The following is a 55,279-nucleotide window of genomic DNA, read 5'->3' as shown; positions in this document are numbered from 1 at the left end:
GGCCCGGGGTCCACGGGGCAGGCGACGTCGGGTCGGGGCGCGGCCGGTGCCGTGGACGGGCCGGTCGGGGCGGGGGAGCGCGTCGCCACCGCGGTCGCGGACGGCGTGGGGGTCGGGTCCGCGACCGCGGACGTCGAGGTCGGCGCCGACGGTGCGTCGGTCGAGGCCGAGTCGGCCCAGACCCTGCTGGAGGACCCCTTCGCCCTGGGGGCGCTGCTGCTCGGACTCACCCTGCTCCTGTGGGTCCTCCTCGTCCTGCTCCGCCGTCGCCGTCGGGAGGAGCCGGCATGACCCGGACCCGGACCCGGACCCGGACCGGCGTCACGGTGGGGCTGCTGGTGGCCGCCGGGCTCGTCGGCGGGCTGCTCCTCACCCCGGTCGACCAGCCGGACGCCACCTTCGCTCTGCTCAGCGACCGGACGAGCGTCACCGCGACGGCCGGTGCCGGCTCGCTGTCCCTGACCGTGACCCCGCCGGCGTCGCCGGACGGTGTGACGCTGACCCGCCGGTCGACGGCGCTGCTCACGGTGAGCACCGCCGGGGCGCTGCCGTGGGTGCTCGACGCCGAGGTGCTGGACGCCGACGGCGCGCAGGTGGAGTGCGGGGAGGACGGCCAGGAGCTCTCGCTGGAGGCCGGCACCACCGGCCAGCAGTTCCTCGAGGTGTGCGGCGGCGACCAGGAGGTCGCCACCGGGACCACCCCGGTGACGGGCCTGGGGATCGACCTCCGCTGGCGGCACGGCGAGGTGACCACACCGTGGGCGGGCACGCTGCGCCTCACGCTGCAGCAGGTCGACGGCGGTTTCAGCGACCAGGTGGACGTCCCGCTGCGGCTGGAGGGCCCCGCGGCGGACGCCGCCCCCGTCGAGGCGGTGTCCGAGGCGCCCGCCGAGGGCGCGCCGGCGGCGGAGCGAGCGACCCCGGGCGTCGCAGCGACAGTCCCGTCCGCGGCGGCTCCGTCGACGTCGGCGGGCAGCGGGCCCGCCGCGACGCCGTCGGGCAGCACGACGTCCCCGGCGGTGACGCCCGCACCGCCGGCGCCCGGGTCGGGGAGCGTCCCCACCCCCGTGCTGGAGCCGCCGACCGCGGAGTCCGAGCCCGCTGCGCCCGAGCCCGCCGCGCCCCTGCCGGACGCCGACCCGGCGCCCGGGCCCAGCCAGCCCGACGCCGGGGCCTGAACCCCCCGACGGGCCGGTCAGTCCACCAGGTCCAGCCAGCCGGCCCGGCGGGCCAGCGCCACGGCCTGCAGCTGCGACTGCACCCCCAGCTTGCTCAGCACGGCCCGGATCTGGGTGCGCACCGTCGCCTCGCTGACGTGCGCCGCCGTCGCGATCCCGGCGGCCGCCAGCCCCGAGGCGAGCAGTCGCAGCACCTGGGACTCCCGCGGGCTGAGCTGCTCGAAGGCCGCCAGCCGTGCCGTCCGCTCCCCGCGGGCCCGCCGGGCTGCGGCCAGGAGCTCGTGCCGGCGCCCGACGTCCAGGACGTCCTCGCCGGCCTGGACCCGGCGGACGGTCTCGGCGAGCACGGTCAGGTCGACGTCCTTGGGCAGGACGGCGGTGGCGCCGCGTTCGACCGCGGTGCCCCACACGTCGTCCCCCTGCTCGCCGGTGAGGACGACGACGCGGCACCCGGTGGCCACGACGTCGGCGACGAGGTCCAGCCCGTGCAGGGCGGTCCCGTCGACGGCCGGCCCCAGCCGCAGGTCGAGCAGGACGGTGGCGGGCGCGGCGTCCCGGCAGGCGTCCAGGACCGCACCGGCCGAGTCCGGGGCCACCAGGACGACGCGGGAGCCGAGCGCCTCGAGCGCGAGGGCGATGGACTGGGCGAAGAGCACGTGGTCGTCGACCACGAGGACCGGCCGGCTCACCCGGCGAGCCGCAGTCCGGGCAGCCCGTCGAGGACGCCTGTGCCCGGGAGCTGGTCGACGGGGGCGGCGGTCGGGTGCAGCGGGAGGGTCAGCCGGAAGACGGCACCCGTGGTGGCCGGCCGGGCCACCAGGTCACCGCCGTGCCGGCGGGCCAGGTCGCGGGACAGGGCCAGCCCGATGCCCTCCCCGGGGCTGCCGTCGCGGCGGGCGCCGGCCTCGAAGACACCCAGCCGCTGCAGGTCGGTGAGCCCGGGACCGTCGTCGCGGACGGTGATCACCAGGTCCGTCCCGACCACCGCCTGCACCTCGACGAGCGCCCCGGGCGCGTGCACGAGGGCGTTGCCCAGCAGGTTGCCCACGATGACCGCGACGGCGTCCCCGTCGGCCCGGACGGGCGGACCGCCGGTGCCGGCCCAGCGGACGCGGAGGCCCCGCTCGTGGTGCACGGCGACCAGGCTGTCCAGCAGGACGTCGAGGTCGACCTCGGTGACCGTGGGGGTGCGCTCGGGCATCCGCAGCAGGCGCTGCAGCCGGCTCATCTCGGTGGCCGTGGCCCGCTCCAGCTGCTGACGACGGCGGGGATCCGAGCGGACCGCGGGGTGGTGCGAGGCGGAGGTGCCGGCCTGGATGCCGGCGAGCGCCGCGCGGGCGTCGTGCAGGCAGCCGCGGGTCTGCTGCAGCAGCAGCTCGTGGTGGGCCAGCTGCTCGATCAGCGCGGCCACGTAGCGCTCCTGGCCGTCCAGGGAGTCGGTGATCCGGCGGACCGCGCCGGTCGCGGCCACCAGTGCGGCGCTCAGCAGGAGCAGGTCCACCAGCCCGGCGACGACGGGCCCGGTGGCCACCAGGGCCGACACCCCGGTGCCGGCGGTGCCCACGGCCACCGCGGCGGCCACGACGGCGATGGCCTGGGAGTAGGCGCGGCCGCTGTCGCCGAGGGGGTCCACCCGACCGGCGGCGACCGCGACGGCGGTCCACAGCAGCGCCGCACCGAGCGAGCCGGCGGCCAGCGACCGGGTGACCGTCGCGGGGTCGGCCGAGGCGAGCAGCCCGGTCAGCACGACGGCCACGGCCGTGACACCGCCGACCAGGGCGTGCCGGACCGGGCGGGGGACCCTGGGGACCAGGGCCCGCAGCGCCCAGACCGCGGCCGCGGCGATGACGGCGGTCTCCGCCGCCTGGGCCAGGACCGCGCCGTCCTCGTCCAGCAGCACCCGGACGGCGAACCCGGCCGGTAGGTGCAGCCCCAGGGCAGCCAGGGCCAGGCCGATCTGGCTGCTGCCGGAGCTGCCGGTCAGCCGCCCGCGGAGCAGGTGGGCCGCGCCGGCGGCCAGGAAGGCGATCGCGGTGGCGACCACCAGCAGCTGGTGCCGGTCGCCCGGCGGGGCCACCACCAGGACCACCGCGGCGAGTGCCAGCAACGCGCCGCCCGGCCCGGACAGCAGCCGCCCGCCGTGCTCGGACAGCCACCTGCGCCGCGCTGACGACCGTCCCGGACCCGCTCCGGTGCGCGTCCCCCGACTTCCCCGCATCGATCGACCCCCCGTGGTCGAGGACGACGACATCACACGATCGGGGGACAGTCCATGACCCCAGAGTCACGGAACCGGACCGTTCCGTGACGGCTTGCGACGGGGTGGTCGGACGTTCAACAGAACTGACGATGTGCGGTGCCTGTGCGGACGGCGAACCTCGTGTCGTTCGCCGAGCAGGGGCCCGGCGAGAGAGCGTCGCGGAGCGACGAACACGTCAGGAGACACACCGTGAAGAAGATCGTCCTCGCCTCGGCCGCCATGGGTGGCGCCGCGCTGCTCGCCTTCGGTGCCAGTGGCACGTTCGCCGCGTTCACGGACGGTGACACCGTCACGTCAGACGCTGCATCGGCTGGCACTCTCGTCCTGGTGGCGGACGAGCCGGCTGCCACGACGGAGGCGCTGGACGTCATGGCGCTCGCCCCGGGGGAGAGCGTCACGTTCGCAACCCCCGTCACGAACGGCGGCTCGGTCGACGGGTCGCTCTACGGCTACCTGACGGCCGTGAGCCAGGACGACAACCTCTGCATGGGCCCGGAAGCCCTCGTGGACACGACCTGCGGCCCGGGGCAGGGAGAGCTCGTGTCCCAGCTGCTGGTCACTTCGTCCTACGGGGTCTTGGAGGAAGGGGATGTGTGCGACGAAGACGCCGACCTCCCGGCTCCGTACGCCTCTGACCGGCCCTTCTCCGAAGTCCTGCAGCCGAACCTCGCGGGCGGCAAGATCCCGCTGCAGGCTGGCAGGACCGCTTGCTCGGTCTTGACATTGGCCCTCCAGGACCTGCCGAACAACAACATCGTGCAGAGCGACTCCGTCAAGATCCAGTTCGAGTGGACCTTGACGTCGGTGACGCAGTCGGCCTGACAGAAGACCGCGTGGCCATGGCGATCAGCTCAACGCGTACCGGCTGAACAGCACCCCGTCCTCCTCCAGCAGCTGCACCAGCCGGGCGGAGGCGGGGTCGTCCAGCCCGGCGTCCCCGAGCACGCCCGGCGCGCCGCCGGCCAGCACGGGGGCGATGGTCAGGCACAGCTCGTCCACCACGCCGGCGGCGACGGCGGCGCGGAACAGCGAGGGCCCGCCCTCACAGAGGACGTGCTCCAGGCCGTCCTGGGCCAGCCGGTCCAGGGCGGCCGGCAGGTCGACGTCGTCGTCCCCGCACACCAGCACCCGCACCCCGGCCGCCGCGAGCTCCTCGCGGCGGCCGGCGTCGGCTGACCCGCAGGTCACCAGGTACGTGGGGGAGACGGGGTCGGTGACCAGCGGGTCGTCCAGCGCGAGGGAGGCCCGCTTGCTGACCACGACCACCGGTGCGGTCGGCGGGCGGTCCAGCTCGGCCCGGATGCGACCGACGGGGGAGTCGGCGGTCAGCGGCTTGTAGCCCTCCGCCGAGGACGTCCCGTGGCCGACGAGCACGGCGTCGGCCCAGGCGCGCAGCACCCGGAACACCTGCTTGTCACCGTCCGAGCCCAGCCCCGCGGACTTCCCGTCGACGCTGGTGGCACCGTCCAGCGCCGCGACGAAGTTGGCCCGCACGTGCCGCCCGGCCGGGGGGCGGTAGGCCTCGGCGAGGCCCTGGTCGTCCAGCCAGGACTCCGTCGGGGGCAGCAGCCCGCGCATCAGCGGGTGGCCAGCACGGCCGCGGACTCCGGCGGCAGGGTGACGGTCTCGCCGTCCAGGGTGGGCAGCTCGCCGGTCGCGAAGAGCACCTGGGTGGCCTCGACGTCCAGGTCGATCTCCCGCGGGGAGTCGGCCAGGTTCACCACGACCCGCAGCGAGCCGCGGTGCACGACCATCCAGCGGTCGGCGTCGTCCCAGCTGACCGCGACCCGGGTGAGGTCGGGGTCGACCAGGTCCGGGTGCGCGGAGCGCAGCGCCAGCAGCGCGGTGTGCACCGCCAGCAGGTCGGCGTGCGGACCCTGCTCCAGCTGCGACCAGTCCAGCTTGGAGCGCAGGAACGTGTCGTGCTCCTGCGGGTCGGGCACGACGTCGGCGTCCCAGCCGTGCTCGGCGAACTCCCCGATCCGGCCCTCGGCCGTGGCCCTGCCCAGCTCGGGCTCGGGGTGGCTGGTGAAGAACTGCCACGGCGTGGTCGCACCCCACTCCTCGCCCATGAAGAGCATCGGGGTGAACGGGCTGGTCAGCGTGATGGTGGCGCCCACGGCGAGCAGGCCGGGGGACAGCGACGCCGAGATGCGGTCACCGACGGCGCGGTTGCCGATCTGGTCGTGGTCCTGCAGGTAGGCCAGGAACTTCCAGCCCGGCAGCGCCTGGGTGTCGACCGGGCGGCCGTGGTGCCGGCGGCGGAAGGAGGACCAGGTGCCGTCGTGGAAGAACGCGCCGGTGAGCACCTTGGCCAGCCCGGACAGGCCGCCCTCGGCGAAGTCCCGGTAGTAGCCCTGGCCCTCACCGGTGAGCACCGCGTGCAGCGAGTGGTGGAAGTCGTCGGACCACTGGGCGGTGAGCCCGGTGCCGCCGGCGACCCGGGGGGTGACCATCCGCGGGTCGTTGAGGTCGCTCTCCGCGATGAGGGTCAGCGGGCGGCCCTCGGCGACGCTGAGCGCGTCGACCTCGGCGGCCATCTCCTCCAGCAGGTGGGTGGCCCGCTCGTCGACCAGCGCGTGGACGGCGTCCAGGCGGAGCCCGTCGACGTGCATGTCGCGCAGCCACATCAGCACGTTGTCCAGGACGTAGCGGCGGACGCCGTCGGAGTCCGGGCCGGACAGGTTGACCGACTCGCCCCAGGTGTTCGCCCCGCCCTCGATGAAGACCGGGAAGAACTCGGGCAGGTAGTTCCCCGAGGGCCCCAGGTGGTTGTAGACGACGTCCTGGATGACGGCCAGGCCCCGCTGGTGGCAGGCGTCGACGAAGCGCTGGTAGCCGGCCGGGCCGCCGTAGGTCTCCTGGACCGCGTACCAGGCGACGCCGTCGTAACCCCAGTTGTGCGTGCCGTTGAAGCCGTTGACCGGGAGCAGCTCGACGAAGCTGACGCCCAGCTCCACGAGGTGGTCCAGCCGGGTGATCGCCGCGTCGAAGGTGCCTTCCGCGGTGAAGGTGCCCACGTGCAGCTCGTAGACGACGCCACCGGCCAGGGGGCGCCCGGTCCAGTTCCGGTCGACCCAGCGGTACGCGGTGGGGTCGAAGCGGCGGGACAGCCCGTGCACGCCGTCGGGCTGGCGGCGGGCGCGGGGGTCCGGGCGGGCCGGGGTGGTGTCGTCGAGCAGGAAGCCGTAGTCAGCCTCGGCCGGCGCGGGCACGGTGGCCCGCCACCAGCCCTCGTCGTCGCGGGTCATGTCGTGCACCTGCGCGGCGTCACCGGCACCCAGCTGGAGGCGCACCCGCTCGGGGACGGGCGCCCAGACGGCGAACTCGGTGGGCTGGTCCGACATGCGGGGTGCCTCCTGGGGCGGGGTGTCGAGCGGGTGGCGACGGTTCTGTCGGTGGGCGGGTCGATCATGCCCGTGTGCACCCTGCTGAACCCCCCTCCGACGGTGAGGTGACCGGAGGCACCGTCGAGCTGCGGGTGCACGGGGTCAGCGGCAGCCCGCCGGAGTCGGTGCTCGGCGTCCCGGCGGTCGTCCAGGTCGCGGGGGACTCCCTGGGCAGGTTCTTCCGGCCCGCCGACGCGGTCGACGGCGGGCTCGAGGGCTACCACTGGGGGCTGTTCACCTCCGGCAGCTGGCGGCAGGGCCTGTGGTTCCTGCTGCTGCCCTTCGGCCTGGTCAACCTGGCGGCCCAGGCGCTGCCCGCCGGCCGGTCCGGGCCGGCCCGGACGCTCGCGCTGGCCGCCCTGCGGCTGCTGGGCGCCGTGCTGACGGCCACCTTCGCCCTCGGGCTCACCACCGTGCTGGTGGACCTGGCCGCGGTGCAGCGCGGGGGCGGGCCCTGGGCCGTGCTGACCGGGCTGGTCGCGGTGCTGACCGGTCTGACGGTCGTGGCCCTGCTGGGCCGGGGCCGGGTGCCGGCGGCCCCACCGGGTGAGCGCGCGCCCCCGCCGGTGGACCCACCGCGGACGGTCCTGGCCGACCCGGCGTTCTACACCGGTGACCCGGACGTCCCCGTCCTCCGCCGGCTGCACGTGGCCACCGGGCTGCTGGTCCCGGCTGCCCCGGCGGCGGTCGCGATCGGGGTGGGGTGGGTCCCGCTGGCCGGTGCGGCAGCGCTGGCCGGCCTGCTGCTGGCCCTCGGGGACCCCCGCGCGCCAGCCCGCTGGTGGCGCCGCGGTCGGGCACCCGAGCAGGGCCGGCGGGCCGCGGGCGCCCTGGCCTGGGTCGTCCTCGGGGGTGCGTCGGCGCTGCTGGCCGGCAGCTGGACGGCGTTGCTGGTGCGTGGCGTGCCGGGCGCGCTGCCCGCGCTGACCGGGGTCCTGGAGCTGCTGGTCTGGACGGGGACCGCGACGCTGGGCGTGCTGCTGGTCGCCGTGGCGGTGGGCCGCTCGGGCACCGACGTCGTCCCCCGGGCCTTCCGGCCGCTGGCCGGCGGGCTGGTCGCCTGGGTGGTGGCCTCGGTGGGCGCCGCGCTCGGGCTGGGCTTCACCGCCGGGCTGGTCTGGGCGACCCGCCGGGTGCTGGGCGGCGACGTCTCCGGGGTCTACCGCGCCGTCGCGGCCGGCTGGGGTGTCGCCACGGCGCTGCTCGCCGCCGCGGTCGTCGTGGCGCTCCTGGGCCGGGTGCGCCTCCTGCCGCGGCTGCGCGCCCGGGCGGCCGCCGGGTACCCCGCCGGCACCGACGCCGGGGTGGTGCGCTCGGCCGCCGCCGGGCTCTGGACGGCCGGGCTGCGCCGGCGGGTGCCGGGCCTGCTGGTGGGGGCCGCCGTCCTGGGCCAGCTGGCCGCGCTGGTGCTGCTGGCCGGGTCGCTCGGCCTGCGCCTCCCGGTCCCCGAGGCTCCGGGCGCAGCGCTGGTCGCCGTCGGCACCGTGGCGCTGGTCGGCTTCGCCGTCGGCCTGCTGCTGGCCGGCCGGGGCGCGGTGCTGCACCCCGGCGTGCGCCGCGGGGTCAACGTGCTGTGGGACGTCGTCGCCTTCTGGCCCCGTGAGGTGCACCCGGTCGTCCCCCCGCCGTACTCCCAGCGGGCCGTCACCGACGTCGCCGGCCGGGTGGTCTGGCTGCTGACCCACGGCGGGGCCGCGCGGGTGACGCTGGTCGGCTACAGCCAGGGCAGCCTGATCTGCCTGGCCGCCGTCCTGCACCTGCCGCCCGAGCTGCGCCCCCGGGTCGCGCTGCTCACGCACGCCTCCCAGCTGCAGCTGGCCTACGCCCGCACCTTCCCCCGGGCCGTTCCGGTGGAGCTGCTGCGGTGGGCGCTGCGGGAACTGCCCGGCCGGTGGCGGTCCCTGTTCCGGGACACCGACCCCTTCGGCGGCGCAGTGCTCAGCTGGGACCGCAGCCCGGACGACGGCCCGCTCACCTCGACCCGGCTCACGTCCACCCGGCTGACCGCCACGGGCGAGGAGACCGGCCCGGACGTCGTCGGACCCCAAAGGGAGCGGCGCTGCGGCCCGGAGTGGCGGTTGCCCGACCCCGCCCTGTTGGACCCGCAGCGTCGACCCTGGCCCGGCCGGCGCGGTCACACCGACCACACCGAGGACCCGGTGTACCCGTCGGCCCTGGTCAGCGTCTGGGGGCGCCCATCCGGGGGATGACGTCGACACGGCTCCGTATCGACCCTCGGGAGGGCCACATGCCGGGTCGGGCGCGCTAGCTTGCTCCGCAGCACCCCCCGCCGACGAGACGAGCTGCCATGAGGGTCCTCCGTTCCGTGGTCTTCCCCGGACTCCGTCTCCTGGTCTGGGTGGTGATCGCCGTGGCCCTGGTCGTGCTGGCGTTCCGCGGCTCCGGCGGCGGCGACACCGCGTCCAGCGCCGCCGGGTCGCCACCCCCGGTGGAGCTGGAGAGCCCCGTGGTCCCGGCCGCGCTCGGCACGGTGCAGAACACCGTCACGGTCACCGGGACGGTCGTCGCCGACGCCGCCGTGCCGGTCAAGGCCACCGCCGTCGGCACGGTGAAGAAGCTGCTGGTCGCCCCCGGGGCGGTCGTCGCCGCCGGTGACGGCCTGCTGCAGATCACCGTCACCACCGAGCGCGACCCGGTCACGACCACCGACGCCGAGGGCAACCCGGTGGTCACCGAGCGGCCGCCGCTCATCACCACCACGACGGTGCCGGCCCCGGCCGCGGGCACCGTCACCACACTGGACGTGCTCGTCGACCAGCTCGTGGCCGTCGGGGACGTCGTCGGGTCCATCAGCCCGGGCACCCTGTCGGTGACCGCCCCGCTGACCCAGGACGACCAGTTCCGGCTGCTCACCGCGCCGGCCAGCGCCGACGTCACCGTCCAGGGCGGGCCGGCGCCGTTCGTCTGCTCCGGGCTCACGCTGGGTGCCCCGCCGTCCGCGGGCAGCGGCAGCGGCTCCACGGGCACCGACCCGGCGGGCGGGCAGCCCGGTGGTGCCGCCACCATCGGCACCGAGGCGCGCTGCGCGGTTCCCGCGGGCACCCCGGTGTTCCCGGGCATGCTCGCCTCCGTCGCCGTGCAGGCGGGCACCGCCACGGACGTGCTGACCCTGCCCGTCACCGCCGTCCAGGGCTCGGTCCAGGCCGGCAACGTCTGGGTCGTCGGGGACGACGGCGCCGAGCCGGTGCAGACACCGGTGACCCTGGGCCTGACCGACGGCCTGCTCGTGGAGGTCACCGGCGGGCTCACCGAGGGCCAGCAGGTGCTCGAGTTCGTGCCGGTCGCCGACGACACCCCGGTCGACGGCGGCATGGGCGGCGGGTTCGGCGGGTGAGCGACGTCCAGCTCCGGCTCACCGGGGTCGGCCGCGAGGTGCGGCTGCCCGACGGCGGGCTGCTGCCGATCCTCACCGACGTCGACCTCACCGTCGCCGCCGGCGAGCACGTGTCCATCGTCGGGCGGTCCGGGTCGGGGAAGTCGACGCTGCTCAACGTGCTGGGCCTGCTGGACAGCCCCACCTCGGGGGAGTACCTGCTGGACGGGCAGGACACCGGCCGGTTGCGCGGCCGCCGCCGGGCCAGGCTGCGCGGGGAGTGCTTCGGCTTCGTCTTCCAGCAGTTCAACCTGCTGCCCCGGCGGACCGCGGCCGAGAACGTCGCGGCACCGCTGCTCTACGCGCGTGGACGGGAGTTCCTCACCCGGGGCCGCACCGCCCGCGACGTGCTCGACCGGGTCGGGCTGGGAGACCGGGCCGACCAGGTGCCCGAGCGGCTGTCGGGCGGTGAGCAGCAGCGGGTGGCGATCGCCCGGGCACTGGTCCGCCGTCCCCGGGTGGTGCTGGCCGACGAGCCGACCGGCGCCCTGGACGTCGACACCGGCCGGGCCGTGATGGCGCTGCTGGCCGAGGCCACCGCCGAGCGGGGCGCCGCGCTGGTCACCATCACCCACGACCTGTCGGTGGCCGCGCTCGCCGACCGGCAGCTGCGCCTGGACGCCGGACGGCTCACCCCGATGACCCCCGCCGAGACCGTGGCGGCGACCTCGTGACCGGCGTGCTCGGTGTCCTCGCCGAGGCCTGGGGTGAGGTCCGGGTGCACCGGGTGCGCGTCGTGCTGTCCCTGGTCGGGGTCTTCTTGGCGGTCTTCGCCATGACCGCGGTGACCGGGCTCGGGCTGATCGTCGCCCAGGTGCAGCAGGAGCAGGCCGAGCGCTACCAGGGGCGGGCGGCCACGATCAGCGTGTCCGGGTTCGACCCGGCCACCGGCCTGCCGCCGTCCCCGGACGCCTGGGACGCCGCCAGCCAGGAGCTGCTCGACCGCTACGGCGTCACCGAGTACGCCACCGTGGGGTACGGCTCGGCACTCCTCCGGCTCCCCGCGGGCACCCAGGAGGTGCAGACCACCGACGTGTCCCCCTCCTACGGGGACCTGCACCGGATCGAGCCCATCGCCGGCCGGTGGTTCACCGACCGCGACCGCGAGTCGCTGTCTCCGGCGTTGGTCGTCAACGAGTTCGTGCTGGACCAGATGGGTGGCGGTCCCTTCACCGGCCCGCGCAGCATCGTCCTGGGGGGTCCCCGGCCGGTGACGGCGACCGTCGTCGGGGTGCTGGAGAACGACGGGGGCGAGTACCCGCAGGTCTACCGGATCGACCGCTCCGTGCTGGAGGCCGCGACCGCCCCGCGGGACCCCTACCTGTTCGGGCCCGACCAGCTCGAGCTCTGGGTGCCGGCCGCCCAGGCCGACGACGTGGTCGCGGCCGTCAGCAGCGACCTCCCGCTGCTGCTGCCCCGCGGCATCCAGGTCCAGGCCTACCGGATGGACTCACCGGGCCTGGCCGGCAGCCTGGACACCCTGCGGCTGGCCGTGCGGGGCGCCGGCGGGGTGGTGCTGCTGCTGGGTGGCCTGGGCGTGTTCAACGTCGGCATGATGGCCGTCCGCCAGCGGGTCCGGGAGATCGGCATCCGGCGCAGCTTCGGTGCCACGTCGGGCCGGGTGTTCTCGGCGATCATGCTGGAGTCCGTCGTGGCCACCCTGCTCGCCGGGGTCGCCGCCGTGGCCCTCGCGGTCCTCGTGGTGGCCAACCTGCCCATCGAGGAGTGGTTCAACAACGGCGTCCCGATCGCCGACGAGCCCGGCTTCCCGGTGCAGGCCGCGGTCGAGGGCCTGGTCGCAGCCGCCGGGGTCGGGGCGCTGGCCGGGCTGCTGCCCGCGGTCCTCGCCGTCCGGGTGAAGGTGATCGACGCCATCCGGTTCTGAGGCCGCCCCCGCCCCACCGGCACCATGATCGACTTAGGGTGCCCTCATGTTGCCGTCCCTGCAGGTAAGCCGCCGGTCCCTGCTCCTGGGCGGGGGACTCCTCGGGCTCGGGGTGGCCGGCTGCGGGACCGGCGCGGGGAGGTCGACCGCCGAGCCCGGGCCGACCGCCCCGGGGACCGTGGTCTTCGCCTACGAGGACGTCGCGGTCACCGTGCCGGCCCGGCCGCGGCGGGTGGTGGTCATGGAGGGCCGGGGCGACCTGGAGTTCGCGCTGCTGGCCGGCTGGACGCTGGTCGGCGTCCGGAACACCAGCGCACCGGGGGAGCGGCCCTCGGGCCAGTACGCCGGGCTCGTCGACGACGCCGTCCCGCTGCTGGACAGCGCCGAGGACGCCCCCGACGTCGAGGAGATCGCCGCGCTGGCGCCGGACCTCATCCTGGTGCGGGCCAACAACTGGCGGATGGACGCCTTCGGCAACGACGTGCTGGCCCAGGTCGCCCCGGTGCTGCCCGTGGAGGTCAACCGGCCCGGGTTCCGGGAGGACATGACCGCTCAGCTCGCCCAGTTCGACCTCACGGCCCGGGCCGACGACGCCCTGGCCGACTACGACGCCGCGGTGCTCGCGGGCCGGGCCGCCCTGGCAGCCCTGGGCCGCACACCGACCGCCGCCGTGCTGGCCTCCCAGATGGCCGAGACCGGGTCGGTCCGCTGGTACACGAACAAGCTGGCCACCACGGTCGCGGCCGACCTGGGGTTCGCCGTGCTCGGCCTGGACCCGGCCGATGCGCAGGGCGACCGGACGCTGAGCCTGGAGGAGATCGGGATGGTGTCGGAGGCGGAGTTCCTCTTCCACCAGACGCCGGAGCCGGCGCCGGTGGTCGGCGTCCCCACCTGGGACGCGCTGCCCGCCGTCGTCGCCGGCCGGGCCACGACGCTGGACCCGGTGCTGAACAACGGCCTGGCCCTCACCGCCACGGCGATCGCCGAGCGGATGACAGTGGCGCTCACCGCCTGAGGTGCGCCCCCTCGCCCGGTGCGGACGAGGGGGCGCGCCGTCAGTCGCGGACCAGCAGGGCCACCGGAAGGGCGGCCAGCACCTCGGCGAGCGGGGCGCCGTGCAGGTCGGACACCACGCGGGCGCCGGTGAGCAGGTCCCGCCAGCCGCCGTGCGGCAGCTGCAGTGCGGTGTCGGCCCAGCCGGTCGCGGCCAGCCCCACCGGGAGCCGGGTCCCGACGGCGACCACACCGCCACGGTCGAAGGCCACCACGTGGTCCGCGGCCGGGCCGGTGGCCTCGACGGGGGTGTAGCCGACGAACGCCCCCGGGGTGTCGCGACGGTGCCGCAGCACCCGGGACACCACCAGCAGCTTGGCCGCACCGGTCTCCTCGACCGCGGGCACCGTGCCCGCGTCGAGGTCGGCGAGCAGCCGCCGCCGCAGCGGGTAGTCGACCGGACGGCGGTTGTCCGGGTCGACCAGCGAGAAGTCCCACAGCTCGGTGCCCTGGTAGACGTCGGGGACGCCGGCCACGGTGAGCTGCAGGAGCTTCTGCGTCAGCGAGTTGGACCAGCCCGCCGGCGCGATCCGGGCCACCAGGCCGTCGATCTCGGCGCGCGTGGCCGGGTCCTCGAAGGCGGCGTCGACCATCGCGTGCAGCGAGGCCTCGAACTCCTCGTCCACCGCGGTGTACGTGGTCGACGTGCCCGCTTCGCGGGCGGCCTTCTCCGCGTAGGCGTGCGCCCGCTCGGGTGTCAGCGGCCACGCGCCGACCAGGTTCTGCCAGACCTGGTGGGCCAGCGGCCGGTCGGCCAGCGGGTGCCGGCCCAGCCAGCCGCGGACCAGGCCCGCCCACTCCTCGGGCATCTCGGCCAGCACGGCCAGCCGGGCCCGCACGTCCTCGCTGCGCTTGGTGTCGTGCGTGGACAGCGTGGTCATGGAGACGGCCCGGGTGGCGCCCCGGCGCTCCTGCGCGGCGTGGAAGTCGGCCACCGACAGCCCGAACCGGGTCGGGTCACCGCCGACCTCGTTGAGCGCCACGAAGCGCGACCACCGGTAGTAGGCGCTGTCCTCGACGCCCTTGGCCATGACCGGGCCCGAGGTCTGCTCGAACCGGGTGGCCAGCTCCGTGTGCGGGGTGGCCAGCAACGGGTGCAGGCCGTCCACCGCCGCCGTCAGGTCCGGACGGCGCTCGCGCACCGCGCCGACCGTCGCGTCCAGGTGCGCCCGGCCCTCGGGCAGGTACGTCCGGTACACGTCGAAGCCGGCCAGCAGCTCGGCGAGTGCCTCGGTGACCTGCTCGACCGGCACGCCGGGGAGGTCCCCGACGAGCCGGGCCAGCCGAGTGACCTCGGAGCCCAGGATGCCGTCGGTGACCTCGCGCTTGGCGTCGTGCACCAGCTCGGCGTAGTCCACCTCGCGGCCGGCCACCTCGGTGTCCAGCGCGGTGAAGGCGGCCTCGCCGGCCGGGTCGACGAGCACTCCGTCGACCTCGGCCAGCGCGTCGTAGCCCGTCGTCCCCGCGGTGGCCCAGTCACCCGGGAGGTCCTCCCCGGGCTCGAGGATCTTCTCCACCACGGTCCAGCGGTGGTCGCTGAGCTCGGCGAGCCGGTCCAGGTAGCCCTTCGGGTCCGCCAGCCCGTCCGGGTGGTCGATCCGCAGGCCGTCGACGTGCCCGGCGGCCAGCAGCTCGCGCACCAGGGCGTGGGTGGCGTCGAAGACCCGCTCGTCCTCGACCCGCAGGCCGGCCAGGGTGTTGATGGCGAAGAACCGACGGTAGTTCAGGTCGCCGTCGGCCCGGCGCCAGTCGACCAGCTCGTAGTGCTGTCGGTCGTGCACCTGCTGCGGGGTGCCGTCACCGGTCCCGGGGGCGATCGGGAAGCGGTGCTCGTAGTAGCGCAGCTCGCCGTCGGTGACCTCGAGCTGGGCGACGTCCTCGGCGCTGCCCAGCACCGGGACCCGCACCCGGCCGCCGCCGGCCGCCCAGTCGACGTCGAAGGCGTGCGCGTGCGGGCTGCCCTGGCCGAGCTCCAGCAGCGACCACCACCACTGCGAGGCGTGCGCGTCCTCCACGCCCATGTGGTTGGGCACCAGGTCCAGCACCAGGCCCAGGCCGTGCTCGTGCAGCGCGGCCACGAACCGGTCCAGGGCCTCCCGACCACCGCGCGCCTCGTCGACGTGCGCGTGGTCGGTGGTGTCGTAGCCGTGGTTGGAGCCCTCGGCCGAGCGCAGCAGCGGCGAGGAGTAGGCGTGGCTCACACCCAGGTCGGCCAGGTAGCCGGCCAGCCCGACGCCGTCGTCGAGGGTGAAGTCGGCGTGGAACTGCAGCCGGTACGTGCCCGAGGGGACGCCCCCGGTCACGAGACGCTGCGCAGCACGACCATGGCGCGCCCCTTGACGGTGACGACGTCCCCGGCCTTGCTCTCGTTGGGGTCGACCGGCCCGAACTCGGCGGTGTCGACGACGACCGACCAGGTCTCGGCGTACTCCGAGTTCGGCAGGGTGAACTCGATGTCCTCGTGCCAGGCGTTGAACGCCAGGATGAAGCAGTCGTCCACGACGGCCTCGCCGCGCTCGTCGGTCGAGCGGATGCCGTTGCCGTTGAGGTAGACCGCGACGCTCTTGGCGTAGTGGGCGTCCCAGTCGTCCTCGCTCATCAGCTCACCGGCCGGGGTCAGCCAGGCGATGTCCGGGACCGGCTCGCCCTCGCCGCGACCGACCGGGCGGCCGTGGAAGAACCGGCGACGGCGGAACGTCGGGTGGTCGTGGCGCAGGTGGGTGACCAGCTTGGTGAACTCGACCAGGCCCTCGTCGACGTCGGACCAGTCGATCCAGGTGATCTCGGAGTCCTGGCAGTACCCGTTGTTGTTGCCGCCCTGGGTGCGGCCGAGCTCATCGCCGTGCAGCAGCATCGGCACGCCCTGGGAGAGCATCAGCGTGGCGATGAAGTTGCGTCGCTGCTGGGCGCGCAGGGCCAGGATCTCGGCGTCGTCGGTCTCGCCCTCGACCCCGCAGTTCCAGCTGCGGTTGTGGCTCTCGCCGTCGTTGTTGTCCTCGCCGTTGGCCTCGTTGTGCTTGTCGTTGTAGGAGACGAGGTCGTTGATCGTGAAGCCGTCGTGGGCGGTGACGAAGTTGATGCTCGCGACCGGGCGTCGGCCCGAGTGCTGGTAGAGGTCGGCCGAGCCGGTGATCCGGCTGGCGAACTCCCCGACGGTGGCGTCCTCGCCCCGCCAGAAGTCGCGGACGGTGTCGCGGTACTTGCCGTTCCACTCGGTCCACAGCGACGGGAAGTTGCCGACCTGGTAGCCGCCGTCGCCGATGTCCCACGGCTCGGCGATGAGCTTGACCTGGCTGACGACCGGGTCCTGGTGCACCAGGTCGAAGAACGCCGACAGCCGGTCGACCTCGTGGAACTGGCGGGCCAGCGTGGAGGCCAGGTCGAAGCGGAAGCCGTCGACGTGCATCTCGGTGACCCAGTAGCGCAGCGAGTCCATGATCAGCTGCAGCGACTGCGGGTTCGCGACGTTCAGCGAGTTCCCGGTGCCGGTGGTGTCCATGTAGAACTGCTTGTCGTCGGCCACCAGGCGGTAGTAGGCCTGGTTGTCGATGCCCTTGAACGACAGCGTCGGGCCGTTGTGGTTGCCCTCGGCGGTGTGGTTGTAGACCACGTCGAGGATGACCTCGATGCCTGCGTCGTGCAGGGCCCGGACCATGCCCTTGAACTCCTGCACGGCCATGCCGGGGTCCTGGTTGCTGGCGTACTCGTGGTGCGGGGCGAAGAAGCCGATCGAGTTGTAGCCCCAGTAGTTGCGCAGGCCCTTCTGCTGCAGGGTGTCGTCCTGCACGAACTCGTGCACCGGCATGAGCTCGATGGCGGTGATGCCCAGCTCGGTGAGGTGCTCGATGACCGCCGGGTGCGCGATGCCGGCGTAGGTGCCGCGCAGCTCCTCGGGGACCCGCGGGTGGGTCATCGTCAGGCCCTTGACGTGGGCCTCGTAGATGACCGACTTGTGGTACGGCGTGCGGGGGAGCCGGTCGCTGCCCCAGTCGAAGTAGGGGTTGATGACCACGGACTTCGGCATGTGCGGTGCGGAGTCGTCGTCGTTGCGCTCCTTGGTCTCGAAGTCGTAGCCGAACACCGAGGGGTCCCAGTCGATGCCGCCGTCGACGGCCTTCGCGTAGGGGTCCATCAGCAGCTTGTTCGGGTTGCAGCGCTGGCCCTGCTCGGGGTCGTACGGGCCGTGCACGCGGAAGCCGTAGCGCTGGCCGGGCTGGACGCCGGGCAGGAACGCGTGCCAGACGAAGGCGTCCATCTCGGGCAGCCGGATGCGCTCCTCGGTGCCGTCGGCGTCGAACAGGCACAGCTCGACCTTCTCGGCCACCTCGCTGAAGATCGCGAAGTTCGTGCCGGTGCCGTCGTACGTCGCCCCGAGGGGGTAGGCGGTACCGGGCCAGACCTGGGTGGTCATGTGGTGGCGTTCCTCCTGCGCTGGGCGGTCCCGGGACTCGGGACCTGCGGGTCGTGCTCGTGCGGGCTCCTGGGGAGCCGCCGTGACCGGGTCGGGGCGTCGTTGCCCCGGTCGCGTGGCGACCAACCGCGTCGGCGGTGACGTTCGGGTCACGGCCCGGCTGAGTCTGCCGGGTCCCAGGCCGCTCCGCGCGCCGTCACCCCGGTGGGGTGGGCCACCCGCGGACACGACGAAGCCCCTCCCGGCGCGGCCGGGAGGGGCTTCGTGACGACGTCAGCCGCTTCCCCACGGCCCGTCGCGTCTCTCGCAGGACGGGGACCGGCCGTGCCCGGGGGCTCCCGGGTGGTACCGGGGTCCCTCCGGCGGACCGCGGTACCCGGGTCTCCCCAGGCCGTCCGGTCCAGCGCGTGGTCTCCCGCTGTCCTGCGCCAGTCACGTTAGGTGCCGGAACGCCCCGTCACAAGGGGGTGAATCACACGAGTGTCATTACGTCCCGCGCGTCACGCGCCACAGGTCGTGACCCGCTCACCCGGTTTCTGTCGTACCCCCGTCGTACCTTCGGGGCGTGAGCGCGCAGACGAGTCTCCGGCCGACCACCGGCACCTTCGAGGTCATCAGCGAGTTCCAGCCCTCGGGCGACCAGCCGACGGCGATCGCCGAGCTGGCGACGGCGGTGCGGGCCGGCCAGAAGGACACCGTGCTGCTCGGTGCCACCGGCACCGGCAAGTCGGCGACGACGGCCTGGCTGATCGAGCAGGTGCAGCGGCCCACCCTGGTGATGGCCCCGAACAAGACGCTGGCCGCCCAGCTGGCCAACGAGTTCAAGGAACTGCTGCCCAACAACGCGGTCGAGTACTTCGTCTCCTACTACGACTACTACCAGCCCGAGGCCTACGTCCCGCAGACGGACACCTACATCGAGAAGGACTCCTCGATCAACGAGGAGGTGGAGCGGCTGCGGCACTCGACCACCCAGAGCCTGCTCACCCGCCGCGACGTCATCGTGGTCTCGACGGTGTCCTGCATCTACGGCCTGGGGACGCCGCAGGAGTACGTCGACAGGGCGCTGAAGATCTCGCTGGGCCAGGAGCGGGACCGCGACGAGCTGCTGCGCACCCTGGTGACCGAGCAGTACACCCGCAACGACCTCGCCTTCACCCGCGGCACCTTCCGGGTGCGGGGGGACACGATCGAGGTCTTCCCGGTGTACGAGGAGCTCGCGGTCCGGATCGAGATGTTCGGTGACGAGGTCGAGCGGCTCTACTACCTGCACCCGTTGACCGGTGAGGTCGTGCGGGAGGTCGAGGAGCTCTTCGTCTTCCCGGCCACCCACTACGTCGCCGGGCCCGAGCGCATGGAGCGGGCGATCGGGGCCATCGAGTCCGAGCTCGAGGGGCGCCTGGCGGAGCTGGACAAGCAGGGCAAGCTGCTTGAGTCCCAGCGGCTGCGGATGAGGACCACCTACGACATCGAGATGATGCGCCAGGTCGGCTTCTGCTCGGGCATCGAGAACTACTCCCGGCACATCGACGGCCGGGCTCCCGGCTCGGCCGGTGCCTGCCTCATCGACTACTTCCCGGACGACTTCCTGCTCGTCATCGACGAGTCGCACGTGACCGTGCCGCAGATCGGCGGCATGTTCGAGGGCGACATGAGCCGCAAGCGCACCCTGGTCGACCACGGGTTCCGGCTCCCGTCGGCGATGGACAACCGCCCGCTGAAGTGGGAGGAGTTCACCGACCGGATCGGGCAGGCCGTCTACCTGTCGGCGACCCCGGGCAAGTACGAGCTGGGCCGCACGCAGGGCGAGTTCGTCGAGCAGGTCATCCGGCCCACCGGCCTGGTCGACCCCGAGATCGTGGTCAAGCCGACCAAGGGCCAGATCGACGACCTGGTGCACGAGATCCGCGTCCGGACCGAGAAGGACGAGCGCATCCTGGTCACCACGCTGACCAAGAAGATGAGCGAGGACCTCACCGACTACCTGCTCGAGCTCGGCATCAAGGTCCGCTACCTGCACTCCGAGGTGGACACCCTGCGCCGGGTCGAGCTGCTGCGGGAGCTGCGGCAGGGCGAGTACGACGTGCTGGTCGGGATCAACCTGCTGCGGGAGGGCCTGGACCTGCCCGAGGTGTCACTGGTCGCGATCCTGGACGCCGACAAGGAGGGCTTCCTCCGGTCGGGCACCTCGCTGATCCAGACGATCGGGCGCGCGGCACGCAACGTGTCGGGCCAGGTGCACATGTACGCCGACAAGATCACCCCGTCGATGGCCCAGGCCATCGACGAGACCTCGCGGCGCCGGGAGAAGCAGGTCGCCTACAACCTGGAGCACGGCGTCGACCCGCAGCCGCTGCGGAAGAAGATCGTGGACATCCTCGACGGCATCTACAAGGCCAGCGAGGACGCCGAGAAGGCCACCGAGGAGTTCGGCGGCTCCGGCCGGCAGCAGTCCCGCGGCAAGGCACCCGTGCCCGGGTTGTCGTCCAAGGCGAAGGGCAAGGCCAAGGCCGGCTCGATCGACGTGGAGGGCCTGCCCCGTGCGGCCCTGGCCGACATGATCACCACGATGAACGAGCAGATGCTGTCCGCCGCCCGGGAGCTGCAGTTCGAGGTCGCCGCCCGGCTCCGTGACGAGCTCAACGAGCTCAAGCGGGAGCTGCGCCAGTTCGACGCGGCGCACGCCTGACCCCCGGCTGAGCCACCCGCCTCAGCCCGGCCCGGCGGGGCCGGTCCCGGCGGGGCCGCTCGGCCCCGGCGGGCCCACGCCCGGAGGCACGCCAGGCGCGCCTGCCGGGCTGTCGGCGCCGGGGCCGTCGGGCGGGGGAGGTGCTGCCTCCTCGTCGGTGACCGGGGGCACGGCCGTGGTCCCGCCGCCGGCACCGGCCGTGGCCTCCTCGGCGCCCGTCGAGGTGGCGGGGCTGCCCACCGTCGGGGCACCGGTGGTGCTGACCCCCGGGGTGATCGCGCTGCCCGCCGCCGCGGCGAGCGCGACGACCACGACCAGCGCGCCGGCTCCCACCGCGACGCGGACGAGCAGTCGCCGGGGGACACCGCGGCCGGTCGCGGGTCCCGGGTGGGCTCCGGCCAGGTCCGCCTCGTCGCGCACGTCCCGGGTGCCCAGGACCCACGGCCCGACCACGTGGGTGGCCACGCGGTCGCCCGGCAACCGGGGCCGGCCCGCGGCGTCCACGGCCGGGGACTCCGTGCTGCCGTGCTGCCGGTCGCGACCCGTCACCGGACACCGCCCGGCAGCCGGACGCCGCCCAGCACGGCCACCTGTACCCCGACCAGGTGCAGCGCTTGGTCGGCCGCCGCGGTCGCCGCGGAGCCGAGCTGCGAGCTGCGGACGGTCGCCAGCCAGTCGCCGGTGGCACCGGGCCCGCCGGTGAGCGGCGCCAGCCCGGCCCCCACCAGCCCGGCGCCCCCCAGGACGAAGGCCAGCAGGAGCCCGCCGACCGCGCCGGCCACCCGGTCCAGCACCGTCAGGTGCAGCCGCGCCACCAGCCGCGCCAGCAGACCGCCCGCCCAGCGGCCGGCGCCGGCACCGAGGAAGGCCAGCACCAGCACGGCCAGCAGGGTGACCAGCCAGCCGGTCGTCCCGGTGGGCGGCCCGGTGAGCTGCGGGACCAGGGCGAGCCCGACACCCAGCCCGGCCACCAGCCCGGCCACCAGCCCGGCCACCGAGCCGGCCAGCCGCAGCCCGCCGCGCCGCCAGCCGGCGGCCGCGCCGCCCACCAGCAGGAGCAGCAGGACGAGGTCGACCCAGAGCGTGGTGGTCATCGCACCCCGTCGGTGGCGAGGACCGTGTTGCCGTCGGTGACCGTGCCGCTCAGGTGCACGTCGTCGCCGACGGCGGGCAGGGCGTCCAGTGCGGCGGCGTCCACCTCGACCCGCAGCCCGGGCGTGGTGACGACGGTCAGGTCGGTGCCGTCCACCGACACCACCACGCCGTCGACGTGCGCCCGGACCTCGCGCACCTCCGTGGCGGCGCCGTCGGACACCCGGACCTCGACCCGGTCGCCGACCGCGATGTCCTCGGTGCCCGACCCCTCGGGTGCGGGCGGCGCGGCGACCTCACCGTCGGCCCCGGGGGCCGCGGGGACGTCGGCGCCAGCAGCAGGGGCGCCCGGGGCAGGGGCGTCCGAGGCCGGGGCGTCGGCGGCCGGGGCGTCGGCGGCCGGGGCGTCGGCGGGCGGGTCCGTCGCCGGGGCACCGGTCGGCGCCTCGGGTGCCTGCGGGGGCTCGGGAGCGTCACCCGTGGGGGTCTCCCCGACCGGGGCCGGCGCGGCCGGTGCGTCGCCGTCAGCCGCGTCAGCGGGACGACCAGCACCCGGGCCGCCAGCACCCGGGCCGCCAGCAGCCGGGCCGTCAGCAGCCGGGCCGTCAGCACCCGGGCCGCCGGCACCTGGGCCGCCGGCACCCGGGCCACCCACGCGGGTGTCGTCGGTCAGTGCCACCTGGTGGCTGGCGCCGGCGTCGTCGGTGAGGGTCAGCGAGTCCTCGGACACCGCGGTCACGGTGCCGACGAGCCGGTCCCCGCGGTCGCCCGGCGCCGGGACGCTGCCCGACGCCGGCTCGTCGGAGCCGGACCCGTCGGCCAGGGCGACGCCACCGCCCAGGAGGGCGGCGCCGGCGATCGAGCCACCGACGACGGCAGCGGTCCAGCGGCGGGAGCGGGGGAGTGCGGAGCGGTTCACGGGTCCTCCAGGGGACGGCGGCCCACCGCGGTCTGCGGTGTGGCTCGTGTCCCCACCGTGTGGGCCGGTCCTGAAGCCACCCTGAAGCAGCCGCCCGTGGCCCCGGTCTTCAGCTGCTCTTCAGGCTGGGCAGGGCACCATCAGCAGGTGCGAGACAAGCAGGCCCGACCCCGTGTCCTCGTCGTCGAGGACGAGAGCGCCATCCGGGACGGCGTGGTGACGGCCCTGTCCGACGAGGGCTGCGTCGTGGAGGGCCGCGCCGACGGCAGCACGCTCGGCGCCGACCTCACCGGGTTCCGACCCGACCTCGTCGTGCTGGACGTGATGCTCCCCGGCCGCGACGGCCTCGCCCTGGCCGGGGACGTGCGCCGGGCCGGGGACGCCGGCATCGTCGTCCTCACGGCCCGGGACGCCGTGCCCGACCGGCTGGCCGGGTTCGGGGCCGGCGCCGACGACTACCTGGTCAAGCCCTTCGCGATGGCCGAGCTGGTGGCCCGGGTGCGGGCGGTGCTGAACCGCCGGGGCCGGTGGCCCGGCGCCGTCGAGGTGGGCGACCTGGTCGTCGACGAGCCGGCCGGGTCCGCCACCCGGGCCGGCGCCGCCCTGGAGCTGACCGCCACCGAGCTGCGACTGCTGGGCTACCTGGTCGGCAACCGCGGCCGCACCGTCAGCAAGACCCAGATCCTGACCCAGGTGTGGGGGTACGAGGACTACGACCCCAACCTCGTGGAGGTGCACGTCAGCGCGCTGCGCCGCAAGCTCGAGGTGCACGGCCCCCGTCTGGTGCACACCGTGCGGGGCCTGGGCTACACGGTCCGGGCGTGACCGGCCCCGCGCCCGCGCCGCTGCACACCGCGAGCCTGCGCCGCCGGGTGAGCGTGCTGGTGCTGGGCCTGATGACGCTGCTGCTCGTCGTCCTGGGGTTCAGCGTGGACCTCGCCCTGGGGGCCCAGCTGCGCGGGGACCTGCGGGACCGGCTGGTGGACCGGGCCGAGATCGCCGCCGCCCTCGTGCAGCAGGGCCGCTCCGACGAGGAGGTGGTCCGGGCCGTCGAGGGCGACACCGTCCAGGCGCTGCTGGAGACCGCGGACGGTGGGCAGGTCGGTCAGCTGCCGGACCCACCCGTCGGCCCCGGCGGCGGCCCGCCCGCCCCGGGCGGCCCGCTGCCGGACCCGGGTGCCGTCGTGGACACCGGGGACGCCTACGTCCTGCAGACCGACCTCCCGGACGGCGCCCGGATCACCCTGCTGGCCGACCAGGGCCCGATCACCGACGCGGTGACCCAGCTGCGCTGGGTGCTCGTGGTGGCCGCGGCCGTGGTGCTGCTGCTGGCGGCCGCGCTGGTCAGCGTCACCGTCGGCGTGGGTCTGCGGCCGCTGGGCCGGATGACGGCGCTGGCCCGGCAGATCACCGACGGCGACCGCGGCCGCCGGCTGCGCCCGGACCGCCCGCACACCGAGCTGGGCAGCACCGCGGCCGCCTTCGACGGCATGCTCGACGAGCTGGAGGGCGCCGAGCGGCAGGCCCGGCGGGCCGAGTCGGGCATGCGCGACCTGCTCGGGGACGCCGCGCACGAGCTGCGCACCCCGCTGGCCGCCGTCCAGGCGTCGGTGGAGACCGTGCTGCGGACCGACCCCGACCGGGGACGACGGGAGGAGCTGCTGGCCGGCGCCGTCCGCGAGCTGCGCCGCTCCGGGCGGCTGGTGGCCGACCTGCTCGACGTCGCCCGGCTGGACAGCGGTCAGGCACCGGAGCTGCACCGCCGGCCGGTCGACCTGGGCACCCTGGCCGTGGCGAGCGCCGCCCGGGTCGGGGGAGCGGTGACGGTGACGGGCGGGGCGACCGCGGTGGTGGACGCCGACCGGGTCGGGCAGGTGCTGGACAACCTGCTGCGCAACGCCGTCCGGGCGGCGGGGCCGGCGGGCCGGGTGCTGGTGGCGGTCGGCGAGCGAGACGGCACGGCGTCCGTCGACGTCACCGACGACGGACCCGGCGTGCCGGTCGACCAGCGCGAGCGGGTCTTCGACCGGCTGGTCCGGCTGGACGCGGCGCGGGGCCGGGACGGGGGAGCGGGGCTCGGGCTGCCGATCGCCCGGGCGCTCGCCCGGGCGCACGGCGGCGACGTGACCTGCCGGGACGCCGTGTCGGGCGGGCACTTCCGGGTGACGCTCCCCACGGCCTGACGGGGAACCCCGGGGCGGTACCGCTCGTTGGGGTGTCCGAGTCCGCTGCTGCGGGTGGTTGCTGTTTGCAAACACACCCTGTGGCGCACAACGGATTCGCGTGGAGGGGAGTATCCCCCGCGGCAGTTGTCGTCAACACGAGGTCGCCATCGACCTCCGGCACTGTCGGCCGACCCCCGGGTCGGTGGGAGAGACCTCCGGTGCAACCGTTCAGAGACACCGGAGGAACCACTGTTGGACGTCCCCATCTGGGTGTGGGCCGTGACCGTCGCCGCGATCCTCGCCATGATCGTGTTCGACTTCGTCGGCCACGTGCGCACCCCGCACGCCCCCTCGCTCAAGGAGTCGGCGACCTGGTCGGCGGTCTACGTCGGCATCGCCATCCTGTTCGGCCTCGGCGTGCTCGTCTTCGCCGGCGGCACGTTCGGCGGTGAGTACTTCGCCGGTTACGTCACCGAGAAGGCGTTGTCCGTCGACAACCTGTTCGTCTTCGTGCTGATCATGGCCAGCTTCGGCGTGCCCCGTGAACTGCAGCAGAAGGTGCTGCTGTTCGGCATCGCCTTCGCGCTGGTCCTGCGCACCGTGTTCATCTTCATCGGCGCCGCGGCCATCGAGAACTACAGCTGGGTCTTCTACGTCTTCGGCGCGATCCTCATCTACACCGCGGTCGTGCAGGCCCGCAGTGGCGGCCACGACGAGGAGGAGGAGTTCAAGGAGAACGGGATCCTCAAGCTCGTCCGCAAGGCCGTGCCGACGACCGAGGAGTACCACTCCGACAAGATGACGACGAAGATCGACGGGAAGCGCTACATCACCCCGCTGATGATCGCGCTGATCGCCATCGGCACCGCCGACATCATCTTCGCCGTCGACTCGATCCCGGCCATCTTCGGCCTGACCCAGGAGACCTACCTGGTCTTCGCGGCCAACGCGTTCTCGCTGCTGGGCCTGCGTCAGCTGTTCTTCCTCATCGACGGTCTGCTGGACCGCCTGGTGTACCTGGCCTACGGCCTGGCCGTGATCCTGGGCTTCATCGGCATCAAGCTGGTCATCCACGCCCTGCACACCAACGAGCTGCCCTTCATCAACGGCGGTGAGCACATCACGCTCATCCCGGAGATCCCGACCTGGCTGTCCCTGCTGGTCATCCTGCTGACGCTGATCGTGACCACGGTCCTCAGCCTCCGCAAGAACAAGAAGGACGCGGCCGCCGGGCACACCAGCCCGACCGGTCTCGAGGACAAGGGCGCCGGCCGCGACGGCCTGCACGCCCAGGGCCCCGGCGACCGGGACGGCAGCCCGGCGGGCGCCCGCGGCGACGCACCGGTCACCGGACGCACCGCGGCGGTCGACTCCTCCCGCGAGGACTGACCGCCCGCACCACGCACGAGAGGCCCACCGGACACCGTCCGGTGGGCCTCTCGGCGTCCCGGGGGTTGTGGTCGCAGACACCACCGTGGCGCCCAGGTGATCCACCGCGAGCCCCGTAGTGTGGCGCGACGTGGAGCTCCCGGTCTGGTTCGAAGTCGGCACGTTCATCGCACTCACGGTCCTGCTGCTGGCCGACCTGGCCCTCATCACGCGGCGACCGCACGAGCCCTCGGTGCGCGAGGCCAGCATCTGGGTGACCTTCTACATCGCGCTGGCCCTGGTGTTCGGGCTGGTGCTGCTGGTGGTCACCAACGGCGAGTACGCCACGCAGTTCTACGCGGGCTGGCTCACCGAGTACTCGCTGTCGGTGGACAACCTGTTCGTCTTCGTGATCATCATGGCCCGCTTCAAGGTGCCCAGGAAGCTGCAGCAAGAGGTCCTGATGGTCGGGATCATCATCGCGCTTGTCCTGCGCGGCATCTTCATCCTGCTCGGCGCCGCGGTGATCGAGCGCTTCGTGTGGGTCTTCTTCCTCTTCGGCGCGTTCCTGGTCTACACAGCCATCAACCTGGTCCGCGGTCACGGCGAGGACGAGGACTACGAGGAGAACGCCCTCATCCGCCGGATGAAGAAGGTCCTGCCGATGACGGCGGACTTCCACGGCAACAAGATCCGGGTCTCCCAGGGCGGCAAGAAGCTCTTCACCCCGATGATCGTGGTCTTCCTGGCCCTGGGGACGACGGACCTGCTCTTCGCGCTGGACTCGATCCCGGCCATCTTCGGGCTCACCCAGGAGTCCTTCATCGTCTTCACCGCCAACGTCTTCGCCCTCATGGGGCTGCGCCAGCTGTACTTCCTGCTGGGTGGGCTGCTCAAGCGCCTGGTGTACCTGTCCTACGGCCTGGCGGTCATCCTGGCCTTCATCGGCGTCAAGCTGATCCTGGAGGCCGTGCACGAGAACCAGTACCCGTTCCTCAGCGACCGCGAGCCGATCGAGTCGGTCCCGGAGATCCCGATCTGGCTGTCGCTGGCGGTCATCCTCGGGGTGCTGGTCATCGCCACCGTGGCCTCCCTGCTCAAGACCCGCGGTCAGCTGACCCCGGCCGAGGGCACCGCGGTGGACCCGCAGGAGCAGCCCACCGGCGAGCCCGGCGAGCCCGACGCCGCCGTCGAGTCCGAGGACCGCGCCACCCGCGCCCGCAGGGAGGACTGAGCCTCAGGCGGCCGGGTCGGCGACCCGGCCGCCGAGGGCCACCTGCTCGCCGTCCACCCACACCTCGCGGACCCGTCCGGCCAGCCCGGACAGGTCGGCGGCGTCCCCCTCGAGCACCACGACGTCGGCCCGCTTGCCCGGCTCCAGCGAGCCCAGCTCGCCGTCCACCCGCAGCAGCCGGGCCGCCGAGAGCGTGGTGGCGTGCCAGACCTCCTCCACCGACATGCCGCGGTCGGCCATCAGCTGCAGCTCCCCGAGGTTCTCCCCGTGCGGGCCGACGCCGGAGTCGGTGCCCATCGCGATGCGCACGCCGGCCTCGTGGGCCCGGGAGACCGACTCGTCGTGCTGCGCCTGGACGGCGATCGCCTTGTCCACCACGGCCCGGGGGAGTGCGGCGCCGGCGGCGACGGCCGCGAGCACCGCCCGCGGCGCGGACAGCGTGGGCACCAGCCAGGTGCCGTGCTCCAGCATCAGCGCGATCGCCTCGTCGTCGAGGAAGATGCCGTGCTCGATGGACCGGATCCCGGCGCGGACGGCGTTCTTGATCCCGTCCGCGCCCTGGGCGTGCGCCATCACCGCCAGTCCGGCCGCGGTGGCCTCCTCGACCAGGACGGCGAGCTCGGCCGGCCGGAAGTGCGCGTGCCGCGGGTCGTCGCGGGGGGAGAGCACGCCGCCGCTGGTGGCCACCTTCAGCACGTCGGCGCCGGCCCGGACCAGGGCGCGCACCGTGCGGCGCACCTCGTCGGGGCCGTCGCAGATGCCGCTGGGCCGCCCCGGGGTGACCGGCAGCAGCGGGGTCTCGGCACCGCAGACGTGCCAGTCGTCGGCGTGCCCGCCGGTCTGGCTGATCATGGCCAGCGAGATCTGCATGCGGGGGCCGCGGACCAGCCCGGAGCGGACCGCCTCGGCGACGCCGAGGTCGGCGCCGGCGGCGTCCCGCACGGAGGTGATGCCCAGCGCCAGGGTGCGGCGCAGGTTCCGGACCGCCTCGAAGTAGACCTGGCTGTAGGGGGTCTGCAGCTGGCGCAGGGTGTCCACGCCGCTCATCAGCACGTGGACGTGGCAGTCGAAGAGCCCCGGCAGGACGGTGGCACCGGTGCAGTCGACGGCCTCTTCGCCGTCCAGACCGGGGCCGACGTCGACGACCCGGCCGTCCTGCACGGCGACGTCGGCCGCCGCCGCCGGGGCGCCCGTGCCGTCGAGGACCAGCCCACCGGTGAACACCCGTCGCGTCATGCGGGCAGCCTAGGACCCTCAGCCCGGCTAAGGACCCGACGGCTGGGCTAGCGTCTGCCGTCATGCGGCCGTCCGATCTCGCCCTGCTCCGCACGCCCGGCACCGCCACCGTCTCCCCGGACGGTGCGACCGCGGTCGTGGCGGTCACCCGCCTGGACCTGGAGACCGACGAGTACCGCAGTCAGCTGTGGGCCGTGCCCACCGACGGGTCCTCGGCGGCCCGGCCGCTGACGCACGGGCACCGCGACTCGGCCCCCGTCTTCTCCCCGGACGGTCGCTGGCTGGCCTTCCTGGGTGCCGAGAGCGGTGGCCGCCCGCAACTGCACCTGCTCCCCACCGGCGGTGGTGAGGCCCGCCGGCTCACCGACCACCCGCTCGGCGCCGGCGCGCCGGTCTGGGCCCCGGACTCGCGCCGCCTGGCCTACACCGCCCGGGTGCCCGAGGAAGGCCGCTACGGCACCGCCGAGGGCGTCGACGCCGCCGCCGAGCCGCCCCGGCTCATCACCACGCTGAAGTACCGGGCCGACGACCTGGGCTTCACCACCGACCGCCGCGCGCACGTCTTCGTGCTGGACCTGCCCGGCGAGTCCGACGACGACGCGCTGCTGACCCCCGAGCCGGTCCAGGTCACCTCCGGGGACCACGACGACTCCGACGTCGCCTGGCACCCGGCCGGCACCGAGCTGGTCTTCGTCTCCGCCCGGCACGCCCGCGCCGACCGCGACCTGGTCACCGACGTCTACGCCTGTCGGCCCGACGGCAGCCACCTGCGCCGGGTCACCGAGAGCCGCTCGGCCTGCTCGGCACCCACCTACGACCCGGCCGACCCCGAGGGCCGGCTGCTCTACCTCGCCGCCCAGCCCGACCTGGGTCCCGAGGGCCTGGACTTCGTGGGCCGCAACACGACCCTGTGCCGGGTGAGCGCGGGCGGCGGCAACCCCCAGCCGCTGCTGGACCCCGAGTGGCACGACCTGGGCCACGACTTCGGCCGGGTCGTCGTCGCCGACGGGTCCGCCTTCGTCGCCGTGCAGCGGCAGGGGGCCGTGGAGCTGGTCCGGGTGCCGCTGGACGGCGCGGACCCCGAGCCGCTGGTCGACGGGCCGTACACGACCACCGGGATCGCGGTGGGCGGTGGCGTCGTCGTCGGCACCGTGGCGCACGACCGGTCCGCCGGGGAGCTGATCGCCGTCACCCCGGGGCGACGGCGGCTGCTCACCGCGTTCGGGGCGCAGCTGCAGGCCACCGGCCGGCTGCACCGGATGCGGGAGAAGACCGCGACCGCGCCGGACGGCTACCCGGTGCACGGCTGGATCACCACCCCGCCCGGGCCCGGCCCGCACCCGGTGCTGCTCACCGTGCACGGCGGGCCCTTCAGCCAGTACGGCTGGACCCTGTTCGACGAGACCCAGACCTACGTCGAGGCGGGGTACGCCGTCCTGCAGTGCAACCCGCGTGGCTCCTCGGGCTACGGCCAGGAGCACGGGCGCGCGGTCAAGGAGCGGATGGGCGAGTTGGACGCCGACGACGTCGTCGCGTTCCTGGACGAGGCCCTGCAGGAGCCCGACCTGGACGACGCGCGGGTCGGCGTCATGGGCGGGTCCTACGGCGGGTACATGACCACGCTGCTCATCGGCCGCACCCAGCGCTTCGCCGCCGCGGTCAGCGAGCGCGGGTTCAACGACCCGGTCAGCTTCGTCGGGTCCTCCGACATCGGGTTCTTCTTCGCCGACCAGTACGTGGGCACCGACCCCGAGCGGATCGCCGCCCAGTCGCCGATGGCCGGCGCGCACCGGATCACCACGCCCACCCTCGTCGTCCACTCGGAGGAGGACTGGCGCTGCCCGCTCGAGCAGGGCACCCGGCTCTTCGTCGAGCTCAAGCGGCGCGGTGTGCCCAGCGAGCTGCTGCTCTTCCCCGGGGAGGGGCACGAGCTGTCCCGTTCCGGGCGCCCCGCGCACCGGCTGGCCAGGCTCGAGCACGTGCTCCGCTGGTGGGGGCGCTGGCTGCCCACCTCGGCGAACACCTCCGCCGCGGCCCTGCCCGCCGGGGCGACCGCCTCGGCGGCCCCGACGGACCCCGCGGAGCCGCTGGCCGTGGAGGCCGCGCGGGTGGGCTGAGCACCCCCACCCGTGTGGTGACCGAGACGGTTCCGTGCGGGTTCGTTACGGTCGTCGCCGTCCCGTCCCCGAGGTCCGGAGGCCACCCCCGGTGACCGAGTCCCTGCTCGTCCTCCTGCTGCTCGTCGCGGCGGGGGTGATCGTCTACCTCGTCCTGCGCAACCGGAAGACCCGGCGCCCCACCCCGGGCCGGGTCGACCCCCTGGCCGACCAGCCCGACACGTGGGACCCCCTGAAGATCGGGCCCGCCGACGTGATCACCTACGCCGGCATCGACCACGTGGTGCGCGGCACCATCACCCTGAGCGAGGGCGGGATGAGCTGGTACGAGCACCTGCTCGACGGCTCGACCGGCCGCCGCTGGCTGACCGTCGAGGACGACGAGGGCGATCTGGAGCTGACGCTCTGGCAGCGCGTCGAGGGCACCGACCTCACCCCGGACGGCGAGGTCGTCGTCAACGACGTCGTGCACCGGCAGCTCGAGCGCGGCCGGGCCCAGTTCCGCTCCGAGGGGACGACGGGCACACCGCCCACCGGCACCATGGAGTACGCCGACTACGCCAGCCGGGACAAGACCGGTCTGCTGGCCTTCGAGAAGTGGGCGCCCACCCAGTCCTGGGAGGTCTCCACCGGGCGCCGCGTCACCACCGCGGAGCTCACCGTCTACCACGCCCAGCCCGGCACGTGACCGCGCTCGACCTCGCCGTCCCCACCCGGGACGTGGCCGCGGCCGCCCTGGGGCTGGTGCTCGACGCCCCCGCCCCGCCGGCGCTGGCCTCGGCCACGCTGCACGGCGAGCACGGCGGCGTCCTGGTGCTCGGGGTCCTGGGCGCCTCGCACGTCGTGACGGCCACCGCGGCGGGGCAGACCCGGACCGAGCAGGTGTCCTGCGACGCCGTCGGTGCCGGCGGGGACCCGCTGCCGGCCCGGGCCGACCGCCCCGGCTACCGGTTCACCGCCACCGTGGAGCAGGTGCCCGCCGCCGAGCTGGACCGGCGGGCCGACGAGCTGCGCGCCTGGGCCACCGGCCACGCCGACCGGCTCTGCGCCGCCTTCCCCGGCCACGACGCCGCGCTCACCGCGGTCACCGGCGCCGAGACCCCCACCGGGTGGACCTGGCGCACCTGGCACCTGTACCCCGGGGCCGGCGTCGGGGACGTCGTCACCACCCACAGCGACTGGAGCCCGGCATGACCGCCCGACGCCTCGTCCCCGCCGTCCTCGCCGCCCTGCTGCTGCTGACCGGCTGCGGCCAGGGCAGCCCCACGGACTTCATCCGGGACACCTACACCTCCACCGGCTCCGACGGCGACGGCGAGTCCTTCAGCTCCCCGGACCCGGTCGGCACCACCACCGGCGACATCGCCGCCGCGGCCGAGCCGGCCGCCCGGCAGAGCGACGGCGGTGCCGAGTACCTGCGCTACGACGACGACATCGTCATCGTCACGGCCGCCTCCTCGGGCAGCACCGTCCGTGTCGAGGACGTCGACGGCCGCTACAGCAGCGGCTACTACGCGTTCCTCGGCAGCGGCTTCCGGCCCGGTTCCCCCGCCTCCGGCGGCGGCGACGGCGGCCCGGGAGACGGCAAGTGACCACCCACCCCACCCTCGAGCGCTGGAGCACCCCGTGACCTTCGGAACCCTGGACGGCAGCGACCTCGGCGAGGGCGTCGTCGCCACGCTGCTGTTCTTCGTCGTCGGTGTCGGCGTGCTCGGCCTGGGCTTCCTGGCCCTGGACCTGCTCACGCCCGGCAACCTGCGCAAGCAGGTCTACACCGACCGCAAGCCCAACGCGGCGATCCTGCTGGGCGCCAACCACCTGGCCCTGGCCGTCATCGTCGTCACCTCGATCATGACCAGCGCCGACTCGCTGCTGCAGGGCCTGGTGGACTCCGCCGTCTACGGCGTGCTCGGCGTCGTGCTGCAGGCGGTCGCACTGCGGGTGCTCGACGCCGTGGTGCCCGGTCACCTGCGCGCCATCGTGGACGAGGAGCGGATGAGCGGCGCCGCCTGGGCGGTGGCGGCGAGCCTGTTCGCGATCGGCGTGGTCAACGCCGCGGCGCTGAGCTGACCCCGTGACGGCGACGGTCGCGCAGGAGCGGCCGGTCCGGCGGGTCCGCTGGTACCGGCCGCTGCTGCTGGCCGCCGTCGCCGTCTGCGCCGCGTGCGGACTGGTCTACGAGCTGGTGCTGCTGACCCTGTCGGCCAGCCTGGCCGGCGGTGGGATCACCCAGACCTCGCTCATCGTGGCCGGCTTCGTCGCCGCCCTCGGGGTCGGTGCGCTGCTGGTCAAGCCGTTCCTGGGCCACGCCGCCGCCACCTTCGTGGCGGTGGAGATCCTGCTGGGCGTGGTCGGCGGCCTGTCAGCCGTCACCCTCTACGTGACGTTCAGCTTCTACGGCGCCAGCGGTGCGGTCCTCGTCCTGGGGACGGCGCTGATCGGCATCCTGGTCGGCGCCGAGGTGCCGCTGCTGATGACCCTGCTGCAGCGCGGTGCCGCCGGGGTGGACGCCGAGGGCAGCGGCCGGTTGCTCGCCGACCTCAACGCCGCCGACTACGCCGGCGCCCTGCTCGGCGGGCTGGCCTGGCCGTTCCTGCTGCTGCCGCTGGCCGGCCAGGTCCGTGGCGCCGCGCTGACCGGGCTGGTCAACCTGGTCGCGGCCGCCGTCGTCGCCGGGGTGCTGCTGCGCAGCCAGCTCACCCCGCGGGCCCGCCGGACGGCGAGCGGGGCGCTGCTCGCCGCGGCCGCCCTGCTGGGGGTGCTCCTGGTCCGGGCCGAGGACATCGAGGTCGGCGCGCGCCAGCGGCTCTACGACGACCCGGTCGTGTCCGCGGAGCGCTCGGACTACCAGGACGTCGTCGTCACCCAGCGCGGGGACGACGTCCGGCTGTACCTGGACGGTGACCTGCAGTTCTCCAGCGTCGACGAGCACCGCTACACCGAGTCGCTGGTGCACCCGGTGCTGGCCCGGGACCCCCGTCGGGTGCTGGTGCTCGGCGGCGGTGACGGGCTGGCCGCCCGCGAGGTGCTCCGGCACCCCTCCGTCGAGCAGGTGGTGCAGGTGGAGCTGGACCCCGCGGTGCTCGAGCTGGCCCGCACCCGGCTCGCCCCGCTCAACGACGGCGCTCTGGACGACCCGCGGGTGCAGGTCGTGGTCCAGGACGCGTTCACCTGGCTGCGCGACCCGCCCGGTGACCCGTTCGACGCCGTCGTGGTGGACATGCCCGACCCGGACACCCCGGCGCTCGGGCGGCTGTACTCGACCGAGTTCTACGGCCTGGTGGGCAGCGTGCTGGCTCCCGGCGCCCTGGTGACGGTGCAGGCCGGCAGCCCGTACTCGACTCCGGACGCCTTCTGGCGCACGGTGAGCACCGTGGACAGCGCAGGCCTCGCCGGGACGCCGTTCCACGTCGACGTGCCCAGCTTCGGTGACTGGGGCTTCGTGCTCGCCCAGGCCGGGGACACCCCGCCGCCGCTGGTGCTGTCACCGCAGCGACCGGTCACCCGCTTCCTGGACGCCGACGTGCTCACCGCGGCCGGGGTGTTCCCGCACGACCGGGCCCCGCAGCAGCTCACCCCCAGCACGCTGGACCGGCCGCTGATCGTCGAGGACATGCGCCAGGGCTACCAGGGATGAGGGAGACGTCGTGAGCAGGATCGTCGCCGGGCTGATCGCCTGCGCCAACCGGACCCCGCTGGCCATCGGGCTGTACCTGGGGGCCGTGCTGGCGGCCGCCGTCGGCGTGAGCGTGCTGGAGGGCTGGGGCTTCGGGGAGTCGGTGTGGTGGGCCTTCGTCACCACCACGACCACCGGGTACGGGGACCTGTCGCCGCTCACGGTCCCCGGGCGGGTGATCGGCGTGCTGACGATGTTCGCCGGCATCATCGGGATCGGGGTGATCGTCGGCCGGATCGCCGCCGTGGTGATCCGCACCCACGACGACTTCACGCACGAGGAACAGGTCGACCTGTCCCAGGACTCGGACGAGCAGCTGCGGCTGCTGCGCCAGATCCAGCGCGACCTGGGCAAGGCCACCGGCCGCCCGCGCGCCTGACCCGGGGCTGCCCTAGCGTCGTCGGCGACGATCCCGACACCTTGGAGAGCTGACGTGGCTGCCGCCTCGCACGACCCCACCACGACCGCTGCCTGGTCCGCGCTGCAGGCCCACGCCGAGGCCCAGCAGGCCGACCTCCGCGGCTGGTTCGACGCCGACCCGGGCCGCGCCGAGCGGCTCACCCTGGACGTCGCGGACCTGCACGTCGACCTGTCCAAGAACCTGGTCACCGACGAGACGCTGGACCTGCTCCGCCAGCTCGCCGAGCAGACCGGGGTCACCGACAGGTTGCAGGCCATGTTCGCAGGCGAGCACGTGAACGTCACCGAGGACCGGGCGGTGCTGCACACCGCGCTCCGCCGCCCCGAGGGCATGCAGCCCCCGCTCGTGGTCGACGGCCAGGACGTGGACGCCGACGTGCACGCCGAGCTGGCCAAGGTCTACGCGTTCGCCGAGCAGGTGCGCTCGGGGGAGTGGACCGGGGTCACCGGCAAGCGGATCGCCACCGTCGTCAACATCGGGATCGGCGGCTCGGACCTGGGCCCGGTGATGGCCTACGAGGCGCTGCGGGCGTACGTGCAGGACGGCCTGAGCTGCCGGTTCGTGTCCAACATCGACCCCACCGACCTGGCCGAGACCACCAGGGGCCTGGACCCGGAGACGACGCTGTTCATCGTGGCGTCGAAGACCTTCGGCACCCTGGAGACGCTGACCAACGCCCGACTGGCCCGCCAGTGGCTCTGGGACGGTCTCGGCCAGGCGCTCGCGGACACCGACGAGGCCCGCCGCGGTGCCGTGGCGAAGCACTTCGTGGCCGTCTCCACCGCGCTGGGCAAGGTCGCCGACTTCGGCATCGACCCGGCCAACGCCTTCGGCTTCTGGGACTGGGTCGGCGGGCGCTACTCGGTCGATTCCGCCATCGGCACGTCGCTCGCGGTCGCCGTCGGCCCGGAGCGGTTCGCCGAGTTCCTGGCCGGCTTCCACGCCGTCGACGAGCACGTGCGGACGACGCCGTTGGAGCGCAACGTCCCGCTGCTGATGGGCCTGCTCAACGTCTGGTACGTGAACTTCCTGGGCGCACAGACCCACGCCGTGCTGCCCTACAGCCAGTACCTGCATCGGTTCCCGGCCTACCTGCAGCAGCTCACCATGGAGTCCAACGGCAAGTCCGTGCGCTGGGACGGCGAGGCGGTCACCACCGACACCGGCGAGGTGTTCTGGGGCGAGCCCGGCACCAACGGCCAGCACGCGTTCTACCAGCTGATCCACCAGGGCACCCGGCTCATCCCGGCCGACTTCCTGGCCTTCGCGACCCCGCAGCACGCCCTCGTCGACGGCGACGTGGACGTGCACGCGCTCCTCATGGCGAACTTCTTCGCCCAGACCAAGGCGCTGGCGTTCGGCAAGACCGCCGAGGAGGTGCGGGCCGAGGGCACCGCCGAGGACGTCGTCGCGGCCCGGGTCTTCTCCGGCAACCGGCCGACCACGTCGATCATGGCGGCGGCGTTGACCCCCTCGGTGCTGGGGCAGCTGATCGCCCTCTACGAGCACGTCACCTTCACGCAGGGCGCCGTCTGGGGCATCGACAGCTTCGACCAGTGGGGCGTGGAGCTGGGCAAGCAGCTGGCCCTGCAGATCGCCCCCGCCCTGACCGGGGACGACGAGGCGTTGCAGGCCCAGGACCCGTCGACGAAGGCGCTCATCGGCTGGTACCAGCAGCACCGCAGCTGACCGTTCGGGCCGCGGCGGGGGGCGCCCCCCGCCGCGGTCGACGTCACGATCGGGCATCGGTGCTGCTCAGAGACGTGGGGGCGGTCCTAGGGTCCTGCCCATGCGGCGTCCTCCGGGCTTGGTCACTGCGGTGCTCGCCGCCGTCCTGCTGGCCGGTTGTTCCGGCGCGGACTCCAGCGGGGCCATGAGCATGGAGTCCGACGTGGCGCTGCCGGCCGCTCCGGCCGACGCCGGCGACCCGGCTGCGGAGACCGAACCCGACCGCCAGGTGGTCACCACCGCTTCGGCATCCGTCGTCGTCGGCGAGCCGGCCGAGGCCGCCCAGCAGCTCAGCCAGTCCGTCGAGGACGTCGGCGGACGGGTCGAGGAGCGCACCGAGCAGAGCGCGACGGACGAAGGCCGGGACGCGGTCGCCGACCTGGTCGTCCGGGTGCCGGCCGACGAGCTGACCGGGGTGCTCGCGGGCCTCGACGACCTCGGTGAGGTGACCGAACGCGCGGTCACCCGGACCGACCGGACCAGCGACGCGGTCGACCTGGACGCGCGGATCTCCGCGTTGCAGACGTCGGTGGAGCGGCTGCAGGCCCTCCTCGCGGGAGCCGCCACCACCGAAGCGCTGCTGGACGCCGAGCGGGCGCTGTCCGAGCGACAGGCCGAGGTCGAGTCGCTGCAGTCCCGGCGCGCGCTGCTGGCCGACGAGGTGGAGCTGTCCACGCTCAGCGTCCACGTGGGCTCGGCGCCCGTCGTCGAGCCCGTCGAGGAACGCGGTGGGTTCCTCGACGGGCTCGCCACCGGCTGGTCGGCGCTGGTGTCCGCGCTCGGCATCGGCGTCCTGGTCCTGGGCGTGCTGCTGCCCTGGCTCCTGGTGGGCGCCGTCGTCGCCGGGGCGGCCGGGGCGGTGGCACGGCAGGTCCGCGAGCGCAGGCCGCACCCTGGGGCCGCAGAGGCCGCCGCGGCTGCAGAGGGCGCCGACGTCGAGCGCGCCCCTTAGGACCTCACCAGCCGCGCTCGCGCCACTCCGCCAGGTGCGGGCGCTCGGCGCCGATCGTGGTGTCCGCGCCGTGCCCCGGGTAGACCCAGGTGTCGTCGGGCAGGGTGCCGAACAGCCGCTGCTCGACGTCGTCGACCAGCTGGGCGAACCGCTCGGGGTCCTGCTGGGTGTTGCCGACCCCGCCGGGGAACAGGCTGTCGCCGGTGAACACGTGCGTGCCGGCGCCCTCGCCGCCGCGCCAGACCAGCGCGACCGAGCCCGGGGTGTGCCCGCGCAGGTGGACGACCTCCAGCACCTGGTCGCCGACGGCCACGGTGTCGCCGTGCTCGACCGGGTGCGACACCGGGACCGGCAGGTCGGCGGCGTCCGCGGGGTGCGCGACGGTGACGGCGCCGCTGGCGGCCACCACCTGGGGCAGTGCCCGGTGGTGGTCCCAGTGCCCGTGCGTGGTGACGACGGTGGTGACCCGGGTGTCCCCGATGAACGCCTGCAGCGCCTCCGGGTCGGCCGCGGCGTCGACGAGAAGGGCGTCCCCGGTGGCCGCGTCGGTGAGCAGGTAGGCGTTGTTGGCCATCTCGCTGACCGCCAGCTTGCTGATCGTCAGACCGGGCAGCACCCGGGTCGCGGGCGGCCCGCCGACCTCGACGTCACCGGTGTAGTCGCTGGTGTCCGTGCTCATGGACCGCTCCGATCTGAGACTGTCGGTCCCCCCGGATAGGTTCGACCGCATGGACGCCAACCTAGCCACGGAGCCCGCCGGCGGCCCGGCGCAGCTGGTCGGGCTGCCCGCCACGGAGCTGGCGGCCCGGGTCCGCAGCGGGGAGCTGAGCGCGGTCGACGTGGTGCGCGCGCACCTCGCGCACATCGCCTCCGTCGAGGCCCGGGTGGGCGCGTTCCGGGTGGTCCGCACCGAGGCCGCGCTGGCCGAGGCGGCCGCCGTCGACGCCCACCCCGACCGGGCGCGGCTGCCCCTTGCCGGCGTGCCGGTGGCGGTCAAGGACAACGTCGCCGTCGCGGGGGAGACCCTCACCGACGGCTCCCGCGCCCACACACCCGCCCCGCAGCCGACGGACCACCCGGTGGTGGCCCGGCTGCGGGCCGCCGGTGCGGTCGTCGTCGGCATCACCCGGGTGCCCGAGCTGTGCCTCTACGCCGCCACCGACGGCCCCGGGACGGTCAGCCGCAACCCCTGGGACACCGCCCGGTCGCCCGCCGGGTCCTCCGGCGGCAGCGCCGCGGCGGTCGCCTCCGGCGGTGTCCCGCTCGCGCACGGCAACGACGGCATGGGCTCGCTGCGGCTCCCCGCGGCCGCCTGCGGCCTCGTGACCCTCAAGCCCGGGCGCGGGGTCGTCCCCGCGGGCCTGGGCGCCGACGACTGGTCGGGCATGGCCGAGAACGGTGCCCTGGCGACCACGGTCGCCGACCTCGCGGTCGCCCACGCGGTGCTCGCCGACGGCGTCCCGGCCGAGCCGCTGGACGGCGACTCCACACCGCTCACCATCGCGGTCTCCACCCGCTCACCGGTCCCCGGCGTCCGGCTCGACGCCGAGGGCCGGGCCGCCCTGGAGGCGGTCGTCGCGGGGTTGCGCGAGCTCGGGCACACCGTCGTGCGGAAGGACCCGCCGGTGCCCCTCGGTGTGGCGTTGGGCACGATCGCCCGCTGGCTGGGCGGGGCCGACGCCGACGCCGAGCTGCTCGGGCTGGACCGGCACGCGATGGAGCCGCGCAGCCGCACGCACGCCCGGCTGGGCCGGCTCGCCCGCCGGGCCGGGCTGGTCCGCCCGGCCGCCTCGGACGGGTTCCGCGAGCGGATGACCTCGTGGTTCACCGGCTCCGCGGACGCCCGGGACCGGCCGGTCGACCTGTTGCTCACCCCCGTCGTCACCGGCCCGCCGCTGGCTGCCCGGCCGTGGCACGAGCGGGGCTTCCTGGCCAACGTGTCGGCCAACGCGCGGTGGGCGCCGTGGACGTCGGCGTGGAACAGCGCGGGCCTCCCCGCGTTGGTCCTCCCTGCCGGCCGACGGGCCGGTGGGCTGCCCACCGCGGTCCAGTTCGTCGGCCCCCCGGGAGCCGAGACGCGACTACTCTGGCTCGCTGCGGAGCTGGAGCGCCAGCAGCCCTGGCGCAGGCACGCCCCCGTGTTCGACCCCGCCGGCACCGCCGACGCCCCCGCCCGCCCGACAGCTCCCGGCTGAGTCCGCGGGGCCGGGCAGCACGGCCGGCACGCCGCCCCGCCCGACTCCCGCACCAGCACCGACGCCACCCCACGCACCACCGAACGACAGGGACCCACATGGACCGGCTCGTCGTCCGCGGCGCCCGCGAGCACAACCTCAAGGACGTCCACCTCGACCTCCCCCGGGACGCGATGATCGTGTTCACCGGGCTCTCCGGCTCGGGCAAGTCGAGCCTGGCCTTCGACACGATCTTCGCCGAGGGACAGCGCCGCTACGTCGAGTCCCTGTCGGCCTACGCCCGGCAGTTCCTCGGCCAGATGGACAAGCCCGACGTCGACTTCATCGAGGGCCTGTCGCCCGCGGTGTCCATCGACCAGAAGTCGACCAACCGGAACCCCCGGTCGACCGTCGGCACCATCACCGAGGTCTACGACTACCTCCGCCTGCTGTACGCCCGCGCCGGCCAGCCGCACTGCCCCAACTGCGGCAAGCCGATCGCCCGGCAGACCCCGCAGCAGATCGTCGACCAGGTGCTGGAGATGACCGAGGGCACCCGCTTCCAGGTGCTCGCCCCCGTCGTCCGGGCCCGCAAGGGCGAGTACGTCGACCTGTTCAGCTCGCTGCAGACCCAGGGCTTCTCCCGGGTCCGGGTCGACGGCACCATCCACTCGCTGACCGAGCCGCCCAAGCTCAAGAAGCAGGAGAAGCACACGATCGAGGTGATCGTCGACCGGCTCACCGTCAAGGAGAGCGCCAAGCGCCGGCTCACCGACTCGGTCGAGACCGCGCTGGGGCTGGCCGGCGGGCTGGTCCTGCTGGACTTCGTCGACCTCGCCGAGGACGACCCCGAGCGCGAACGCACCTTCTCCGAGCACCTGGCCTGCATCGACGACGGGCTGAGCTTCGAGGCGCTCGAGCCCCGCTCGTTCTCCTTCAACTCCCCGTTCGGCGCCTGCGCCGAGTGCACCGGCATCGGCACCCGCAAGGAGGTCGACCCCGAGCTCGTCGTCCCCGACCCGGAGAAGAGCCTGGGCGACGGCGCGATCGCCCCCTGGGCCGGCTCGATGAGCAACGAGTACTTCACCCGCCTGCTCACCGGCCTCTCGGACATGCTCGGCTTCTCGATGAAGACGCCCTGGGAGGAGCTCCCGGCCAAGATCCAGAAGGCCGTGCTGCACGGCTCCCCGGACCAGGTGCACGTCCGCTACAAGAACCGCTACGGCCGCGAGCGCAGCTACTACGCCGCCTTCGAGGGCGTGCTGCCGTTCCTGGAGCGCCGGCACGAGGACACCGACTCGGAGTTCATGCGGGACAAGTACGAGGGCTACATGCGCGACGTGCCCTGCCCGGTCTGCCACGGCACCCGGCTCAAGCCCGAGATCCTCGCCGTCAAGCTCGACGGCCGGTCCATCGCCGAGGTCACCGGTCTGTCCATCGGGGACGCCTCGGAGTGGCTGGACGCGCTCACCCTGGGCGAGCGCGAGCGGGCCATCGCCGACCGGGTGCTCAAGGAGATCCAGGCCCGCCTGTCGTTCCTGGTCTCCGTCGGGCTGGACTACCTGTCCCTGGACCGGCCGGCGGCGACACTGGCCGGCGGCGAGGCCCAGCGCATCCGGCTGGCCACCCAGATCGGCTCCGGCCTGGTCGGCGTCCTCTACGTCCTCGACGAGCCCTCCATCGGGCTGCACCAGCGGGACAACGTCCGGCTGATCGAGACCCTGGTCCGGCTCCGCGACATGGGGAACACCCTCATCGTCGTCGAGCACGACGAGGACACCATCAAGCAGGCCGACTGGATCGTCGACATCGGCCCGGGCGCCGGTGAGCACGGCGGCGAGGTCGTCGTGTCGGGCACCTACGAGGACCTGCTGGCCAGCGAGCGCTCGCTGACCGGCCAGTACCTGTCCGGCCGTAAGGAGATCACCATCCCCGCGGAACGGCGGTCGCGGACCCCGGGCCGTGAGCTCGTGGTCAAGGGCGCCCGCGAGCACAACCTGCGCGGCGTCGACGTGACCTTCCCGCTGGGCATGCTCGTCGCCGTCACCGGGGTGTCCGGGTCGGGCAAGTCCAGCCTGGTCAACGACATCCTCTACACGGTGCTGGCCAACCAGCTCAACCGTGCCCGGATGGTGCCGGGTCGGCACCGCACCATCACGGGCCTGGACCAGCTGGACAAGGTCGTCGGCGTCGACCAGTCGCCGATCGGCCGCACCCCCCGGTCCAACCCGGCCACCTACACCGGCGTCTGGGACGCGATCCGCAAGCTGTTCGCCTCCACCGAGGAGGCCAAGGTCCGCGGCTACCAGCCCGGCCGGTTCAGCTTCAACGTCAAGGGCGGGCGCTGCGAGGCGTGCTCCGGCGACGGGACGCTGAAGATCGAGATGAACTTCCTCCCCGACGTCTACGTGCCCTGCGAGGTCTGCAAGGGCGCCCGGTTCAACCGGGAGACCCTCGAGGTCCGCTACAAGGGCAAGACGGTCGCCGAGGTCCTGGACATGCCGATCGAGGAGGCCGCCGAGTTCTTCGCCCCGATCAACAGCATCGCCCGCTACCTGACCACGCTCACCGAGGTCGGTCTGGGCTACGTGCGTCTCGGCCAGCCCGCCACCACGCTGTCCGGTGGTGAGGCACAGCGGGTCAAGCTCGCCAGCGAGCTGCAGAAGCGGTCCAACGGCCGCACGATCTACGTCCTGGACGAGCCCACCACCGGGCTGCACTTCGAGGACATCCGCAAGCTGCTGCTGGTCATCCAGGGCCTGGTCGACAAGGGCAACTCGGTGATCGTCATCGAGCACAACCTGGACGTCATCAAGAGCGCCGACTGGCTGATCGACATGGGTCCCGAGGGCGGGTTCCGGGGCGGCACGGTCGTGGGGGAGGGCACCCCGGAGCTGATCGCCGGCATCCCGGAGAGCCACACCGGGCGCTTCCTCGCCGACATCCTGGACCCCGCCCGGGTCGAGGCCGCGGCCAAGAAGAAGCCCCGCAAGAGGGTCGCCGCGGCCCTGCCCGCCACGACCGTCGGCACCGCGGTGGTCACCGGCACCGTCGCCGGCTGACCGGTGCGGCGCGGGGACCGGTTGCGCACCGGTCCCCGCGCCGGTACCCCTCGACCATGACCTCCTCGCCCGACCCCGCCGCACCGCCGACGCCCAGCGAGCTGCCCGCCCTGCAGGGCGGCGACGGCACCCGGGTCCGCTACCGCCGGTGGCTGCCCACCGGTGACGTCCGGGCCACCCTGCAGGTCGTGCACGGCGCCTCCGAGCACAGCGGGCGCTACGAGCGGCTGGCCACCGCCCTGGCAGGGCGGGGCTACGCCGTCTACGCGATGGACCTCCGCGGGCACGGCCACACCGCGGAGTCCACCGGGGTGGGCCGGTTCGGCGGCGGCGCAGGGGTCCAGTCCGTCCTGGACGACGTCCTCGCCCTGCAGCTCCTCGCCCACGACGAGCAGCCCGGGGTGCCGCGGCTGCTTCTGGGCCACTCGATGGGCTCGATCATCGCGCTGGTCTCCGCCGAGCGGGACGGCGCCGGCCTGGCCGGCCTCGCGCTGTCCGGGCCGGTCGGCGTCGCACCCCAGCTGGCCGACCAGGTCACCGGGCTGGAGGCCGCCGTCGCCGCCGGCATGGGGGACCAGGCCCTGGACGCGCTCGGGGCGTTCAACGTGCCCTTCGAGCCGGCCCGCACCCCCTTCGACTGGCTGTCCCGCGACGAGGCCGAGGTCGACGCCTACATCGCCGACCCGCTGGCCGGCGACGAGGTGCCGCTGACGTACGCCTACGCCGCCGGGGTCTTCGGCGCCGCGGTCACCGGCCCGGGCACCGAGGGCCTGGCGCAGCTGCCCGACGGGCTGCCCGTGCTGCTGCTGTCCGGGTCCCGGGACCCCGTCGGGGGCGAGGACAGCGGCCAGGTCACCGCCCTGGCCGACCGCCTCACCGGGCGCGGCCTGCCGGTCGAGCAGCACGTCTACCCCGACGCCCGGCACGAGGTCTTCAACGAGACCAACCGGGACGACGTCGTCGCCGACCTGCTGACCTGGTTGGACGCCCGCACCGCCGGCTGAGGGGTCCGCGGGGCGGGAGGAGTGTCGGACCCGCGACCTACTGTGGAGGCATGCCCGACCCCTCCACGTACCGCCCCGCGGTCGGCAGCATCCCGGAGTCCCCGGGGGTCTACAAGTTCCGGGACCCGAACAGCCGCGTCATCTACGTCGGCAAGGCCAAGAGCCTCCGCCAGCGGCTGAACAGCTACTTCGCCGACATCGCCGGGCTCCACCCGCGCACCCGTCAGATGGTGACCACCGCCGCCAGCGTCGAGTGGACCGTCGTCGGCACCGAGGTCGAGGCGCTGCAGCTCGAGTACAACTGGATCAAGGAGTACGACCCCCGGTTCAACGTCCGCTACCGGGACGACAAGAGCTACCCCTCGCTGGCCGTGACCCTCAACGAGGAGTTCCCCCGGCTGCAGGTGATGCGCGGCCCCAAGCGCAAGGGCGTCCGCTACTTCGGCCCCTACGCGCACGCCTGGGCCATCCGGGAGACCCTCGACACGCTGACCCGGGTCTTCCCGGCGCGGACCTGCTCCAACGGCGTCTTCAAGCGGCACGGCCAGATCGGCCGGCCCTGCCTGCTGGGCTACATCGGCAAGTGCGCCGCCCCCTGCGTCGGCAAGGTCTCCGTCGAGGAGCACCGCGACATCGTCGACGACTTCTGCGACTTCATGGGCGGGCGGACCGAGCAGATCACCCGCCGCCTGGAGAAGCAGATGGCCCAGGCCGCCGAGGAGATGGAGTACGAGCGCGCCGCGCGCCTGCGCGACGACCTCGGCGCGCTGCGCCGCGCCCTGGAGAAGCAGGCCGTCGTGCTGGGCGACGGGACCGACGCCGACGTCGTCGCCTTCGCCCAGGACGAGCTGGAGGCAGCGGTTCAGGTCTTCCACGTCCGCGGCGGGCGGGTCCGCGGCCAGCGCGGCTGGATCATCGACAAGGTCGAGGACGTCGGCACCGGCCAGCTGGTCGAGCAGTTCCTGCTCCAGGTCTACGGCGGCGTCGACGAGCAGACCGGTGTCGGCGAGGCGGGGGAGGCCGTGCCGCGCGAGGTGCTGGTCCCCGAGCTGCCCGCCGAGGCCGACGTCTACGCCGAGCTGCTCAGCGAGCTGCGCGGCTCCCGGGTGTCGTTGCGGGTGCCCCAGCGCGGGGACAAGCGGGCGCTCATGGAGACCGTCGAGCGCAACGCCAAGGAGGCCTTCGCCCGGCACCGGGTGAAGCGCGCCGGGGACCTCACCGCCCGGTCCATGGCGCTGTCGGAGATCCAGGAGGCCCTGGACCTGCCCGAGGCGCCGCTGCGCATCGAGTGCATGGACGTCAGCCACGTGCAGGGCACCAACGTCGTGGCCAGCATGGTCGTCTTCGAGGACGGGCTGGCCAAGAAGTCGGACTACCGGCGCTTCCAGGTCGCCCAGGGCACCGACGACACCGCCGCCATGGCCGAGGTCGTCCGCCGCCGCTTCGCCCGGCACCTCAAGGACGAGGCCGACCGCAAGGACGAGCAGGGCGTCGCCGCCGAGGAGGGCCGGGCCCGCCGGTTCGCCTACCCGCCGAACCTGCTGGTCGTCGACGGTGGCCAGCCGCAGGTCGCCGCCGCCGCGCGCGCCATGTCCGAGCTCGGCGTCACCGACGTCGCCGTCTGCGGCCTGGCCAAGCGGATGGAGGAGGTCTGGTTGCCCGACGACCCCGACCCGGTCATCCTGCCGCGCACCTCGGAGGCGCTGTACCTCCTGCAGCGGGTCCGCGACGAGGCACACCGCTTCGCGATCACCTACCACCGGCAGAAGCGGTCGGTCGGCATGCTCACCTCGCTGCTGGACGACGTCCCCGGGCTGGGGGACACCCGGCGCAAGGCGCTGATGAAGGAGTTCGGCTCGCTCAAGCGGCTGCGCGCGGCCAGCGTCGAGCAGCTCACCGCCGTGCCGGGCATCGGCCGCCGGACGGCGGAGGCCGTGCTGGCCGCCGTCGCGGACCCGGACGCCCCGGCGCCGGACGCCCCGGCGCCGGACGCCCCGGCACCGGGTCCCGCGGCCGACGTCCCGGTGGACGCCGGCGCCCTCGAGGACACCGCGGCCGGGCTCGCCGCCGACGGCGGTGACCCCGACGTCTTCCCCGACCGGGATGATGACCCGGCCACCGCCGGGTCCACCAGCCCGACGGACACCCCGCAGAGCACGCCGCAGACCGCCGGAGCCGCCCCGTGACGCACCCTGCACCGCCCGCCGACCCGCTCGACCCCGCCGCGCAGGAGCCGGCCGTCCCGGCGTCCGCCGAGCCGGCCCCGCTCGAGGTCGTCGTCGTCACCGGGCTGTCCGGGGCGGGCAAGAACTCGGCCGGCCGGGTGCTCGAGGACCTCGGCTTCTTCGTCGTGGACAACCTGCCACCGGCCCTGCTGGCACCCATGGTGGAGCTGGGCTCGCGGGGGGACGTCCGCCGGTTCGCCGCCGTGGTCGACGTCCGCAGCCGGGCGTTCTCCAGCGACCTCACCGAGTCCATCCGCGCGCTCACCGATGCCGGGCACCGCCCGCGGGTGGTCTACGTCCACGCCCGCGACGAGGTGCTGGTCCGGCGCTACGAGTCCAACCGCCGCGAGCACCCGCTGCAGGGCTCCGGGCGGCTGTCCGACGGGATCGCCGCCGAGCGCGCGCTGCTGACCGGGATCGCCGGGGACGCCGACCTCTGGGTGGACACCTCCGACCTCAACGTGCACCAGCTCCGGGCCACGCTGGAGGCCGCCTTCGTCCGGGACGGCGCCGCTCCCGAGCTGACCGCCACCGTGCTGAGCTTCGGCTTCAAGTACGGCCTGCCGCTGGACGCGGACCTGGTCGTCGACGCCCGCTTCCTGCCCAACCCGCACTGGATCCCCGAGCTGCGCCCGCTCACCGGCCGGGACGCCCCGGTCCGGGACCACGTGCTGGGCTCGGCCGACGCCGGGGACTTCCTGGAGCGCTACATGCAGGTGCTCCGGCTGCTGGTGCCCGGCTACCAGCGCGAGGGCAAGCGCTACCTGACGCTGGCGGTGGGCTGCACCGGCGGCAAGCACCGCTCCGTGGCGATGGCCGAGGAGTTCGCCCGCCGGCTGTCCGGCGAGGGCGTCACCGCCGCCGCACGGCACCGCGACCTGGGGCGGGAGTAGGTGCCCCGGCACGGGTCCGGGGACGACGCCGAGCCGGTCGACCGGTCGGGTGCCGAGGGTGACGCGACAGCGCCGGGGTGGCCTGAGCGGCCGCGTGCGCTGACCCGGGCCGAGGCCCGCCGCGCCCGTCCCTCCGGCACAGCGCACGCGGGTGCCCCCGCCCCGGTGGCGGCGACGCCCGGCACCGGCTCCCGGCACGCGGCCACCGCCCCGGCCGGCCCCTCCGTGGTCGCCCTGGGTGGCGGGCACGGCCTGGCCAGCACGCTGGCCGGCTGGCTGCCGGTCGCCGGTGAGCTGACGGCCGTGGTGACCGTGGCCGACGACGGCGGCTCCTCGGGCCGGATCCGGCGGGAGATGCCGGTGCTGCCGCCCGGGGACCTGCGGATGGCGCTGGCGGCGCTGGCCGGTGAGGACCCGCACACCCGGGAGCTGACCTCGCTGCTCCAGCACCGGCTGGGTGGATCCGGCGTGCTGGCCGGGCACCCGGTGGGCAACCTGGTGCTCACCGGCCTGGTGGAGCTGCACGGCGGCGACACGGTCCGGGCGCTGGACACCCTGTGCCAGCTGCTGGGCGCCCGGGGCCGCGTGCTGCCGATGGCCGACGTCCCGCTGGACCTGGTGGCGATCGTCGACAGCGTCGACCCCGACGACCCGCAGCGCTCCCGGCACATCCGCGGCCAGGTCGCCATCGCCTCGAGCCCGGACCGGGTGCGGTCCATCCGGGTCACCCCCGCAGACCCGCCGGTGCACCCGGACGTGGTGGCGGCCATCGGCCGGGCCGACGTGGTCAGCCTGGGACCCGGGTCCTGGTACACCTCGGTCCTGCCACACCTGCTGGTGCCACGCCTGAAGGCCGCGCTGGCGGCCAGCCGGGCCCGGGTGGTGGTCGTGCTGAACCTGGAACCCCAGGCCGGCGAGACCGACGGGTTCTCCCCGGAGCAGCACCTGCGGGTCCTGCAGGCCCATCTGGACGGCGTGCCGTTGCACACGGTCATCGCCGATGCGGACGCGGTTGTTGACCGGCGTGGTCTGCTGTCGGCAGTACGGGAGTGCGGGGCCGACCTGGTCCTGACACCCGTGGCCGCACCGGACGGTGCGCCGCGTCACGACCCGGCACGGTTGTCCGAGGCGTTCGCCTCGGTCGTCGCCGCCGGTACCGGGGCGCGGTGACGGCGGACGACGCGGCCTCCGGGCCCGTGCGGCAGGATCGGGGGACGGCGCGGCACCGGGGACCGGTGTGCACGAGCTCGCTGGACGGGGACCGGGTGCGACCGCACCGGGTGCACCGGACGCACGGGACCGCGGTCGAGGGGGAGAGGGGTCGCACATGGCGATGACGGCGATGGTCAAGGACGAGCTCTCACGGGTGGAGTGCACGAAGACCTCCGAGCGCAAGGCCGAGGTCACCGCGCTGCTGCGGTTCTCCGGCGGCCTGCACATCGTGGGCGGACGGGTGGTCATCGAGGCCGAGCTCGACACCGGGTCGGTGGCCCGCCGCCTGCGGCGCGACATCAGCGAGGTCTACGGCTACACCAGCGGCGTGAGCGTGCTCGCCGGCGGCAACATCCGTCGCGGTGTGCGCTACCTGGTGCGGATCGCCAAGCACGGCGAGGGCCTGGCCCGGCAGACCGGCCTGGTGGACCAGCGGGGGCGTCCGGTCCGCGGACTGCCGCCGGCGGTCGTCTCCGGTGGTCTCAACGACGCCGAGGCGGCGTGGCGTGGTGCCTTCCTGGCGCACGGCTCGCTCACCGAGCCCGGTCGCTCGTCCTCCCTGGAGGTCACCTGTCCCGGTCCCGAGGCGGCCATGGCCCTGGTGGGGGCCGCCCGCCGGCTGGGGATCGCCGCCAAGGCCCGTGAGGTCCGCGGGGCCGACCGCGTCGTCGTGCGGGACGGCGACGCGATCAGCGCGCTGCTGACCCGGATGGGCGCGCACGAGACCGTGCTGGCCTGGGAGGAGCGGCGGATGCGCCGCGAGGTCCGGGCGACGGCCAACCGGCTGGCGAACTTCGACGACGCCAACCTGCGCCGCTCGGCGCGCGCCGCGGTCGCCGCGAGCGCCCGGGTGGAGCGCGCGCTGGAGATCCTGGCCGACGACGCCCCCGAGCACCTGCTGGTCGCCGGGCGGCTGCGGCTGGAGCACGGCCAGGCCTCGCTGGAGGAGCTGGGCCAGCGGGCCGACCCCCCGATGACCAAGGACGCCGTCGCGGGCCGCATCCGCCGCCTGCTGGCGATGGCGGACAAGCGGGCCAAGGACCTCGGCATCCCGGACACCGAGTCCGTCGTCACCGACGACATGATCGGTCCGTGAGCGCGCGTCCCACGATGGACGGCCGGTGGCCGGCGGGTGACCTCCCGGCGGCCCCGGCCCAGGAGACGTCTCGGACGTCCACCGGCCCGCTGACCTGCGGCGGGGCGGTGCCGCACTGCGGTGTCGGCAGGTCCCGCTAGGGTCGTCGGTGAGCGAGGCCGCACTCCCGCGCGGCCTCCCGCGAGAGCACCCCGTCGAGTCCGCAGAGGACTCGTCATCGACACCTCGGAGGTCGCAGTGACGGTACGTGTGGGCATCAACGGTTTCGGCCGGATCGGCCGCAACTTCTACCGGGCGGTCGCAGCCAGTGGTCAGGACGTCGAGATCGTGGCGGTCAACGACCTGACCAGCAACGACGTGCTGGCGCACCTGCTCAAGTACGACTCGGTCCTGGGCAAGTTCCCCGAGGAGGTCTCCTCGACCGCCGACGGCATCGTCGTCGGTGGCAAGACCATCACGGCCCTGGCCGAGCGCGACCCGGCCAACCTGCCCTGGGGCGACCTGGGCGTGGACGTCGTCATCGAGTCCACCGGCTTCTTCACCAAGGCCGCCGACGCGCGCAAGCACGTCGAGGCCGGCGCCAAGAAGGTCATCATCTCCGCGCCCGCCACCGACGACGACATCACCATCGTCATGGGCGCGAACCACGAGCTGTACGACGGCTCGCAGACGATCATCAGCAACGCCTCGTGCACCACGAACTGCCTGGCCCCGCTGGCCAAGGTGCTCAACGACTCCTTCGGCATCGAGCGTGGCCTGATGACCACGATCCACGCCTACACCGCCGACCAGAACCTGCAGGACGGCCCGCACAAGGACCTGCGTCGCGCCCGCGCCGCCGCGCTGAACATCGTCCCGACCTCCACCGGTGCGGCCAAGGCCATCGGCCTGGTCCTCCCGGAGCTCAAGGGCAAGCTCGACGGCTACGCGCTGCGCGTCCCGGTCCCGACCGGCTCGGCCACCGACCTCACCGTCACGCTGTCCCGCGAGGTCACCGTCGAGGAGGTCAACGCCGCCTACAAGGCCGCGGCCGACGGCCCGCTGGCCCCGTACCTGGTCTACACCGACGCCCCGATCGTGTCCTCGGACATCGTCACCGACCCGGCCTCGTGCATCTACGACTCGGGCCTGACCAAGGTCTTCGGCAACCAGGTCAAGGTCGTCGGCTGGTACGACAACGAGTGGGGCTACTCCAACCGCCTCGTGGACCTGACCGCGCTGGTGGGCTCGAAGCTCTGATGGGCGCACCCATGCGCACCGTCGACGAGTTGATCGCCGAGGGCGTCCGGGGCAAGCGCGTCTTCCTGCGCGCCGATCTCAACGTCCCCCTCGACGACTCCACGGGCGACCCGGTCATCACCGACGACGGTCGGATCCAGGCCAGCCTGCCCACGCTGCAGGCGCTCCGCGACGCCGGCGCCCGCGTCGTCGTCGCGGCGCACCTGGGCCGGCCGAAGGGCGCACCGGACCCCCGGTACTCCCTGGCGCCGGTCGCGGCCCGGCTCTCCGAGCTGCTCGGCGTCCCGGTCCCGCTGGCGGCCGACACCGCCGGTCCCGGCGCCGAGGCCGCTGCGGCGGCCCTGACCGACGGTGACGTCTGCCTGCTGGAGAACGTCCGCTTCGAGGCGGGCGAGACCAGCAAGGACGACGACGCCCGGGGTGCCCTGGCCGACCGGTTCGCCGCGCTGGCCGAGCTGTACGTGGACGACGCCTTCGGCGCCGTGCACCGCAAGCACGCGTCGGTGTACGACGTGGCGACCCGGCTCCCGCACGCGGCCGGTCGGCTCGTCGCCCGCGAGCTGGAGGTGCTGACCCGCCTGACCGAGGAGCCGCAGCGCCCCTACGTCGTGGTGCTCGGTGGGTCCAAGGTCAGCGACAAGCTGGCCGTCATCGAGGCCATGCTGCCCAAGGTGGACAAGCTCCTGGTCGGTGGCGGCATGTGCTTCACCTTCCTGGCCGCCCAGGGCCACGGGGTGGGCGACTCGCTGCTGGAGGCCGACCAGGTCGACACCTGCAAGCGCCTGCTGGAGTCCGCCGGGGACAAGATCGTGCTCCCGGTCGACGTCGTCTGTGCCGAGGCGCTCGTCGCCGACGCCCAGGTGAAGGTGGCGCTCGTGGAGGGCATCCCGGACGGGCTCAAGGGCCTGGACGTGGGCCCCCGCACCGTCGAGCTGTTCGCCGGCCACCTGGCCGACGCGCACACCGTGTTCTGGAACGGCCCGATGGGCGTGTTCGAGCTGGCGCCCTTCACCGCGGGCACCCGGGGCGTGGCGACCGCGGTCGCCGGCGTCGACGGGCTGTCGGTGGTCGGTGGTGGCGACTCCGCCGCCGCGGTCCGGCAGCTGGGTCTGGACGAGGAGTCCTACGGCCACATCAGCACCGGTGGCGGGGCCTCGCTGGAGTTCCTGGAGGGCCGGGAGCTCCCGGGCCTGGCCGTCCTGGCCGACGGGGCGGGCGCCTGATGGCCCGCACCAAAGCCGGGAAGGTCTACGAGGGGCGCCGCCCGCTCATCGCCGGCAACTGGAAGATGCACCTGACCCACCTGGAGGCCATCGGCCTGGTGCAGAAGGTCGCCTTCACGTTGAAGGAGCCCGAGCTCGAGGCCGCCGAGGTCGTCGTCGTCCCGCCGTTCACGGCGCTGCGCAGCGTGCAGACGCTCGTGCAGGGCGACAAGCTGGAGATCGGCTTCGGCGCCCAGGACCTGTCCACCCAGGACTCGGGTGCCTACACCGGCGAGGTCAGCGGTTCCCAGCTGGCCGCGCTGGGCTGCACCTACGTCGTGGTCGGGCACTCCGAGCGCCGGGCCCTGCACGCCGAGACCGACGAGGTCGTGGCGAGCAAGGTCCGCAAGGCGCTGGACCACGGCCTGGTGCCGATCCTGTGCGTGGGGGAGGGGCTCGACGTCCGCAAGGCCGGCGAGCACGTCCCGCACACCACCGCCCAGGTCGACGCCGCGCTCGAGGGCCTGGACGCGGCCACGGTCGCCGGCATCGTCATCGCCTACGAGCCCGTGTGGGCCATCGGCACCGGCGAGGTCGCGACCCCCGACGACGCGCAGGAGGTGTGCGGGGCCATCCGGGCCCGGCTCGCCGAGCGTCATGGCCGGGAGACGGCGGACGTCGTCCGTATCCTCTACGGGGGTTCGGTGAAGGCGGGCAACACCGCTGGCATCCTCGCCGGACCGGACGTCGACGGGGCACTGGTCGGTGGCGCGAGCCTGGACGCCGACGAGTTCTCCTCGATCTGCCGCACCGCAGCCGAGAGCCGCTGACCCGTCGCCGGGTGGCCGGCCAGCCACCCGGAGGACCGAGTCACTCGTGAGAGCCCGCACCACCAGCACGCACCGCAGCCCCGGGACGGGGCTGTCGGACGGCACCCCGACGGGGCGTCGCACCGGGACCCCCGGTGCGGCGCCCCGTCGTCGTGCGGCGCCGGGCCGGCTGGTGGTCGCGGTCCTGCTGCTGCTGGCCCTGGTCGCCGGGTGCAGCGCCGACGGTGAGCCGGACGCGGCGGTGCCCACCCAGAGCGGGGCCGCCGACGGCGGGCTCGACGGGGTGCGGGCACCCTCCGACGAGCGCGGCGGTTCGCTGCGTCTGGTGACCAGCCAGGTCGACAGCCTGGACCCCCAGCGTTCCTACGTGCCGGGCGTGTGGAACCTGATGCGGCTCTACGTCCGCACCCTGGTCACGTACTCCTCCGAACCCGGCCGCACCGACGAGCTGGTCCCGGACCTGGCCACCGACCTGGGCAGCAGCCCCGACGGCGGGGTGACCTGGACGTTCACCCTGCGTCCGGGCAGCACCTTCGAGACCGGCCGGCCGATCACCAGCCGCGACCTCAAGTACGGCATCGAGCGGTCCTTCGCCGTGGACGTGGTCAGCGGGGGACCCAACGACGTGCTGGACCTGCTGGACCCGACCAGCCAGTACGCCGGGCCCTACCAGGACGAGACGCCGGACAAGCTGGGACTGGCCTCCATCGCCACCCCCGACGACGCCACGATCGTCTTCACGCTGTCCCGGCCCTACCCGGACTTCCCGTTCGTGCTGGCGCTGCCGTCCTCCAGCCCGGTGCCGATCGAGGCCGACACCGGGGCCGACTACGGCAACGACCCGGTGTCGTCGGGTCCCTACGCCCTCACCTCGGTGGACGCCCAGACCGGCATCGTGCTGGACCGCAACGCGGCCTGGGACCAGGCCAGCGACCCGGTGCGCACGGCCCTGCCCGACCAGGTCGTGGTGCGCACCGGGATGACCGGCCTCGAGCGGGACCAGGCCCTGCTGGCCGGGTCCGCGGACGCGGACCTGTCCGGCAGCGGCGTGCAGGAGGCGACCACCACCCGGTTCGGCGACGGCACGGGGGACGACGGGCTCACCGACCGGGTCGACGACCTGACCACGGGCTCCATCCGGGTCCTGTCGATGCCGACGACGGTGGCGCCGATGACCGACCCGTCCTGCCGGGCAGCGGTGGCCGCCGCCGTCGACCGGGTCGCGGTGCAGGAGGCGCTGGGTGGGTCCGGTGGCGCCGTCCGCACCTCCCAGCTGTGGCCCCGGGTGCTCGCCGGCGCTCCGGAGGACCCCGACCCGGCCGCCGACCCCGACGCCGCCCGGGCCGCGCTGGCAGCGTGCGGACAGCCCGACGGCTTCCCGGTGACGATGGCCGTGGCCGACGTGCCGATGAGCCTGGCGGTCGCCGACTCCCTGGTCACCGCGCTCGCCGAGGTCGGCATCGTGGTCACCCTGGCCCCGCTGGACCCGACGACCTACTACTCCACCGGCATCGGGCTGCCCTCAGCGGTCAGCGGCGCCGGCTACGGCCTGGTGCTGGCCATCTACGGTGCGGACTTCCCGACCCCGGCGTCGTTCCTGCGCCCGCTGGTCGACGGCCGGGCGATCCAGACCACCGCCGGCAACGCCAACTACGCGCTGCTCGACGACCCCGGGGTCAACGCCGCCATCGACGCCGCGGTCGCGGCGCCGGACCCGGCTGCCGCCCTCGACGCCTGGCGTCAGGTCGCGCAGCTCGCGCAGGCCACCGCCGCCTACGTGCCGCTGGCGGAGAACCGGGTGCAGCTGCTGGCCGGTCAGCGGCTGCGCAACGGGGTCGTCATGCAGCCCTTCGGCGGATACGACGTGGCGACGGCGGGCGTCGGTGACGATTGACCGCGTCGGCCGGCAGGGGAGCGGGCCGGACGTCCGTTAGGCTGACGAGTCGAGTGGCCCGGCGTCCGACGGACCCGAGCCCGACTCCCCGCCCGACCCCGGGGTGACAGACGGACCCCGTGCGCAACGGGACAGGAGATGACCGTGATCGAGATCGTGCTCAACGTGCTGCTCACCCTCACCAGCCTGCTGCTGATCGTGCTGATCCTGCTGCACCGCGGCAAGGGCGGCGGCCTCTCCTCGATGTTCGGTGGCGCCGCGTCGTCGTCGCTGTCGGGGTCCTCCGTGGTGGAGAAGAACCTCAACCGGCTGACCGTCTTCACCGGCGCCGTGTGGACCGTCTGCATCGTCGCGCTGGGCATCCTGCTCAAGGTCTGAGTGCGCCACCCGCCCCACCTGCGGAAACGGCACGGATCCGTCCCGTCGCCCGCCATCCGGTCGCACACCACGCGTCTGACCAGCGGGAACAGTGACCGGACGGTGACCTGAGCGTCGCCTGAGAGCCCTAGACTGCGGCCCAACGGTGGTCTCGGGGGGTCGCCGTCCGGTGTCGGGTTCGATGGCAGGGGGCGTTCGTGGCTGGTGGAAACGCGATCCGGGGCAGCCGGGTCGGGGCGGGTCCGATGGGCGAGTCGGAGCGGGGTGAGTCCGCGCCGCGCACCCGGGTCGTCTTCTGGTGCGCGAACAAGCACGACACCCGCATCGCGTTCGCGTGCGACGTCGAGGTCCCCGAGACCTGGGACTGCCCGCGCTGTGGGCTCCCCGCCGGACAGGACGAGGCGAACCCGCCGCCGGCCCCCCGCAACGAGCCGTACAAGACGCACCTGGCCTACGTGCGGGAACGCCGCACGGACGCCGACGGCGACGCCCTCCTCGAGGAGGCGCTCACCCGGCTCCGGGCCCGCCGCGGCGCCTGAGCCGCGGACGCCACCGGGCCGGCACCCCTCGGGGGTGCCGGGCCGGTGCTGTGTCAGCGGGGCAGCTGGGAGGCGGCGTCGGCGTCCAGCAGCCAGCGGGTGGCCCGGGTGCCGTGCACCCCGGCCGCGGGGAGCTCCACGCCGTTCAGACCACCGGTGAGCGCACGCCCGACGGCCTCGGCCTTGCCCTCACCGGAGACGAGCAGCCAGACCTCCTCGGCCGCGTTGATCGCCGCGAAGCCCAGGCTGACCCGGGTCGGCGGCGGCTTCGGGCAGTCCCGCACGGCGACGACGGTCCGGCTGTCGGTGGCCGCGGGGGAGTCGGGGAAGATCGAGGCCACGTGACCCTCGGGCCCCATGCCCA

Annotated in this window: 47 protein-coding genes; 35 read left to right on the top strand and 12 right to left on the bottom strand. The window is 74.2% G+C overall.

All coding sequences use genetic code 11. The features are described from left to right. Both AC0IVP_RS15725 and AC0IVP_RS15720 read left to right on the top strand, forming a co-directional pair. The coding region (locus AC0IVP_RS15725; protein ID WP_471757717.1) for a hypothetical protein at positions 1–291 on the top strand (291 nt) is incomplete at its 5' end. After that, positions 288–1,178 carry a hypothetical protein gene (locus AC0IVP_RS15720; protein ID WP_471757715.1) on the top strand — a complete coding sequence of 297 codons (891 nt, stop codon included), beginning with the start codon at positions 288–290 and terminating at the stop codon, positions 1,176–1,178. The genes AC0IVP_RS15725 and AC0IVP_RS15720, both read left to right, overlap by 4 nt. 17 nt (positions 1,179–1,195) lie before the next feature. Here the strand turns inward: AC0IVP_RS15720 and AC0IVP_RS15715 are convergent, their stop codons facing one another. Both AC0IVP_RS15715 and AC0IVP_RS15710 read right to left on the bottom strand, forming a co-directional pair. Then, complete coding sequence (locus AC0IVP_RS15715) at positions 1,196–1,867, bottom strand: LuxR C-terminal-related transcriptional regulator (protein ID WP_471757713.1); 672 nt, start codon at positions 1,865–1,867, stop codon at positions 1,196–1,198. Then, complete coding sequence (locus tag AC0IVP_RS15710) at positions 1,864–3,285, bottom strand: sensor histidine kinase (protein ID WP_471757711.1); 1,422 nt, start codon at positions 3,283–3,285, stop codon at positions 1,864–1,866. Before AC0IVP_RS15710 ends, AC0IVP_RS15715 begins: the two co-directional genes overlap by 4 nt. Positions 3,286–3,627: 342 nt before the next feature. On the opposite strand from AC0IVP_RS15710, the gene AC0IVP_RS15705 reads away from it, so the two are divergent. Continuing rightward, positions 3,628–4,260, top strand: coding sequence for a TasA family protein (locus AC0IVP_RS15705; RefSeq protein WP_471757709.1), 633 nt, complete (start codon positions 3,628–3,630; stop codon positions 4,258–4,260). A 24-nt stretch (positions 4,261–4,284) separates the two neighbouring features. Here the strand turns inward: AC0IVP_RS15705 and AC0IVP_RS15700 are convergent, their stop codons facing one another. Beyond that, the gene (locus AC0IVP_RS15700) at positions 4,285–5,016 is read right to left on the bottom strand and encodes a dihydrofolate reductase family protein (RefSeq protein ID WP_471757707.1); all 732 of its coding nucleotides are present in this window, start codon (positions 5,014–5,016) and stop codon (positions 4,285–4,287) included. Next, entirely contained in the window at positions 5,016–6,785 is a 1,770-nt protein-coding gene (gene treZ, locus AC0IVP_RS15695; protein ID WP_471757705.1) for a malto-oligosyltrehalose trehalohydrolase, read from the bottom strand. The genes AC0IVP_RS15700 and treZ overlap by 1 nt, the downstream gene beginning before the upstream one ends. 107 nt (positions 6,786–6,892) lie before the next feature. Between treZ and AC0IVP_RS15690 the strand changes: the two genes are divergently transcribed. The 5 genes from AC0IVP_RS15690 to AC0IVP_RS15670 all read left to right on the top strand — a co-directional run bounded on the left by AC0IVP_RS15690 (position 6,893) and on the right by AC0IVP_RS15670 (position 13,121). After that, complete coding sequence (locus AC0IVP_RS15690; RefSeq protein ID WP_471757703.1) at positions 6,893–9,037, top strand: hypothetical protein; 2,145 nt, start codon at positions 6,893–6,895, stop codon at positions 9,035–9,037. A 98-nt stretch (positions 9,038–9,135) separates the two neighbouring features. After that, complete coding sequence (locus tag AC0IVP_RS15685) at positions 9,136–10,182, top strand: hypothetical protein (protein ID WP_471757701.1); 1,047 nt, start codon at positions 9,136–9,138, stop codon at positions 10,180–10,182. Beyond that, positions 10,179–10,895, top strand: coding sequence for an ABC transporter ATP-binding protein (locus tag AC0IVP_RS15680; protein ID WP_471757699.1), 717 nt, complete (start codon positions 10,179–10,181; stop codon positions 10,893–10,895). Before AC0IVP_RS15685 ends, AC0IVP_RS15680 begins: the two co-directional genes overlap by 4 nt. After that, positions 10,892–12,106, top strand: coding sequence for an ABC transporter permease (locus tag AC0IVP_RS15675; protein WP_471757697.1), 1,215 nt, complete (start codon positions 10,892–10,894; stop codon positions 12,104–12,106). The genes AC0IVP_RS15680 and AC0IVP_RS15675 overlap by 4 nt, the downstream gene beginning before the upstream one ends. A gap of 46 nt (positions 12,107–12,152) precedes the next feature. Then, positions 12,153–13,121 (top strand): ABC transporter substrate-binding protein, encoded by a 969-nt coding sequence (locus AC0IVP_RS15670; protein ID WP_471757695.1) that lies wholly within the window; start codon positions 12,153–12,155, stop codon positions 13,119–13,121. A 40-nt stretch (positions 13,122–13,161) separates the two neighbouring features. On the opposite strand, the gene treY is transcribed toward AC0IVP_RS15670, so the two are convergent. Together treY and glgX are read right to left on the bottom strand one after the other, a co-directional pair. Continuing rightward, positions 13,162–15,462, bottom strand: coding sequence for a malto-oligosyltrehalose synthase (treY, locus tag AC0IVP_RS15665; RefSeq protein WP_471757693.1), 2,301 nt, complete (start codon positions 15,460–15,462; stop codon positions 13,162–13,164). Next, positions 15,459–17,570 carry a glycogen debranching protein GlgX gene (gene glgX, locus AC0IVP_RS15660; protein WP_056301010.1) on the bottom strand — a complete coding sequence of 704 codons (2,112 nt, stop codon included), beginning with the start codon at positions 17,568–17,570 and terminating at the stop codon, positions 15,459–15,461. The genes treY and glgX overlap by 4 nt, the downstream gene beginning before the upstream one ends. 565 nt (positions 17,571–18,135) lie before the next feature. Between glgX and uvrB the strand changes: the two genes are divergently transcribed. Then, on the top strand, positions 18,136–20,259 hold the full coding sequence (uvrB, locus tag AC0IVP_RS15655) for an excinuclease ABC subunit UvrB (RefSeq protein ID WP_056301008.1): 2,124 nt from the start codon (positions 18,136–18,138) through the stop codon (positions 20,257–20,259). 21 nt (positions 20,260–20,280) lie between these two features. Here the strand turns inward: uvrB and AC0IVP_RS15650 are convergent, their stop codons facing one another. The 3 genes from AC0IVP_RS15650 to AC0IVP_RS15640 are packed head-to-tail and all read right to left on the bottom strand — an operon-like array spanning position 20,281 to position 22,270. Then, entirely contained in the window at positions 20,281–20,808 is a 528-nt protein-coding gene (locus AC0IVP_RS15650) for a hypothetical protein (RefSeq protein ID WP_471757691.1), read from the bottom strand. Beyond that, on the bottom strand, positions 20,805–21,353 hold the full coding sequence (locus AC0IVP_RS15645) for a CvpA family protein (protein WP_471757689.1): 549 nt from the start codon (positions 21,351–21,353) through the stop codon (positions 20,805–20,807). The genes AC0IVP_RS15650 and AC0IVP_RS15645 overlap by 4 nt, the downstream gene beginning before the upstream one ends. Beyond that, positions 21,350–22,270 carry a hypothetical protein gene (locus AC0IVP_RS15640; RefSeq protein WP_471757687.1) on the bottom strand — a complete coding sequence of 307 codons (921 nt, stop codon included), beginning with the start codon at positions 22,268–22,270 and terminating at the stop codon, positions 21,350–21,352. The genes AC0IVP_RS15645 and AC0IVP_RS15640 overlap by 4 nt, the downstream gene beginning before the upstream one ends. A gap of 147 nt (positions 22,271–22,417) precedes the next feature. Between AC0IVP_RS15640 and AC0IVP_RS15635 the strand changes: the two genes are divergently transcribed. The 4 genes from AC0IVP_RS15635 to AC0IVP_RS15620 all read left to right on the top strand — a co-directional run bounded on the left by AC0IVP_RS15635 (position 22,418) and on the right by AC0IVP_RS15620 (position 27,037). Further along, positions 22,418–23,095, top strand: a complete 678-nt coding sequence (locus tag AC0IVP_RS15635; RefSeq protein ID WP_056300990.1) for a response regulator transcription factor — start codon at positions 22,418–22,420, stop codon at positions 23,093–23,095. Beyond that, positions 23,092–24,453, top strand: a complete 1,362-nt coding sequence (locus tag AC0IVP_RS15630) for a HAMP domain-containing sensor histidine kinase (RefSeq protein WP_471757685.1) — start codon at positions 23,092–23,094, stop codon at positions 24,451–24,453. Before AC0IVP_RS15635 ends, AC0IVP_RS15630 begins: the two co-directional genes overlap by 4 nt. A 234-nt stretch (positions 24,454–24,687) precedes the next feature. Then, positions 24,688–25,824: a TerC family protein gene (locus tag AC0IVP_RS15625; RefSeq protein ID WP_471757683.1), complete on the top strand. Its 1,137-nt coding sequence runs from the start codon at positions 24,688–24,690 to the stop codon at positions 25,822–25,824. A 130-nt stretch (positions 25,825–25,954) separates the two neighbouring features. Further along, the gene (locus tag AC0IVP_RS15620) at positions 25,955–27,037 is read left to right on the top strand and encodes a TerC family protein (protein WP_056301246.1); all 1,083 of its coding nucleotides are present in this window, start codon (positions 25,955–25,957) and stop codon (positions 27,035–27,037) included. A gap of 3 nt (positions 27,038–27,040) precedes the next feature. On the opposite strand, the gene AC0IVP_RS15615 is transcribed toward AC0IVP_RS15620, so the two are convergent. Further along, positions 27,041–28,273 (bottom strand): metal-dependent hydrolase family protein, encoded by a 1,233-nt coding sequence (locus tag AC0IVP_RS15615; protein WP_471757681.1) that lies wholly within the window; start codon positions 28,271–28,273, stop codon positions 27,041–27,043. Between the two features lie 62 nt (positions 28,274–28,335). Between AC0IVP_RS15615 and AC0IVP_RS15610 the strand changes: the two genes are divergently transcribed. The 9 genes from AC0IVP_RS15610 to AC0IVP_RS15570 all read left to right on the top strand — a co-directional run bounded on the left by AC0IVP_RS15610 (position 28,336) and on the right by AC0IVP_RS15570 (position 37,167). Further along, complete coding sequence (locus tag AC0IVP_RS15610; protein ID WP_056300981.1) at positions 28,336–30,390, top strand: S9 family peptidase; 2,055 nt, start codon at positions 28,336–28,338, stop codon at positions 30,388–30,390. A gap of 91 nt (positions 30,391–30,481) precedes the next feature. After that, positions 30,482–31,078, top strand: coding sequence for a DUF4178 domain-containing protein (locus AC0IVP_RS15605; RefSeq protein WP_056300978.1), 597 nt, complete (start codon positions 30,482–30,484; stop codon positions 31,076–31,078). Continuing rightward, the gene (locus AC0IVP_RS15600) at positions 31,075–31,584 is read left to right on the top strand and encodes a DUF2617 family protein (RefSeq protein ID WP_056300975.1); all 510 of its coding nucleotides are present in this window, start codon (positions 31,075–31,077) and stop codon (positions 31,582–31,584) included. Before AC0IVP_RS15605 ends, AC0IVP_RS15600 begins: the two co-directional genes overlap by 4 nt. Further along, the gene (locus tag AC0IVP_RS15595; RefSeq protein ID WP_056300972.1) at positions 31,581–31,982 is read left to right on the top strand and encodes a DUF4247 domain-containing protein; all 402 of its coding nucleotides are present in this window, start codon (positions 31,581–31,583) and stop codon (positions 31,980–31,982) included. Before AC0IVP_RS15600 ends, AC0IVP_RS15595 begins: the two co-directional genes overlap by 4 nt. A 34-nt stretch (positions 31,983–32,016) precedes the next feature. After that, positions 32,017–32,460 (top strand): DUF350 domain-containing protein, encoded by a 444-nt coding sequence (locus AC0IVP_RS15590; RefSeq protein WP_082557246.1) that lies wholly within the window; start codon positions 32,017–32,019, stop codon positions 32,458–32,460. Between the two features lie 4 nt (positions 32,461–32,464). After that, positions 32,465–34,027, top strand: coding sequence for a polyamine aminopropyltransferase (locus AC0IVP_RS15585; RefSeq protein ID WP_471757679.1), 1,563 nt, complete (start codon positions 32,465–32,467; stop codon positions 34,025–34,027). Positions 34,028–34,037: 10 nt separating this feature from the next. Beyond that, on the top strand, positions 34,038–34,445 hold the full coding sequence (locus tag AC0IVP_RS15580) for a potassium channel family protein (protein ID WP_056300966.1): 408 nt from the start codon (positions 34,038–34,040) through the stop codon (positions 34,443–34,445). Positions 34,446–34,499: 54 nt separating this feature from the next. After that, on the top strand, positions 34,500–36,176 hold the full coding sequence (pgi, locus tag AC0IVP_RS15575; protein WP_471757677.1) for a glucose-6-phosphate isomerase: 1,677 nt from the start codon (positions 34,500–34,502) through the stop codon (positions 36,174–36,176). 100 nt (positions 36,177–36,276) lie between these two features. Beyond that, the gene (locus AC0IVP_RS15570) at positions 36,277–37,167 is read left to right on the top strand and encodes a DUF4349 domain-containing protein (protein ID WP_471757675.1); all 891 of its coding nucleotides are present in this window, start codon (positions 36,277–36,279) and stop codon (positions 37,165–37,167) included. 4 nt (positions 37,168–37,171) lie between these two features. On the opposite strand, the gene AC0IVP_RS15565 is transcribed toward AC0IVP_RS15570, so the two are convergent. Further along, on the bottom strand, positions 37,172–37,846 hold the full coding sequence (locus AC0IVP_RS15565) for an MBL fold metallo-hydrolase (RefSeq protein WP_471757673.1): 675 nt from the start codon (positions 37,844–37,846) through the stop codon (positions 37,172–37,174). A 49-nt stretch (positions 37,847–37,895) separates the two neighbouring features. Between AC0IVP_RS15565 and AC0IVP_RS15560 the strand changes: the two genes are divergently transcribed. The 13 genes from AC0IVP_RS15560 to AC0IVP_RS15500 all read left to right on the top strand — a co-directional run bounded on the left by AC0IVP_RS15560 (position 37,896) and on the right by AC0IVP_RS15500 (position 54,915). Then, positions 37,896–39,362, top strand: coding sequence for an amidase (locus tag AC0IVP_RS15560; RefSeq protein ID WP_471757671.1), 1,467 nt, complete (start codon positions 37,896–37,898; stop codon positions 39,360–39,362). Between the two features lie 98 nt (positions 39,363–39,460). After that, the gene (uvrA, locus tag AC0IVP_RS15555) at positions 39,461–42,403 is read left to right on the top strand and encodes an excinuclease ABC subunit UvrA (protein WP_471757669.1); all 2,943 of its coding nucleotides are present in this window, start codon (positions 39,461–39,463) and stop codon (positions 42,401–42,403) included. Positions 42,404–42,459: 56 nt separating this feature from the next. Beyond that, entirely contained in the window at positions 42,460–43,407 is a 948-nt protein-coding gene (locus AC0IVP_RS15550) for an alpha/beta fold hydrolase (RefSeq protein WP_471757667.1), read from the top strand. Positions 43,408–43,457: 50 nt separating this feature from the next. Further along, a complete protein-coding gene (gene uvrC / locus AC0IVP_RS15545; protein WP_471757665.1) occupies positions 43,458–45,593 on the top strand; it encodes an excinuclease ABC subunit UvrC in 2,136 nt (711 codons plus the stop codon). Beyond that, positions 45,590–46,525, top strand: coding sequence for an RNase adapter RapZ (rapZ, locus tag AC0IVP_RS15540; RefSeq protein WP_471757663.1), 936 nt, complete (start codon positions 45,590–45,592; stop codon positions 46,523–46,525). The genes uvrC and rapZ overlap by 4 nt, the downstream gene beginning before the upstream one ends. A gap of 165 nt (positions 46,526–46,690) precedes the next feature. After that, positions 46,691–47,695: a gluconeogenesis factor YvcK family protein gene (locus tag AC0IVP_RS15535; protein ID WP_056301238.1), complete on the top strand. Its 1,005-nt coding sequence runs from the start codon at positions 46,691–46,693 to the stop codon at positions 47,693–47,695. Between the two features lie 157 nt (positions 47,696–47,852). Beyond that, positions 47,853–48,833: a DNA-binding protein WhiA gene (gene whiA, locus AC0IVP_RS15530; RefSeq protein WP_056300945.1), complete on the top strand. Its 981-nt coding sequence runs from the start codon at positions 47,853–47,855 to the stop codon at positions 48,831–48,833. 237 nt (positions 48,834–49,070) lie between these two features. Further along, on the top strand, positions 49,071–50,072 hold the full coding sequence (gap, locus tag AC0IVP_RS15525; RefSeq protein WP_056300941.1) for a type I glyceraldehyde-3-phosphate dehydrogenase: 1,002 nt from the start codon (positions 49,071–49,073) through the stop codon (positions 50,070–50,072). 11 nt (positions 50,073–50,083) lie between these two features. Then, positions 50,084–51,295 carry a phosphoglycerate kinase gene (locus AC0IVP_RS15520; RefSeq protein ID WP_056301235.1) on the top strand — a complete coding sequence of 404 codons (1,212 nt, stop codon included), beginning with the start codon at positions 50,084–50,086 and terminating at the stop codon, positions 51,293–51,295. After that, a complete protein-coding gene (gene tpiA / locus AC0IVP_RS15515; protein ID WP_056300938.1) occupies positions 51,295–52,104 on the top strand; it encodes a triose-phosphate isomerase in 810 nt (269 codons plus the stop codon). The genes AC0IVP_RS15520 and tpiA overlap by 1 nt, the downstream gene beginning before the upstream one ends. 46 nt (positions 52,105–52,150) lie before the next feature. Next, on the top strand, positions 52,151–53,998 hold the full coding sequence (locus tag AC0IVP_RS15510) for an ABC transporter substrate-binding protein (RefSeq protein WP_471757661.1): 1,848 nt from the start codon (positions 52,151–52,153) through the stop codon (positions 53,996–53,998). A gap of 144 nt (positions 53,999–54,142) precedes the next feature. Then, positions 54,143–54,376, top strand: coding sequence for a preprotein translocase subunit SecG (gene secG, locus AC0IVP_RS15505; RefSeq protein WP_471757659.1), 234 nt, complete (start codon positions 54,143–54,145; stop codon positions 54,374–54,376). Positions 54,377–54,573: 197 nt separating this feature from the next. Further along, complete coding sequence (locus AC0IVP_RS15500) at positions 54,574–54,915, top strand: RNA polymerase-binding protein RbpA (RefSeq protein WP_471757657.1); 342 nt, start codon at positions 54,574–54,576, stop codon at positions 54,913–54,915. Between the two features lie 53 nt (positions 54,916–54,968). On the opposite strand, the gene AC0IVP_RS15495 is transcribed toward AC0IVP_RS15500, so the two are convergent. Next, positions 54,969–55,279: 6-phosphogluconolactonase (locus AC0IVP_RS15495; RefSeq protein ID WP_471757655.1), on the bottom strand; the 311-nt coding region annotated here is incomplete at its 5' end.

The sequence above is a fragment of the Klenkia sp. AC732 genome (assembly GCF_979256525.1).
This window is presented reverse-complemented; position numbering and strand designations above follow the sequence as displayed.

Excerpts from the sequence above, each read along its gene's own strand:
- AC0IVP_RS15520 (WP_056301235.1), top strand. The coding sequence starts at position 50,084 with ATGCGCACCGTCGACGAGTTGATCGCCGAGGGCGTCCGGGGCAAGCGC.
- AC0IVP_RS15570 (WP_471757675.1), top strand. The coding sequence starts at position 36,277 with ATGCGGCGTCCTCCGGGCTTGGTCACTGCGGTGCTCGCCGCCGTCCTG.
- AC0IVP_RS15550 (WP_471757667.1), top strand. The coding sequence starts at position 42,460 with ATGACCTCCTCGCCCGACCCCGCCGCACCGCCGACGCCCAGCGAGCTG.
- AC0IVP_RS15645 (WP_471757689.1), bottom strand. The coding sequence starts at position 21,353 with ATGACCACCACGCTCTGGGTCGACCTCGTCCTGCTGCTCCTGCTGGTG.
- AC0IVP_RS15700 (WP_471757707.1), bottom strand. The coding sequence starts at position 5,016 with ATGCGCGGGCTGCTGCCCCCGACGGAGTCCTGGCTGGACGACCAGGGC.
- AC0IVP_RS15565 (WP_471757673.1), bottom strand. The coding sequence starts at position 37,846 with ATGAGCACGGACACCAGCGACTACACCGGTGACGTCGAGGTCGGCGGG.
- AC0IVP_RS15685 (WP_471757701.1), top strand. The coding sequence starts at position 9,136 with ATGAGGGTCCTCCGTTCCGTGGTCTTCCCCGGACTCCGTCTCCTGGTC.
- AC0IVP_RS15670 (WP_471757695.1), top strand. The coding sequence starts at position 12,153 with ATGTTGCCGTCCCTGCAGGTAAGCCGCCGGTCCCTGCTCCTGGGCGGG.
- AC0IVP_RS15720 (WP_471757715.1), top strand. The coding sequence starts at position 288 with ATGACCCGGACCCGGACCCGGACCCGGACCGGCGTCACGGTGGGGCTG.
- AC0IVP_RS15615 (WP_471757681.1), bottom strand. The coding sequence starts at position 28,273 with ATGACGCGACGGGTGTTCACCGGTGGGCTGGTCCTCGACGGCACGGGC.
- glgX (WP_056301010.1), bottom strand. The coding sequence starts at position 17,570 with ATGACCACCCAGGTCTGGCCCGGTACCGCCTACCCCCTCGGGGCGACG.
- tpiA (WP_056300938.1), top strand. The coding sequence starts at position 51,295 with ATGGCCCGCACCAAAGCCGGGAAGGTCTACGAGGGGCGCCGCCCGCTC.
- uvrA (WP_471757669.1), top strand. The coding sequence starts at position 39,461 with ATGGACCGGCTCGTCGTCCGCGGCGCCCGCGAGCACAACCTCAAGGAC.
- AC0IVP_RS15560 (WP_471757671.1), top strand. The coding sequence starts at position 37,896 with ATGGACGCCAACCTAGCCACGGAGCCCGCCGGCGGCCCGGCGCAGCTG.
- uvrC (WP_471757665.1), top strand. The coding sequence starts at position 43,458 with ATGCCCGACCCCTCCACGTACCGCCCCGCGGTCGGCAGCATCCCGGAG.
- treZ (WP_471757705.1), bottom strand. The coding sequence starts at position 6,785 with ATGTCGGACCAGCCCACCGAGTTCGCCGTCTGGGCGCCCGTCCCCGAG.
- AC0IVP_RS15595 (WP_056300972.1), top strand. The coding sequence starts at position 31,581 with ATGACCGCCCGACGCCTCGTCCCCGCCGTCCTCGCCGCCCTGCTGCTG.
- whiA (WP_056300945.1), top strand. The coding sequence starts at position 47,853 with ATGGCGATGACGGCGATGGTCAAGGACGAGCTCTCACGGGTGGAGTGC.
- AC0IVP_RS15610 (WP_056300981.1), top strand. The coding sequence starts at position 28,336 with ATGCGGCCGTCCGATCTCGCCCTGCTCCGCACGCCCGGCACCGCCACC.